We start from the raw sequence: 55,569 nt of genomic DNA on the forward strand, positions 1-55,569 counted from the left end.
AGTCCGAGTTTGTTGCCGAACTTCCTGTAGATGGTCACGCGGGTGACCTCGGCGTCGGCGGCGACCTGCTCGAGGCTGAGGCTGCGGTAGCCGGCGTCGGGTCGCATCCCCGACGGTGGCTGCTGGGCAGGGCCTCGGTCGCGGCAGCCACCAGGCCAAGGCCGCGCGGAGTTCGCAGAGGGCACCTTACGAAATGCATGCGGGCCATGCCACCCGGATATTGAGTTCAACCTGACTTGAACTATTAACCTCGGTCTCACAACACCCAGAGAGGGGCGCATCCGATGAAGATCCGTGAGGTCGCCGTCACATCGCACAACCTTGACGCAGCAGCCACATTCTATCGTGATGTGCTGAAGATGCCAGTCGAGAAGGATCCTGCTCGCGTACTAGTCACGATCGGCCGTAGCAGACTCGTCATCGCTCACGGTGAGCAGTTTGACGGCGTCCACCACCTAGCGTTCGGTATCTCGCCAAATGCTTTCGACGACGCGCGTGCCTGGCTGAAGAGTCGTGTAGATCTCATACGCTCCGGCGGCGATGATGTGATCATCGGACCGGCCGGATGGGACTCCCAATCGGTGTATTTTCTCGGTCCGGACGACACCCTTCTGGAGTTCATCTCCCGTCAAGCCGACGCCGGAGTCCCAGCGGCAGATGGCGATGTTCCCCGGCCGTTCTCCATCAGCGAGATCGGCATCAGCGTCCCCGATACCTCGGCAGCCGTCGGCGTGCTAACTGAAGAGGTGGGACTACCCACCTTCCCGCCACAAGAACGAGACTTCGCCCCTGTAGGCGATCACGACGGTCTGCTGATCATCGTCGACCAGGATCGGGTCTGGTTCCCCACTCAAGTACTGCGTCCTGCACACGGCTCCCTGACGGTGAGGATCGAGACGCCTGATCAGCTAGCCGATATCGACATCACCGAGCGGGTCACCATCTCGGCCGCCAGCAGCCTTGAGAACCCGCTGATCGCTTGAACGCCGATCGAGGAGCCAGCCACGTTGGCCGGGCGGCGCCTGCGTCGGCTCGCAATCCAGACGGCTACTAGTGGTCCGTGTTTGAAGTGGTCTGACGGTTGGCTCTTCTGAGGATTTGGTCGGCGGTTTTGGTCCAGACGAAGGGGTGGCAGCGGTCGTTCCAGCCGTCGATGAGGGCGCGGATCTTGGTGTTGAGGTCGCGCACGGCGTTGAAGCTGCCGCGGCGGATGGCTTGTCGTTCGATGATGCCGAACCAGACCTCGACCAGGTTGAGCCACGATCCGGACGTCGGGGTGAAGTGCACCTGGATACGCGGGTTGGCGGCCAGCCAGGTACGGATCTCGGGGCGCTTGTGGGCGGCGTAGTTGTCCATCACCAGGCGGAGTTCGTCATCGGGGTAGGCCTTGGCGACCTGTTTGAGGAAGGCCAGGAACTCCTGGTGGCGGTGCCTCGGTTTGACCGCTGCGGTCACCGTGCCGGTGGCGATCTCCAGGGCCGCGAACAGTGTGGTGGTGCCGTGCCGGACGTAGTCATGGGTGCGTCGCTCGGCCAGCCCGGGTTGCATCGGCAGGACCGGCTGGGTCCGGTCCAGCGCCTGGACCTGCGACTTCTCGTCCACGCACAACACGATCGCGTTGTCCGGCGGCGCCAGATACAACCCGACCACATCGGTGACCTTGGCGACCCACTCGGGATCGGTGGAGAACTTGAACGTCTCCACCCGCCACGGCTGCACCCCGTAATCGCGCCAGGCCTTGGCCACCGTGCCATTGCTCACTCCCAGCCGTGCGGCCATCAGCTGGCTCGACCAATGCGTCACCCCCAGCCGCTTCGGTGGCGGCTTCAGGGTCTCTGCCACGATCTTGCGACGGTCGACCACCCGCGGCCGACCCGACCGCGGCTCATCATCCAACCCGGCCAGCCCGCGCTCGGCGTACCGCTCCCGCCAGCCGATCACCGTCGGCCGTGAGACCCCCACCCGCTCGGCCATCACCGTGTGGGCCTCACCGGCAGCCGCCAGCAACACGATCCGTGCCCGCTGCGCCAGACCCGCCCGACCCGACGACGACCGAGCCAACCGCACCAACCGCTCCCGATCACCCACACGAAGAACCAGCGCAGCAGCAGGTCGATTCGCCATACCCCCATCCTGACGCACACCAACCGTAAATCAACTAACTACACGCGACACTAGGTCAGGACCGCCTGATGCTCAAGAAGTACCGCGTCCAGCTCTGGGCCCAGCAGTTCGGCACCGCGCAGACGGTCAGCGATGCCCGCATCCGCACAGATGCTGAGTCCGTCGCCCGCCCTACTCAGCGTCCTGTGCCTCAATCAGGTCGAGGTCGCGGATGCAGAAGCCGTGGTGCTCGAAGGTCTCGTTGAGCACCGTGCCGAGGCACTGCCGCACCGAGCGGCCCCGGGCGTACGGCGGCCAGACATCGTCGTCGGGCACCGGCGCCGGCGCTGCGAGCTGCACAGCAGTGACCTCGTCGAGCCAGGCCTCGAGCTCGGCGGCCTGTGCGTCACGCACGCTCACGACCTCGTCGAGCTCCGGATCGAGCGAGAGGTCAAGCCCGTGCGCTCCACGGTAGGGCTCGACGGTCGTCCCGATGCCCATCGGCGTGAACAGCTCCGTCGAGCCCAGGCAGCAGCGGCGGAACCACGAGTCGTGGACGAAGACCAGGTGGCGCATCGTCTGCATCGCCGACCACTCGTCGTTCACGCTGCGGCGCTCGATGCCGGGCGTACGGCGGATTCGCTCGATCGTGGCGGTCCAGGCGGCATGGAGCTGACGCGATGCCTCGCGCAGATCGGCAGGGTCCTCGGAGCGGATCAGCACCCGCACCGGATGACGCCGGTCGAGCTCTGCCTCGACGTACTCGGTGACCTCGACACCGTTCACCACGAGGTTGGTGATGAGCCCGTCGATCACGGCATCTTGCATGACGACGCCGATCAGGCGTGCCCCGGTCAGATCGCACTCGCGGAACTCCGCGCCGTGCAGATCCTCGTCAACATACCGCGTCATGCTCCGCATACTAGGTGCAAGCACCGACAAGTCAGCCTCACGGAGTTCCTGCGGTACGCTGCGCCGCCCTGGACCCGCGGCGCGCGGGCCTGCCACCCACCGGCGGCCTGCGACGCGTACCAGGCCTGCGCCGTGAGGAGTCGGCGCACCTGAGCTTCGATTACGTCGTCCGGCTCGAACACGATCGCACACGCGGCGTCTCGGTGCTCGATGCGCTCGCCGACGCTCTCCAGCTCGCTGCGGACCAGCGCGCGTATCTCTTCAGCCTGGCGTATGTCACTCCCCAGACGTCTCCGTCCTCGCCGATCCTGGCGGAGGTCTCCGTCGTGGTGCTCTGCGCCCTGACCGGGGGCGGGGGTGCTCAGGCGGATGGTGGGCACTGATCGAAGGTCGGCAGCCTGTCAGGCGAGTGCCTCGACGATCGCCGCGAGTCGACCGGCTGCACGGGCGACGGCGAGGCCATCGAGATAGTCCCGGACTCGGACGAGCAGTCCGTCGTGGATGTGGAAGACGAGAACACCGGGCAGCTCGAACGGCTCCCCGGTCGTTCGGCGGTGTCCGAGGACGACCTGCTCGACGACGAGGACCGATCCGGCCTGGCAGCTATGGACAGCGACGTCACGGACCTCGCGGGGCTGGGCGTCGCTGGCCGCCCAGGCAGCACGGTACGCAACCCGGATCTGCTCGCGACCTGCGAGACGATCCGGCATGCTGGGGAAGAGGAACGGCATCTCGTGGACTGCATCGACGGCGTACAGCTCGGCGAGGTCGTCCGCCGAGAGATCGACGATGGCGCTCCGGTAGCGGCTCAGGATCTCCTCGGCTGTGAACATGGTCGACGCCGTAAGTTGTTAGGCGGCCCGGGAGGGCCGGGTGTGGCTGATGGTTGCTTGCCGTTTGTGGCTGGTACGGCGTCGTCAGGAAGTCCGCGATCTTGGGGGCCAGGCGGGCGGCGTCCTCGACCGGAAGCGCCAGCGCCGCATAGGCCGTGGACTCGTGCGCCTCAGGATTGTCGGTCGTCTCCGCCAGTAAGACCTCGACCAGTTCGTCACGCACGCTTGTCTCGGCTGCCAATCTGGCGAGATACCGACCGGCAGGCCACCGGGCGTACGCGATAGTGCCGTCCTCCGCGACCTCAAGGGCCGGCGGACTGCTCAGGTAGCCCTTCCGACGCAGCAGGCGAAACCAGCCCGGGCCGGCGCGGTCGAAGAAGCGGTCCAACGCCACCACGCTGTGCGGGACACCGCCCAGCCTTGTCATGTCGTCGCGTGTTGGTTGCACCTTGTCGGCCAGCTGATCGATCAACGGCAAGGATGCTGTGAAATTGGACTCGAACTGGCGGCCAAGCCTCAGCAGCAGAGCCTGAACGCCGTCCCACCACGCCCGGAACTCATCGTCGACGGGCCGTGGCCGCAGCTGCGAACCCCGGTGCGCGACGCTGTGGAGTTTCAAGGACTTCCACAGCGTCCGCAACTCGTCATCCGAGGGGAACCCGAGCGCGGTCGCGATCGCGTCAATCTCCTGCTTGTGGTCAGAGGGTTTGGGCTGCTGACCCGTCTCGACCGGTGCTAATGAAGCCGCCGCTGGCTGGCCCTGGATCAGGGGGCGAAGGACGTCCCTAATCGCCGACTCGAGTTCGCGGAGCAGATGACCTACCACGTGGCTCGCCGAGCCTAGCGGCGGTTCCCCGGCGATGACTCGGCAGGCGTCCTCGTAGAAGGCCGCGGGAACTGGCCCGAACAGGTCCATTAGTCGCTGAATCTCACCCTGACGCCGATCGGGCAGCGAATGCCGACGTCGGGGCGCCTCGGGTTCCACGCACCAATAGTCTCGCAAAAGACCCAGGCCGGCTTCCGCGAGCGTGCCCACCCGTTCGGCGCGCTCGAACAGGGTGTCCTGCACCTGCTTGCCATGGCCTCAGTGCGACCGTGCCCGACGCCACCAAAGACCCAATGAAAGGTGAAGCATCGCGAGACCCGTGAAGTCATCGTCGGCGGAGTGCTGGGCTCGATCACCCATCCCGAGGTCGTCATCGCCGGGCTATACACAGTCGCCGGAAAATTGGTCGTCGTCGGCCGCGCAGTCGCACTGAAAGCCGACGAATCGGCCCAACTCGCCGCAGTTCTTCACCCAGCCCGGCGAGAGCATGCCTGGCCCGACGAGATCAGCTCGGCTCGATGCGGCAGCCCTGACACGAAGAAGGCGCTCACGAGGTTGACCCAACCGTCGTCGTTGAAGTTGCTGCGGACCCAGCGACTCAGGCGGGCCAGGTGCGCCATGGGATGCGGTACATCCGGTTACGCCCCGACCTGCGGCCGGAGGATCTACCACGCGTCGCCGCCGAGGCTTGAGGCCGTAGAGCATTCGTGCTCTGAGGCCGCGCCACAGCTCGCCAGGTCTTGTGACCGCTTTGGGACGGTCGCAGCATGGCACCAAGGTCAGTCGTCACCTGATGCGCTGCCGAGTGCGCAGGCCCCTCCGGGCGGCTGACCGCTCCGAACTCTCGTGCGTTTCGTCAGTTTGTGTTTGCTCTCGCGGTAGGTGGCGGGTGTCGATGAGTTCCTGGGCTACGTATTGCACGGCATCGCCCTGAGCGCAGTGGCGAAGTGTGACGGCTGCGACGACGTGGTGTTCCGAGCGTCGGACGGCACGTTCGCGATAGTTCATCTGACCTGGACGCAGAGACCACAAAGGCCCGACCGTGGACTGTCCGCCTGAATGAGAACCGTGGCAACTGCCATGCGGTCGGCGGCTCACCAGTTCGGTGACAATCTGACACGGGCCGGACGGGCCCGATCGATCTCCACCACGCCCGCCGGCTCAAGCACCACCGCCACCCACCCAGCAGTTGCCCGCGTCAGGAACGCTTTCAGGTGCGCGTCGAGGGTGCCGTCAACCGCATCCGTCGAATACGTCATGCCGATGAGCACCAACGACCGGCCGCGCAGCACGTCTGGAACCTCCTCCACCACTTTCCACGGCAGCGGGGTCCGCGACTGTTGCTGACCTAGGAGCAGCACGAACCCGTCGCTGGTGTATCGCGCCACGGAGAACCGACCGACCCCGACCGGTAGGAGTGGTCAGGACTTCGCCGGCCGCGATTGCCGCTCGGATCGCGGCGTCGACGCGGCCCGCCATGAATCCATCGTCGGATGACCACATCGCCAGTGTCGATCGTTCGCAACTGCCGCTCCCTCGAGCCGGACATCGCCAGCGGATCAATCCAACGTGATGCCCGCTGGCGTTGCCCGGTGGTCCACCGCCAGCTGACAACAGACGACAGGCCCGGATGCAGGCCCCTCAGCCGCAACCAGACCCGTCAAGCGCCCGCAACGACCATCAGCGCCACGCCGTCGCCATGCGAGACGTCGCATACCGCGGCGAGCTGATCCTGATACCTGGCCAGCTCCTGCAGTCCGCCGTAGCGGACTGGTGCCCAGCGCAGGGCCTCCGTATGCACGTGAGTCGCTTGTCCAAAGACTTCGCTCAGCCGGTAGGGCTCGCGCGCGCCTCGAGGGCACCGCCCCCACAGCATTGACGAGCCGAGATGCGATCGTGCCCCGGTGGACGTCTCACTGGGGCACCACGCACGGCACGGTGGTCGCGCTGCTGCTCAGACCGGCCGCAACCCAATTTGGACCGGGGCAGCGTCAGTGTGCCCTCGCGCGCCATCCCCGGGGCGGAGGGCGCGCTTCGCCCGGAGCAGTCGGGGGTTGACCACTCGACCGGGGACCGCGCACTCATCCAGTACTCGTCCGTGACAGGTGGTTGTCAGCACCGAGGCGGCTCCCGGCGGAGCGAGGGCAAAGCGCCGGACCACTGCCGGCCCGGGAACCTCTCGTGCCAGGCGCACACGAGAGGCCCACCCCCGAACTGGACGTCGCGATGGAGGGCAACACGTTCATCGGGCGGGCGGTGAGAGCGTTACAGCGCCTCGCACTGTCACCCGCGGAGGGATAGCGCGTGTCTCGATAACACCACTCCCAACGGTCAGGGCCTAACTTGCTTCCAGAACACCTTCCGACACCTCTCGGGTACTGATATTCGTCGCTGAGGCCACCGCAGCCTTGTGAGGATGGCGACGATTCGGGACCACGGGGCACCGCCGCTGCTCGATTGTTCAGCGGCCGCCGTGCTGGTTCCCAACGGCGGCCGCCTGGGTCGAACGAAGAGGCTTGTCGCAGGGTCAGGCGGGTGTGAGGTGGGATCGGACGTCATGGACTCCGGCGATGCGGTTGATGGCGTTGACGATCTCGGTTTCCGCCTCCCTGTTGGAGATTTCGCCGTGCAGGATCACGGTGCCGTTCTCGACCGTGACGAGCACGCGTGGCACGTGCAGCCGCTTCTCCAATGGTCCGATGCTGGAGCGCACGCGGTCGGCCAGCGTCGCGTCGTCCACGTTGGCGTCAGGGTGGCGCCGCAGCGTGTGGTAGGTCATGCCCTTCGCTTGGCCGACCCAGTGATGGCCCCGGCGGCGCAGATCCGCGACCGTACTCTGGGCGCGGCTGGAATGCCGCAGCCTGTCGATACCGATCTTCGCGCCGACGACGGCACCGACCACCGCGGCGATCCCGAGCAATTTGCGCAGAGTCATCATCGCCTCCCAGGCGTCGTCACTGTCACCATGGTTCACCTTGTCGGGTTGTGATGGAACCCGAGCACCGCCCTGCCCCCCGACCAGGGCGGTGCTGCCTTGTTGCGGGCTGGCTCTACTGGTCGTCGTCGGAGGAATCGCGACTACCGGCCTTGGCGAGGCCACGGCTGACCAGGTAGCCGATCGTCAGCAACGTGACGTAGAACCACGCCTCCTTGGCGCCGAACACGCCGTCGTCGACCACCGCGGAGGCGATCAGGACACCCAGCACGGCCAGCACGTAGGCGACCAGTTCGGCGGTCTTGAAGGCTGGCGCCTCGACCTGGAGACTGCGTGAACTCGTCAGTCTCGTAGGATATTGCCTCGTAGGACTGCGGCAGCCAGGACGATTTGGAAGACAGCCAAGAGGCCAAGTCCCGCTGCCGCGATCCACACGTGATGGGCGGCAGTCAGAACGGTCAGACCGAGCAGCACCACTAGCCATGCGTAGACGAAGAATCTCTGCACAGCTGGGCCAGATAGGCTCATCTTGTTCCAAACTTTCGCTAGCAACTGGCGATGATGCCTACCACAAGCCCGACTCCCGCCGCAGCTCCCAAGAAGCTTGCCGCGAAGATGCCGGCGGCGGCAGATGCGACCTCGGCCGCTTCGTCCAATCCGACAAGCAGCGCCGAACTAAAGCCGTACCATCCGATGTTGGACCAGTCACATCCCTTCCCTGTCGGGTGGACGTTGTTGGGTGGGTTGCCCTCGACGTAGCTATAGCGGCTCGCGGCATCGGGTTGCAGAACCTGACTGAAGGCATCCTGAGCGCTCCAGTTCGATGTCGTCGTGTCGTGCCAGCGAAGGCCGTGCTTCAGCCAACCTGTCTGCTCATTTAGCAACCCTTGGGTGTCGCGCAAGGGGGTTGAGGGTTGCCGACGCGCCGGTCGCAACGAGCTGCGTCCCGGCGGGGTCGTAGGTTAGGTCGCGGTCACAGCACCATTCGAGCCGACCAGACCAGACCCATGGGGGTGCCTTAGTTGTTGAGAGTGTAGTAGTCGACGGCGGTGCCGGTGTTGAGTGCGATGGGTGCGCCGGTGGGGTCGGTGTCGAGGTAAGTGGTTTGGCCGTTCTTGGTGAACGATTCGAGTGTGGGTACGCCGTCATGGTGCGGCCGTAGACGTAGGTGGTGCTTGAGCTGCCGGGGTGGCGGCGACGAGTTCGTTTTGGTCGCCGCCACCCCAGGTGTCGTTGGTGGTAGAGCCGCTCTTGGTCCGGGTGGTGGTCTGGCCGGCGGCGTTGTATGTGAAGGTGCCCTGGTTCGGGTCGGTCGTGCGGTTGCCGGCGCCATCGAAGGCGTAGCCGGTGTTCGAGATCTGGTTGCCGGAGTTGTAGGACAGGGTCTGGACGGTCGCTCCGTCGACCTTGGCGGTGAACCGTCACCGATGTCCTGACACATCAACTGTCACCAATGTCCTGATGCAGAGCTGTCACCGATGTCCTGAGACATCACAACCAAGCATGGGTCAACGGTAAACACCGATTCGAACAGAGATTCGAATGTGTGGCATTCTGGCGGAATGGTGGGACGGCTCAATGTGCGGCAGGGGTCCGGTGACGAGGACCGGTAGTTTGGGGTAACTCGGCCAATCGGAGGCGTGGAGCGGGCCTGTCTGAGGAGACCGCGTGCCGGTTGGTCGCTGACCTCGAGTTGCAGTACGACGTGTACGGGCCGCGGTCACCGCATCATGTACGCCGGGCCTCTCCGTCGGTGCCAGTAGAGAAGGCGTGGGTGGATCGTCGGTGGGGCTTCCCGGCCGTACCCATAAGCAGTGGGCGTTACGGTGCCGGCCAAGCATCGCACCTAGTTGCAGTAGCTGAGATCTTGTGGTCTATGCCGGTAAATCTTATCGTCGGTTTGTGCGTATGTCTCGTCACATAAGGTGATGACGCTAGGCCGACTAGAGAGCCGACCGCCCATCCGCGCAGGGCGCGCACTGGGGAGCAACATGTATTGAATGGCAGCCACAGGCCTGGTTTTGGCAGCGATCGCGGTGGCCACGCCCATTGGACTGGGGCACTCGGATCATGCGAAGCGGCGGAGAAAGATGACCGCGTCAGCCGCCGGGTTTCGAGGATCGCAGCGCCCAGATGACATACCCCGTTGCCGCACCGAGGAGTCCGCAGATCAGGCCGCCGACGGGTGCCATGACAACCGCGGCGTCTGCAGACTCCGTCTCGAGCCCGGCGTCCGCCCAAGCGATCGCGCCGACGATGCCGATCAAAACTCCGACGAGCATGCCCATCAGAACCGTGACCCACGGTGAACCGCTCGATGACATTTGTCGATCGTAGACCCAGTGGATCAGTCGGCGCGAGAATGGTGATGGCCATTGAAGTTAATCGTCGGTGTGAGTGCAGCGCAGCTGCGGCTGCAGAATCGGCGTCGGCGTGCGGAGCTGTGGTGGGCAGAACACGGCGCCGCAGTCGGGGTTTGGCAGGTCACATCGGTGCCGGGCCGGCGCGGGCGGCATGCCGCCCGCTCAGCAGCGAGGCGGGCCGCTCCGGAGCAGTTCGGCGGCGCCGGGGTCGATGACGGCGGCGTCGAGTGTCTCAATCAGCCGCTGTTCGACGTTCGGAGTGACTGTGCGGCCGCGGCCGCGGACTTGCGTCCGGGCGATGGTGACGAGTTTGCGGCCTGCTCGGTGGTCATCGCTGGGGCGGCCGAGGCGAGTGCTGCGGGCGGCGTCGAGGGGAGCGATGAGTGGCGTCGCGAAGTGCTGGGTAATGGGCGTCGATACGCCGTTGAGTTGGTATGGAGGAGAGCCGGGCGGGTGACCTTGGCGGGGTGCGAATGGTGGTCGCGAGCTGTGTGTGCGGGTGCCGAGCGGGCATCCGTCGCTCTATCCACAGGCCGCTCGTGTGCTTCGGCGGATTGTTGTAGGACTGGCGGAGAAGAAGCGCGAGGCAGCGGGCGCTTCCCCGGGCGGAGGAGAAGGCATCTTGAGCGGTGACACCGTGGACGAGTGGGCGACTCTTGACGAGCTGTTGGGGACGGAGGCGCTGGCCGCCGCGTCGGCTACTGGTGACGGGATCGGACCGTTGGCCTTCTATGGCCGGTGCTCGACGGAGGACAACCAGGACCCGGCGACGTCGAAGGTTTGGCAGATGGGGGAAGCGACTCGATTCGTTGAGCCGCTGGGCGGCGAGATCGTGGACAAGTTCTTCGACATTGGGCAGTCGCGGTCGTTGCCTTGGGAGCGGCGGGAGGAGGCCAATCGGATTCTGCAGGCGTTGAAGGATCCGGGCCGGGGTTGGGGCGGCTTGGTGGTGGGGGAGGCGACTCGTTGCTGGTTCAGTAATCAGTTCAGTCTGACGTGGCCGAAGTTTGATCGGTATGGCGTGTCCCTGTGGATACCGAGTCTGGGTGGTCGGTTCGATCCGGAGAACACGGTGCATGACATGGCGATGACGATCACGGGTGGGTTGTCGAAGTCGGAGCGGCAGCATGTGCAGCGGCGGGTGCGGGCGGCGATGGCTGCACAGGTGCTGATCGATGGGCGGTTCCAAGGTGGTCGGGCGCCGTACGGGTATGTAGTGGTAGATGGCGGGCCGCATCCGCATCCACGCAAGGCTCAGGAAGGCCAGCGGTTACGGGTACTGGCGATCGATGAGCCGGCGGCGGAGGTGGTGCGGCGGATCTTCGCTCTCTACCTGGAGGGCTGGGGGAGAAAGGCGATTGTTGAGCAGCTCAACCGGGAAGGTGTGCCGTGTCCTTCGGCGCATTCGCCGCAGCAGAATCGGCATCGGACGATGGACGGTTGGCAGCACTCGACGGTTGTGGCCATTCTCAACAATCCGCGGTACACGGGGTTCGCCGTCTACGGGCGCTGGCAGAAGGTCGAGGAGCTACTTGATCCGGATGATGTTGCCGCCGGCTACGTGGTGAGGTTTCGGAGATCGCCACACGCGAAGATCGTGCGATCGCGAGAGCTGGCACACCCGGCGATCATCTCGGTGCAGACCTTCACTGCGGCTCAGCTGCGGCAGCGGAAGCGGAAGTCCGATGGGATCCAGAAGTGGTCCGCGGTCGAGCGGCGCCGAACGTCGCCGAAGCGTGTATACGCGCTGCGTGGCTTGGTCAGGTGCGGACTGTGTGCTCGCAAGATGGAAGGGGCGGCACGGCGGCAAGAAGTGGTCTACTACCGGTGCAATGCGCGGACGCTGGTTCCGGGGTCTGCGAGTGCGATTGCGCATCCTCGGCAGATCTACTTGCGGGAGGACGTCGTGACGCCGGCCATCAATCGGTGGATCGGGTCGCTGTTCGACGCCGTGCACCGTGCGGAGACGATCGAGGCTCTGCTGGCCGAGGATGACGGCGAGGATCATCGGAGCGGACATGTCGAGGACCTTCGTGGGCGTGTCCGTGCGGCGAAGATCACCATGGACAGGGTCCGGAAGGCCCTCGATGCCGGCTGGGATCCGGTGGAGCTGCGGGAGCAGTACAACGCGGCCGCGGCGGAGAAGCGGGTGGCCGAGAAGGCGCTGGCTTCGTTGCCGACTCAGGTGACGATCACCAGGTCCCAACTTGAGACCTGGATCGATGAGTTGGGCGACATCGGGGCGGCCTTGAACGCGTCTAGCCCGGAGGAACTGAACCAGCTTTACGGCTCACTGCGACTGTCGCTCACGTACTACCACGCAGACCAAACGGTTGACGTGGAGGTCGACCCGCTGGGTGACCGTGTGGATAAGGTCTGTGTCCGAGGGGGGACTTGAACCCCCACGCCCTGTGAAGGGCACTAGCACCTCAAGCTAGCGCGTCTGCCTATTCCGCCACCCGGACGAGTGGTCGCACCGGGGTCGGTGCTGACCGGAGAACAGTAGCAAAGACCACGGGTGGAATTCACATCGAGGCTGGTGGGGGTGTTGGAGGGGGTGGGGGAAGCGTAGTTTGAAATTCAAGGAGTGGGTGCTGGGTGGGAGGTGTACGGGCGTGAGCGGCTGGAACGGGATGGTGTTCGAGGGCAAGGAGACGTTGCTCGGGGTGGTGCGGGCGGAGGCCGGGCGGTTCTTCGAGATGGTGGACAGCGACGACGTCTGGGAGGCCCCGACCGGGGCCGGGCACTGGCAGGTGCGGGACGTGGTGGCGCACATCGCGGACACGACCGAGGCGTACTTCGTCGCGTTCGATGCCGCCCGGGCGCAGGAGGAGGTGCCGGCGGCGTACGGGCTGCCGGGGATGGCTGAGCGGGTGGACAAGCAGGCGCTGGCGTTGCGGTCCGTGCCGCGGACGGAGTTGGTCGAGCGGCTGCGCGCGGACTTCGACAAGATGATCGAGATCTTCGACGCGCTCGGACCGGAGGAGTGGGGCGGGTTCAACGTGCCGCACTTCTACATGGGGCCACTGCCGTCGTTCTTCTTCCCTGCGTTCCAGTTGATGGATTACGGCGTCCACTCCTGGGACATCCGGCAGGGGACCGGCCGGGCGCACGGGCTGTCGGGTGACGCGGCCGACCTGCTGGTGCCGTTCATGTTCGTGCTGTGGAAGTACACCACCGGCGCCAAGGATCCGTGCGAGCTCGGCATCCGGATCACCAGCGGCCCGAACGCCGGTGACACCCGCGTGAAGGTCGGCCCGGACGGCATGGACTACGAGCCCGGGAACGTCGACGACCTGGCCACCGTGATCGAGTTCGACCCGGGCAGTTTCGTGTTGACCGCGTTCGGCCGGAGCAACGCCGGTACGATCCGGGGCGATCGTGCGGTCGCCGACCGCTATCTCAACCTGTTCTTCCGGATCTGAGGGGGACCCGTATGACCGATATCGACCTGCCCGCGATCGAGGCCGAGCGCGACCGGATCAGGACGACGTACCTGAAGGAGGGCAGGGAGAGTTCGGCCCGCGGGTTGCACCACGTGGCCCTTCTCTGCGCCGACGTCGAGCGCACCATCCGGTTCTACCAGGGCGTGCTGGAGTTCCCGCTCACGGAGATCGTCGGGAACCGCGACTACGAGGGTTCGAACCACTTCTTCTTCGACATCGGGCACGGGAACCTGCTCGCGTTCTTCGACTTCCCCGGCCTCGACCTCGGCCCGTACGCCGAAGTCCTCGGCGGACTGCACCACCTGGCGATCTCGGTCGAGCCGGGCAAATGGGATCGGCTCAAGCACAACCTGGACGCGGCCGGGGTGGAGTACCTCGAGGAGAGCGGTACGTCGATCTACTTCCGCGACCCCGACGGCGCCCGGATCGAGCTGATCGCGGACCCGCTGGGGGAGATGTACGGCCTCAAAGTGCTCTGACCGGAGGCGTGGGAGAGGATGGGCCCATGACTTCTCCGACCCCCAGCGACCGTCCGTCGTACACCCCTGACGCCGAGGTGGTGGAGCTCTGCAGTGAGCTGATCCGCATCGACACCACGAACTACGGCAACGGCAAGAGCAACGGTGAGCGGGTCGCGGCCGAGTACGTCGCGGCCAAGCTGGACGAGGTCGGGATCGAGTCCACGATCTACGAGGCGGAGCCGGGCCGGGCCACGCTGGTGGCGCACTGGGAGGGTGAGGACCAGTCGGCCGATCCGCTGCTCGTGCACGGCCACCTGGACGTCGTACCGGCCGATCCGAAGGACTGGAAGGTCGACCCGTTCTCCGGTGAGATCTTCGACGGCTGCGTCTGGGGCCGCGGCGCGGTCGACATGAAGGACTTCGACGCGATGGTGCTGTCGGTGGTCCGGGCCCGGCAGCGGGCCGGCGTGAAGCCGCGGCGTCCGGTCCGCCTGGTCTTCACCGCCGACGAGGAGGCCGGCGGTGTGTACGGCGCGCAGTGGCTGATCAACAACCACCCGGACACGATCGCGGACTGCACCGAGGCCATCGGCGAGGTCGGCGGCTTCTCGGTCACGGTGAAGGACGACCTGCGGCTGTACTTGATCGAGACCGCCGAGAAGGGCATGAACTGGATGCGGCTCAAGGCCCGCGGTACGGCCGGTCACGGGTCGATGGTGAACAACGACAACGCGGTGACCAACCTGGTCGAGGCCGTCACCCGGATCGGCAACCACGAGTGGCCGCTGCGGGTGACGCCGACCGTGCGGGAGTTCCTGAAGACGCTCGAGGACGTGCTCGGGATCGAGCTCGACCCCGACGACATGACCTCGACGCTGGCCAAGCTCGGCACGTTCAGCCGGATGTTCGGCGCGACCATCCGCAACACCACGAACCCGACCATGCTCAGCGCCGGCTACAAGGTGAACGTGATCCCGGGCGACGCCGAGGCGCACATCGACGGGCGCTTCCTGCCGGGCTACGAGGACGAGTTCTACGCGACGCTCGACGAGCTGATCGGCGACAAGGTGCAGCGCGAGACCGTGGTCACGGACATCGCCCTGGAGACCGAGTTCAGCGGCGGCCTGGTCGAGGCGATGAAGGCGTGCATCACGGCCGAGGACCCACAGAGCCGGTTCGCACCGCTGCTGATGTCGGGCGGCACCGACGCGAAGTCGTGGAGCCGGCTCGGGGTGCGTTGCTTCGGGTTCGTGCCGCTGCAGCTGCCGCCGGAACTGGACTTCATGGGCATGTTCCACGGCATCGACGAGCGGGTCCCGACCTCGTCTCTAGAGTTCGGCTCTAGAGTCCTCGACCGCTTTCTCGACGAGGCCTGAGGTCAGCAGGTACTGGCCGACGGCGTACGTCGACATGCACAACGCGCCGCGGCCGGGGAAGTCGCGCCCGGCCAGCCGGAGCGCGATCAGGGCGTCCGAGATCAGGAAGAACGTGCCGCCCAGGCCGCTGCGTGGATTGTGCCAACGGGACGCGATGGCGGTTGCTGTGAGCAACAAGGCGTACGCCGCGACCGGGACACGCTGACTGCCCAGACTCGGGGCGAGCACCGCGACGAGAGCGGCCCAGAGTGCTGCGTACGCCGCAACCACGCGCACGGACCGTTGTCCGGGATTGGCGAGGAAGACAGCCAGGTAGCAGGCATGCGCCGCGGCGAACGCGGCCATGCCGGCCAGTTGGAGATCGGTCTCGAGCAGCAGGTCCCCGGCCGCGGACGCGAGCAACGCCGCCTGCAGCAGCGGGGGAGCGTCCTGACTGCGGGACCACGACCACAGCAGCGGCATCAGTGACACCTTGCTCGCCTGCTTGAGGAGCTTGACGTCGAGGGCAACGGCCGCCACCTGTACGACCGTCGTACCCCAAAATGCCGTCAACAGCCGTCGCCCGCCCGCCAACCGCCCCAGGTTCATGCCCCCGAGTCTGCCGGACGACAAGCCGCAACTCGCCGTTGTTCACGACAAGTTCAACGTGGCCCGGAGATGCGGGAGGTGATGGATGAGTGGCTTGGGCGGCGTTGGGGTGGTGATCAGCGAGAGCGTGAGGCGGTAGCGGAAGGGCGCGGCGGTGAGGTGTTCGCCAGGTCGGAGCTCGGTGGCCAGGGCGCTGCGCGGGACGAGGGCCAGCTGGGAGCGGCGGCGAGCCATCGCCACGGTGGTGTTGAGGGTGACGCCGCGGCGGGGGAGCGCGCCGAGTGCGACCAGACGGGTGTGGATGTCCTCGGCGCCTCGGTCGTAGGTGGAGAACGGTATGTGGCGGTCGCGAAGCGGGTGCTTGCCTCGGCCCGGCGGACGGGCACCGGGTGGGACGAACAGGACGAGTTCGTCGCGGCCGACGCGGCGGGAGACCGCGCCGCGGGGGAGTGTCATCTGGTCGGCGATCGCGATGAAGGCAGCGTCCATGGTGCCCTCAGCGATGCGTTCGACCAGGAAGTGGCCGTGGTCGACCTGCTGCTCGATGTCCAGGTCCGGCAGGTCGGCGTCCAAGATCGGGAACAGGATGGCCGCGATGCTGGCGAACGTGCCGACCACCAGTCGCTGACCGGTCGCTGCCGCTCGGGTGGCGTCGTACACCTCCTCGAGGTGGCTGAGGATGTGATCCGCCCGGCGGCTGAGCTCGGCGCCGGCTGAGGTCGGCCGAGCACCGCGGGTGTCGCGCTCAAACAGCTTCGTGCCGCACATGCGTTCGAGTCGGGCCAGACGCTGGGATGCGGACGGCTGAGATATGCGCAGTTCACGCGCGGCGGTGCCGACCGCGCCGGTCCGCACGATCGTCTGCACCAGCCGCAGGTCTTCGACCGATGGCAATGAGGCCATAGCTACAGCCTATGGCAAGCACCAAGCATCGGACACCTACCGACGGCAGCTGATACGTCAAAGAATCAAGGGCATGAGAGCGCGGACCGAGGCGCTGGCCTTGCTCGCCGGCGGGGGAGTGGCGGACCTCGCGCTCCGGTTCACGCAGGTCGCGTTGCCGCTGGTCATCCTGCACGAGACCGGCTCGGTCGCCGCGACCGGTCTGGTCGGTGGTGCCGCCGGTGTACCGGTGCTGCTCTCGCCATGGTGGGCCCGCCGAGCCCGTCAATGGGTCGACTCCGGCACCCGGCTGGCGGTGATCGCGGTGGTTCAGGCCATCGCCTTGGCCATGGTGCCCACAGTCGCAGCACTCGACCTGCTCACCCCCGGAGTACTGATCGTCAGCGGCCTGCTGCTCGGCTGCGGTGAGGCGCTCGCCGGTCCGGGCCGGTCGGCCCTCCTCGCGGACACCGGAGACCGCTGGGCCAAGGACCGAGCCGTCGTACTCCTCACCTGGCAGGACGGCCTCCGCAGGATCGGAATGACGATCGGCCCGCTGATCGGAGCGTTCGCAGTGTCCGCCGGCGTGACCAACGGCCTCCTGTGGACCGAAGCGGTGGCCGTGCTCGGTTCGGGCCTCCTCGCCTGCACGGTGAAGGCCGAGCGCACGCCCGCCACCAGCGAGCCACCCTCGATCCGCGCCAGCCTCAAGGGCCGTCGCGACGTGCTCTACGGGTGGATCACCCGCGGCACCGGCTGCGTGACCTGGTTCGCCTTCACCCTCGGCCTGTCCGTGATCGGTGCCGAAAGGGACCAACCGGGCATCTACCTGGCCGCCGGGATGACCGGGTACGGCGTCGGCTCCGTCATCGGCACCGCGATCTCGCTCGCCGTCGTACGTCGGATCCCGCCGGTACGGCTAGCGGCATTCGCCTGGATCTGGATGGGCCTGTGCTGGGTCGGCATGGGTATCTGGAGCACGCCGCCGGTGATCGCGGTGCTCGGGGCGCTGGCGGGAGTCGCCGTCGTACTGGGCATCGCGGCGATCTCGATCCTCATCACCCGGTCGTCGGCGGGCGCCGAGCGCAGGACGCTGTTGTCCGGGCAGACGGTCGTGGTGAACGCGGGGAGTTCGGCCGGGCTACTGATCGGCGGGCCGATCATCGCGGTGGCCGGAGCCGAGAGCGCGCTCGTGGGGGCCGGACTACTGACCGCAATTGTCGCGACAGTGGTGCTGGTGCGCTGTCAGACTGCCGAGCATGCCGGAGATCGTGATCACCACCCTGGCCGCGCGGCCTGAGTACCTCGAGCGGATGTACGAGTTCGCCGACGCGTGGCCGGCGTTCATGCACAACGATCCGATCGGCAACGCGTTCATGAGTCAGGTGCCGCGCCACTTCCCGGACCAGTGCATCGTCGCCACCGAAGACGGCGAACTGATCGCGCACGGCCGCAGTATCCCGTTCGTGTTCCCGGACGAGGACCGCACCGACCTGCCGACCGGTGGCTGGGACCGAGTCTTGCACTGGGGCTTCATGGATCTGCGCAGCGGACGCGAGCCGAACGTGTCGAGCGCCCTGGAGATCCTGATCCGGCCGACGCACCTGGGCCGAGGCCTGTCCCACGAGATGCTCCAGGCCATGCGCGCGGCCGTGAAAGCCAAGGGCCACACCGCCCTGTTCGCACCCGTCCGTCCGAACGGGAAGACCGACGCCGAGCTACCGATGACGGAGTACATCAAGCAGGTCAGGGACGACGGTCTCCCGATGGATCCCTGGCTGCGGGTGCACGTGAAGGCCGGCGGGACGATCCTGCAGGTCGCGCCGCGGTCGATGGTCATCGCAGGCAGCCTGGCCGAGTGGCGGGAGTGGACCGGCCTGCCGTTCGACAAGACCGGAGACGTCATCGTGCCGAAGGCGCTTGTGCCGGTGCACGTCGACGTCGAGCACGATCACGCGGTGTACGTCGAGCCCAACGTCTGGATCCGCCACGACCTCTAAACGCCAGTCAGTCAGCGGGCGAGCCGGTGGAGCAGTGACGAAGCAGCGCAGATCCCAGCCACCGCAGCAACGATCAGTACGCCGAAGTCCAGCCAGTAGTTCGTGGGCTGCCCGATCAGCAACCCCCGCAAAGCGCTGACCTCATACGTCAGCGGGTTCGCATGACTCAACACCCGCAGCCACTCGGGCATCAGGCTCACCGGATACAGCGCGTTCGACGCGAAGAACAGCGGCATCGTGATCGCTTGCCCGATCCCCATCAGCCGATCGCGCCGCAGTACCAGACCCGCGATGGTCATCGACAGGCACGAGAAGAAGGCCGCACCGAGAACGACCACCACGAGAACGGCCAGCAGCTTCAGCGGATTCCAAGTCATGCTGACGCCGAGCAGTGCGGCGACGATGATGACGACGATCGCCTGGGAGATCGTTCGTACGCCGGCCGCGAACGCCTTGCCGGCCACCAGCGCGGACCGCGGGCTGGGCGTGACGAGGAGCTTGGTGAGGATGCCCGCGTCGCGTTCCCAGATGATCTGGATGCCGTAGAAGATCGCGACGAACAAGGCGGACTGCGCGATGATGCCGGGCGCCAGATAGTCCAGGTACGGCACGTCTCCGGTCGGGATCGCGCGGATCCGGCTGAAGGTCTGGCCGAAGATGACCAGCCACAGGATCGGCTGGATCGCGCGGGTGATGAGCTCGGTCCGGTCGTGCTTCAGCTTCTGCAGTTCGACCAGGCAGAAGGTGGCGATCCGGGAGAACAGCCGGGTCGTGGCCCGGAGCCGGGTCTCAGCCCATGCGTTGGGCGGTGCGACGGGTGCCACGGACATCGCGCAGGCCTCCCTTCTCTGCTGCGGCGAGGCTCTCGCCGGTGTGGTGGCGGAAGACGTCCTCCAGGCTGGCCTCAGGACCGAGCTCGGCCTTGAGATCGTCCGGAGACCCGACCGCGCGAAGCCGGCCGAGGTGCATCAGGGCGACCCGGTCGCACAGCAGATCGGCCTCCTCCATGTAGTGCGTGGTCAGCAGCACGGTCATCCCGTACTTCTCCTGCATGTCCTGAACGCGAGCCCAGACCGAATCCCGCGCGACCGGGTCGAGCCCGACCGTCGGCTCGTCCAGTACGAGCAGCGCCGGCCGATTGACCAACGCTTGGGCGAGCTCCAGACGGCGCACCATCCCGCCGGAGTACGTCGACGCCAGCCGGTCGGAGGCATCAGTCAGGTCAACGATCTCCAGCACTTCGGCGACTCGACCCGCTCGCTCCCGGCGCGGTACGTCGAACAGGCGGGCGAACCAGGCCACGTTCTCCCAGCCGGTCAACGCGCCCTCGATCGACAGCTGCTGCGGGACGTAGCCGAGCATTCGTCGTACGGCCATCGCCTCGGAACGCACGTCCAGCCCGAACACCCGGACCGAGCCGGACTGTGGCGGGTACAGCGTGTTGAGCACCCGGAGCGTGGTCGTCTTGCCGGCGCCGTTCGGACCGAGCAGGCCGAAGCACTCGCCGGGCGAGACGCTCAGATCGAGGCCGTCGACGGCGAGATGATCGCCGAACCGATGGCTCAACCCGTCGATCCGCACGGCCGGCACCGGCTCGACCGCCTCTTCCGCACTCATACGCGCTCCTTGCTCTGCTCGATCTCGGGGTGCAGCAGCTCAGCCAGTACGCCGAGAACCGGCAGCGCTGCCTGCAATGCCTCACGTTCGTCCCGCTCGAGGCCGTCGAGCGCTTGAGTGACGAGCGCAGTACGACGGTCGCGCCACGCCTCCACCTGTTCGCGGGCCGGCTCGGTCAACGTCAGCCGGGCGACGCGGCGGTCGGACTCGTCCGGTGCCCGCTGAAGCAGTCCACGCTCGGTGAGCTGTCCGACCAGGGTCGACACCGTGTTCGCGACCAGCCCCAGCTCGGCGGCGGCCTCGGCGACGGAGATGCCCGGGTTGCGGCGCACCGTCCGCACCAGCTCGGCCTGTGAGCTGGTCAGTGCCGACAGCGGCGAGGGCCTGCCGGCCGATCGGCGCAGGTGCCGGCGGACCAGCCCGATCGCGGCCAGCAACTCCTCGGCGAGGACGTCGGTGGTGTTCACTTCTTCACAATACCTCTGTCGCAGAGATATTTCCGCGACACGAACCACGAACCCCAACTAGTCGGGGTAGGCCGCGCCGATGAGCGGCCGCAGCATCGAAGACATGAATACGACAGAGAGCAACAAAGCCGTCGTCAGGGACTTCATCGACGGACTGTTCACCAAGGGGGACTCGGGTGGTCGACGTGTACCTGGCCGAGGACTTCATCAATCACGACCCGCCGTTCGGGGTCACGCCGGATCGCGAGGGGATGCGAGCCGCCGGCGACCAGATGCGCGCCGCGTTCCCGGACTGGCACAGTGAGTTGCACGCGCTCGTTGCCGAGGGCGACATCGTGGTCGAGCGCTTCACGGCCGCCGGCACGCACCGGGGCGAGGTGATGGGCGTCGGCCCGACCGGGAAGACGGTCAGCCTGCCCGGGATCAACATCTTCCGGCTGCGCGACGGCCGGATCGTCGAGCGCTGGGGCCGCCTGGACGACCTCGGCTTCCTGCGCCAGCTCGGCGTCGTACCGGCGTAGCGTCACGATGGCGTCGTACCGGCGTAGCATCGCGATCATGGGGGCGGGGGATCGCCTGGAGGTGCTGATCCAGCGCTGTTACGCAGGGCTGGACGCCGATGAGCTGCGGTTTGAGACGCTGACCCGGCTGCGGACGCTGATGACGATCGACGCCGCGTTCTTCGCGACCGTCGACCCGGCCACCCTGCTGTTCACCTCGGCGAGCGCGGACGCGCCGCTCGGCGAGGTGACCGAGCAGTTCCTCGCGAACGAGTTCGGCCAGCCGGATGTCAACAAGTTCGTCACGCTCGCCGCCGCGCGTGATCCGGTCAACTCGCTCACCCACGCGACGAAGGGCGATTGGCAGAGCAGCACCCGGTACGTCGAGGTGATGCGGCCGATCGGCTTCGGTGACGAACTCCGGGCCGCACTGATGTCGAACGGCCGCTGCTGGGGTGTCATCTGCCTGCACCGGGAAGACGCCGCGACCGGGTTCTCGGAGCAGGAGCTCCAGCTGGTACGGCGCCTTGGACCGCACGTGGCCGAGGGACTACGGCGTGGTCTGCTCAGCCGGTCCGGCGACGACGGCCAGGTCGGCCCAGGTGTGATCGTGCTCGACGCCGCTCTCCACCAGCTGTCGGCGAACGCGGAAGGCGAGCACTGGCTGGCTGAGCTGCAGCCGGATCGGCGGACGGAGCTACCGGTCGCTGTCAGAGCGGTAGCGGCCAGGCTGACACAGGGGCCGGCGCCTCAGTTGAAGGTCAGGACACGAGCCGGTCGATGGGTCGCACTGCATGCGTCGAGACTCGGCGACGACGGACAGGTGGTCGTCGTCATCGAGCCGGTGACCCCGGCGCAGTTGGGGTCGTTGCTGTTCGATCTGCACGGCCTGACGCCCGCTCAGCAACGCGTGACGGAGCTCTTGTTACGGGGGTATTCCACGCGGCAGATCGTCGAGCGGTTGTGCCTCTCACCGCACACCGTGCAGGAACACGTCCGGGCGGCGTACGACAAGGTCGGCGTCGGCAGCCGTCGCGAGTTGGTGACCGCGCTACTCAGAGGGTCCGCATCACACGGATGATGCGGCGGCGGAGCCAGACCCGGCGAGTGCCGTCGGGATAGCGACGAAGTCGGGCCAGTTCCCAGCCGCCGTACTCGGCGTGCTCGGTCAGCAACCGGCGCACCGCGCCGCGCGACTCCGTCCTGGACAACTCGAACTGCTGCAGTTCGTATTCGGCCATCCGCACCTCCACCTGCCCAACGACATCTACCTCACGACACATCCTCCAGCGCCGCCACGATGGCCGGCGGAAGAGTGAGTTCCTCCACACCGAGCACGGACTTCAGTTGCATCGCCGTCCGGGCCCCGACAATCGCCGCCGACACCCCCGGCCGGTCCCGCACCCAGGTGAGCGCCACCTCGAGTGGGGTCCAGCCGAGCCCGTCGGCGGCTCGCGCGACCGCTTCCACGATGCCTGAACCGCGGCCGTCGAGGTAGGGGTCGACGAATCTGGACAGATGCTGAGACGCCGCCCGGGAGTCCGCCGGGATGCCCGTGCGGTACTTCCCAGTCAACACACCGCGCCCAAGCGGGGACCACGCGAGTACGCCGATCCCCAGCCCGCCGGCCGCCCGGATCGCGTCCGCCTCGGCGTCCCGGGCCAGCAACGAGTACTCCACCTGGTTGGACACCGGGACCGCGCGTCCGGGCCAGGCCTGCTGCCAGGTCACCGCACGAGCCGACTTCCAGCCGGCGTAGTTCGAGACTCCGACGTACCGCACCTTGCCTGAGTTCACCGCGTGGTCGAGCGCCGACAGCGTCTCCTCGAGCGGTACGTCGTCCGACCAGGTGTGCAGCTGCCACAGGTCGATGTGGTCGACGCCCAGCCGCCGCAGCGAGCCCTCCAGGTCGCGCAGCAGAGCGCCCCGGGACGTGTCGGTGATCCGCTCACCCCGGCGGACGCTGAAGCCGGCCTTGGTCGCGATGACCAGGTCGTCCCGCTCCACCACGTCGCCCAGCAGCGATCCGATCAGTCGCTCGCTGTCGCCGTCGCCGTACGCCGCAGCGGTGTCGATCAGAGTCCCACCGGCAGCCACGAACGCCGCCAGCTGCTCGCGCGCCTCGTGCTCATCGGTATCGCGGCCCCAGGACATGGTGCCCAGGCCGAGCCGGCTCACCGCCAGGCCACTGTGACCGAGATAGCGCTGCTGCATGTGCCGAGCCTATTGCGGAGCACCGACAACGGCTCGTTAGGCTCGCCTGTCATGCGACTCGGACTCAACATCGGCTTCGTCTTCGGTGGCACCGATCATCTGGATCATCTGAGGCTGGTGCAGGAGGCGGAGCGACTCGGCTTCTCGGTCACCTGGGCCGCGGAGGCGTACGGCTCGGACGCCGCCACGCTGCTGACCTGGATCGCCGCCCAGACCTCCACGATCGACGTCGGCGCGGCGGTGTTCCAGATCCCGGCCCGGACGCCGGCGATGACCGCGATGACGGCGGCGACGCTGGACCGGCTCTCGAACGGCCGGTTCCGGCTCGGCCTCGGCGTGTCCGGCCCGCAGGTGTCCGAGGGCTGGCACGGCGTCCGGTTCGCGCAGCCGCTGGTCAGGACGCGTGAGTACGTCGCGATCGTGAATTCCGCCCTCCGCCGCGAGACCGTGGCCTTCGAGGGGAAGTACTTCACGCTGCCGCTGCCCGACGGCCCCGGCAAGGCCCTGAAGCTGACCGTCCACCCGATCCGCGACCATGTACCCATCTACCTGGCCGCCGTCGGCCCGAAGAACCTCGAGCTGGCCGGTGAGATCGCCGACGGCTGGCTCGGTATCCTCAACGACCCCGCCTATCTGGGAGAGCAGTTGAAGCACATCAAGACGGGTCGCGAGATCCGTCAGCAAGGACTCGACGACTTCGACGTCGTCGCGTCCGTGCCGGTGATGACCGGTGACGACCTGCACGCCGCGGCCGACCCGATCCGTGGGTACGCCGCCCTCTACATCGGCGGCATGGGCAGCCGGGAGAAGAACTTCTACAACGCCCTGGCGATCCGGATGGGGTACGCCGAGGAGGCCAAGGAGATCCAGGACCTCTACCTGGACCGGAAGCACCGCGAGGCGATGGCCGCCGTACCGCACGGGTTCATCGACTCGATCTCGCTGCTCGGCAGCAAGGAGCGGATGGCCGAGAAGCTGACCGCGTACGCCGAGGCCGGCGCGACGACCGTCGCGGTCACCCCGTTCGCGTCGACTGTGGACCAGCGGATCGCCGACCTGCGCACGGTCGCCGAGGCGCTCGAACTCGCCGGAGTCAGCCACTGATGACGATCTGGGACTCCATCATCCTCGGCATCGTCGAGGGCCTGACCGAATTCCTGCCGGTCTCCAGCACCGGGCACCTGACCATCGTGGCCAAGATGCTCGGCCTGCAGATCGACGACCCGTCGATCACCGGCTTCACCGCCGTGATCCAGATCGGCGCGATCGCGGCGGTCGTGCTGTATTTCTGGAACGACATCCAGCGGATCGCGATTGCCTGGGTGCGCGGCCTGCTCAAGCCCGAGCACCGGGGCGAGTTCGACCACCGGATGGGCTGGTACGTGATCGTCGGCTCGACGCCGATCGTCATCGTCGGATTCCTTGCCCGCGACATCATCTCGGGTCCGCTCCGCAGCCTGTGGTGGGTGGCCGCGGCCCTGATCGGCTGGTCGGTCGTGATGGTGGCGGCCGAGCGGCTGAGCAGCAAGTCCCGGCCGCTGACCCGGATCACCCTGGTCGACGCGATCGTGATGGGTCTGGTCCAGTGCCTGGCCCTGATCCCGGGCATCTCCCGCTCGGGTGCGACGATCTCGGCCGGGCTGTTCCGCGGCCTGGACCGCGTCGCGGCCACTCGGATCTCGTTCCTGCTCGGCATCCCGGCACTGGTCGGCGCCGGCGTCTACGAGCTCAAGGATGCCCTGAACGGCGACGTCGGTGCGGTGCCGCTGATCGTCGGGACCATCGTGAGTTTCGTGGTCGCGTACGCATCGGTCGCGTGGCTGCTGCGGTTCGTGGCCAAGCACACGATCGAGGTCTTCGCGTTCTACCGGATCCTGCTCGGCATCGTCCTCGTGATCCTGCTCGCGACCAGCACGATCACAGCAACCTAAAGCCAGCCGACCTTGCGGAAGAAGCGGTACATGGTGAAGCAGACGGCGGCCATCAGGAGCAGGACGCCGTAGTACCCGTAGTGCCAGGTGAGCTCGGGCATGTTGTCGAAGTTCATCCCGTAGATGCCGGCCAGCATGGTCGGTACGGCGGCGATTGCGACCCATGCCGAGATCCGGCGCATGTCGTCGTTCTGCTGCACCGAGACGCGAGCCAGGTGGGCGCCGAGCGCCGAGCTGAGCAGCGTGTCGATCGATTCCGTCTGGTCGGCCACCCGGCTGACATGGTCGGCGACGTCGCGGAAGAACGGCGCCGCCCTAGGGTTGATCCCGGGGACGCCGTGCGCGAACTGCTCCATCGGTTCGCGCAGCGGCAGGACCGCGCGGCGCATCTCGAGCACCTCGCGTTTGAGCCGGTAGATCCGCTCCGCGTCGCTGGTCCGGTCCGGCGAGAAGACCGACGACTCGATCTCGTCGACGTCGACCTCGACCGACTCGGCCACCGTCTCGTACCCGTCGACGACCTCGTCGCAGATCGCCCACAGCACGGCGGCGGGACCGTGGCCGAGCATCGAGGCGCGTTCCTCGAGCTTCTGCCGGGTCGTTGCCAGCTCCCCGCCTTTGCCGTGCCGGACGGTGACGACGTACCGCGGGCCGATGAAGACGCTCAGCTGGCCGGTCTCGACGGCGTCACCCTCTTCGACGTACCAGAGGGTGCGCAGTACGACGACGAGCGCGTCACCGAACCGCTCGACCTTGGGCCGCTGGTGCGCCTTGAGTGCGTCCTCGACGGCGAGTTCGTGCAGGTCGAAGAGCCGCTGGACGCGGCGCATCTCGGCGTCCGACGGCTCGTGCAGGCCGACCCAGCCGAAGCACTCGCCGTGGTCGTCGATGGCCTGGGCAACAGTCTCGGGATCCTTGGGCAGGTCCTGCCGTTCGCCGTCGGCGTACACCCCGCAGTCCACGATCACAGCCCCATCATGGCACCGCGACTTGCGCACACCGGATAACGTGCAGGTCATGCCCACGGTGATTCTGGTCCGCCACGGCCGCAGCGCCTCCAACACCTCCGGCACGCTGGCCGGCCGCACTCCTGGTGTGAAGCTGGACGAGACCGGCGTACGCCAGGCGGAGGCGGTCGCACAGCGACTGGCCACGCTGCCACTGGCCGCGATCGTCACCTCGCCACTGGAGCGCTGCAAGCAGACCGCCGCGGCGATCGCGAAACTCCACGAAGGGTTGCGTCCGGCAACGGATCGGCGGCTGACCGAGTGCGGGTACGGCGACTGGACCGGCAAGAAGATCGCCACGCTGGCGAAGGACCCGCTGTGGGCGGTCGTGCAGCAGCACCCGTCCGCGGTGACGTTCCCGGGTGGCGAGTCGATGCGGGCGATGCAGCAGCGGGCGGTGGACGCAGTCCGGGCCCACGACGCGGCGCTGGCGAAGAGCCACGGCCCCAACGCCCTGTGGGTGGCGGTGTCGCACGGCGATGTGATCAAGGCGATCGTGGCGGACGCGCTCGGGCAGCACCTGGACACGTTCCAGCGGATCGTGGTCGACACCGCGTCGACGACGATCATCACCTACACCACGACCCGTCCGTTCCTGGTCCGCCTCAACGACTCCGGCAGCGAACTGGAGTCGCTGATCCCCAAACCCCCGGCCAAAGGCAGGACCAAGAAGCAGTCCTCGGACGCGGTAGTCGGCGGACGGTAACAAGAACATGCCCGGTCGTCCCACGCCTACTGCGCGGCACCCGGTGGCATATCTGGCTGCACTGGTGACAAGGCCACGATGCTCCGCATCGAGACCTCGCCCCCAGCACACCCAGCTATGCCACCGTGCACCTGCTCGCGACGGCGTGGGACGACCGGGCATGTTCTAGGGTCTAGACATGGCGCGCGTTGTTCATTCGTACGACGATCCGGATCGGTTCGTCGCCGGCACCGTGGGGGAACCCGGTGCCAGGACCTTCTTCCTGCAGGCCCGGGCCGGTGCCCGGCTGACCTCGGTGGCCTGTGAGAAGGAGCAGGTGATGGCGCTCGCGGAGCGGCTGGACGTGATGCTGGACGAGGTCGCCCGGCGGTTCGACCGGGATCCGATCACGCCGGCCGGTGCGGACGACACCGACCCGCTCGAGCAGCCGATCGAGGAGGAGTTCCGGGCCGGCACCATGACGCTGGCCTGGGAGGCCGACGCGGAGCGCGTGGTGATCGAGGTGTTCTCGGTCGTCCCCGGCGAGCAGGCCGAGCTGGAGGAGACCGACCCGGTCCAGGCCGCGATGGACTCCGAGGACGCCGAGGTGTTCATCGTCCGGATCAGCGAGGAGCAGGCCCGGGCGTTCGCCCGGCGGGCCGTCGCGCTGGTCGCGTCCGGGCGGCCGAGCTGCCCGTTCTGCGGCCGGCCGATCGACCCGGAGGGGCACATCTGCCCGCGCGCCAACGGCTATCGCAGGCACCTGCCGGAATGATCGACCAGGACCTGCTCACCCAGGGGGAGCTGTCCCTGCACGGCCGCCTGGTGGCCGCGTCGAACGGGACGTTCCAGGGCTCGGTGAGTCTCGAGGACCGGACGGCGACGGTGGTCTACAAGCCGGTCCAGGGCGAGCGGCCGCTGTGGGACTTCCCCGACGGCACGCTGGCCCAGCGGGAGTACGCGGCGTACGTCGTGTCCGAGGCGCTGGGCTGGTCTGTGGTGCCGCCGACGCTGCTGCGGGACGGACCGCTCGGCGAGGGCATGGTGCAGCTGTGGATCGACGAGGTCGAGCTGCCGGCGGGGGAGACGGAGCTGGTCGACATCGTCCCGCAGGGTCGCGTGCCGAAGGGATGGGTCGGCGTCTTCGATGCGCTCGACGGCCGGCACAACCCGGTCACGCTGGTACACGCGGACAACCTGGCACTGCAGCGGATGGCGGTGTTCGATGCCGTGGTCAACAATGCCGACCGCAAGGGCGGCCATGTGCTGAACCCGGGGGACGGCCGCGTGTTCGGGGTCGACCACGGGGTCACCTTCAACGCCGACGACAAGCTGCGGACCGTGTTGTGGGGCTGGGCCGGTGACCCCATCCCGGCCGAGCTGCTGGACGACGTACGCACGCTCGCGGACCGGCTCGCAGGCGGCCTCGGACAGGAGCTCTGCGAGCTGATCACCGCGGTGGAGCTGACCGCGACGCGTGAGCGGTGCGCGGCGCTGCTGAAGACAGGCATCTACCCGTACCCCAGCGAGGACTGGCCGGCCATCCCCTGGCCGGCGTTCTAGTGCCCTGCCCGGTACGGCGTCAGCGGCTGCCGCCGAAGGTCTCCAGCAGCGTCTGACGCTCGGCATCGGTGAGGTTCGTGTCGACGAGCTTGCTGTGCATGCCGTGGAACCGTTCGCCCACCCGGTCGAGGTCGCCGTGCTCGGTGACCGCGAAGAGGGCCGAGGTCCCTGGCGTCACTTCGGTGCGAATCTTGTGCAGTTGCTCCTTGGTGATGCCGGCATCCTGGGTCGTCTTGCTGATCGCGCCGATCGCCGCCCCGGCGACGCCACCGATCACCGGCACGAAGAACAGGGCACCGATCAGGACACCCCACAAAGCCCCCCAGCCGGTGCCGCGCCAGGTGTCCTCGTGTGCCTGCTTGGTGGTCGGATGCGAAGCGTCCTGCGGCCACGAGACGACCGCGTGGTCGAGGATCTTCACCAGCCCGTCCCGCTCGCAGCCCTTGAGGATCTTGGCGGCGTGCTCGGCGCCGTCCGGACCATCGAACTTCCACACCGTAAAGGCGGTCATGGTGCACTCCTTGCCGTCGATCGAACCGAATGCATGCTCGGAACGCGCGGCGAGCATCCCGCCGCAACCCCATCGTGGGCGCCGAACCACCTGGCAGACGTCACCCGGCCAGGATGAATCTGCGGAACCGGGCGACCGGAGAGTGGAACCGTGTCGCGGCACTGAAATCGGGGCTGGCATAAGCTCCAGGACATGCAGGCGTGGACAACTCCAGACATCCCGGTCGTCCCGGGTCCGGCCCGGCGGCTGCGGCTCCACGACACCGCCTCGGGCGGACCGGTCGAGGTACCGCCGGCCGACGGCGGCACCGCCCGGATGTATGTGTGCGGCATCACGCCGTACGACGCCACGCATATGGGCCATGCGGCGACGTACGTGACGTTCGACCTGATCAACCGGATGTGGCGGGACGCCGGGTACGAGGTCAGCTACACGCAGAACATCACCGACGTCGACGACCCGCTGCTCGAGCGGGCCGCCGAGACCGGAGTCGACTGGACCGACCTGGCCCACCGCGAGATCCAGCTGTTCCGCGATGACATGACCTCGCTGCGGGTGATCCCGCCGCAGCACTACATCGGCGTGGTCGAGTCGGTCGATCTGGTGGCCAACGCTGTCGACGAGCTGCGCCGGGCCGGCGCGGTCTACTCGGTCGACGGTGACCTGTACTTCGCGGTGAAGGCGGACCCGGCGTTCGGCGGCGTCTCCGGATACGACCGCCCGACGATGACGGAGTTGTTCGCCGAGCGCGGCGGCGACCCGGAGCGTGAGGGCAAGCGGGACCCGCTGGACAGTCTGCTGTGGCGTCACGAGCGCCCGGGGGAGCCGGCCTGGGATTCGCCCGTCGGCCGCGGCCGGCCCGGGTGGCACGTCGAGTGTTCGGCGATCGCGCTGGAGTACCTCGGGATGTCGTTCGACGTCCAGGGTGGCGGGACGGACCTGATCTTCCCGCACCACGAGATGTCGGCCAGCGGCGCGCAGGTCGCGACCGGCGAGCACCCGTTCGCCCACTCGTACGTGCACCAGGCGATGGTCGGCCTGGACGGCGAGAAGATGTCGAAGTCCAAGGGCAACCTGGTGCTGGTCTCGAAGGAGCGGCAGGCCGGTTCCGACCCGATGGCGATCCGGCTGGCGCTGCTCGCGCACCACTACCGCACCGAGTGGTTCTGGACCGAGTCGGTGCTGCTCGAGGCGCAGGAGCGGTTGGACGTCTGGCGCGGTGCGGTCAGCCGGGGCTCGGGTCCCGACGGTGCGGCCGCGGTCGACGCCGTACGGGCCGCGCTCACGAACGACCTCGACAGCGTCGCCGCGCTGTCCGCGATCGACACCTGGGCCGAGACCAACGGCGACGACCCCGAGGCCCCCGCTCTGGTGGCCCTGGCGATCGACGCCTTGCTCGGCGTCAAGCTGTAGGTCTGGCGGTCAGCCCGTCACCGGCTGGTGGGTCTTGACCGGCGTCGGAGGCGTCGCCGCCGGCGGCTCGTTGAGCTGCGGTGGCTCAGTGGTCGGCGGATGGGTCGGCTTCGGCGTGGGATGTGGCGCCGGCTTGGCACAGGTCGCGGAGGCCAGCCGGATGATCTGCGTGCCGCCGCCGAGGTCGATCGTCAGTCCGGTGATCGTGAACGAACCATCCGTACGTTTGGCCTGTTCGTTCACCGTAATGGTCGCCAGCGGGGCGGCCGGGATCGTCGCGCCCTGCTTGGTGGTCGGCAGCGCGATGCGCTGACCGAGCAGGGTCAGGGCGCCGATGTCGACACCGCCCTCGTCACCGGAGCACCAGACGTTGACCGAGTCGATGCCGAGCAGCGAACTCGGTGGCGTGAGCAACAAGTTGCAGAGGTCGGGCAGGTTCTTGACCGGCAGATCCTTGGTGCTGAGCTTTGGCAGCGGCAGCCCGAGGTCAGGCAACGGGAGATCGGGGATCGGCAGGTCGTCGGCGCCTTGCGCAGGCAGGTTGGCGCAACTCTGCTTCAACTCCGGCGGGAGCTTCACCTGGCTGAGGATGTCCGGGCCGACGACCACGTCGAACAGTTCGACCGAGGCCGAGTCGTTCCCGGCGGTCGCGTTCCCGGCCCGCACGGAGATCAGCGGGTTCTTCGGGAGTTCGAGTGCGGACGTCGTGTGTCGCTTCCCGTCGGGCGATTCGGCGTACGGCGTCTTGGCGATCGGGAACTGTCCGTCCGCACTGACGGCGTACGCCGAGGACGGCCGGGCCGCCGCGTTGCCCACGGGCGCGCTCGCGACCACGGTGAACGCCACCACGCCGCCGACGGCCGCGACCGTGGTGACGGTCCGCGCGAGGTCTGGTCGCATCACGGTGTCCTCAACTTTCTATTTGCTGTCGATCAGGACGAGCGTCCCGAGCGGCACCTTCTGCAGATGGGCGAGTGCGGTCGTCGGCACGCGGACACAACCGGCGCTGATGGCGGCTCCGAACACGTCCGGCCGCGGCCAGCCGTGGATCGCGACCGTACCAGGGCCGCCACCGAACGTGTCCAGAGTGGGACTGTGCGCACCCAAGGGCAGCACGATCGGCGACGCGGACCGCTTGTTGTCGATGATCGAGCCGAGCAGGAACGTGCGGCCCGGCGGCGTCGGCGTCTTCTTCGCGCCGACCCCGGCCTTCCACACCCCGAGCCGCCGGCCGCGCTCGAACAGCTCGATCGTGCGCGAGCCCGTGTGGACCTTGATCAGGTACGACGACGACGCCCGATCCAGGTCCTCGTCCGGGAGCCAGCCGGTCGAACGGTTCGGCTTGGACGGCAGCAGCACCCGGACCCAGCCGTCGGCCTGCTCGACCACCGGCAGCCAGGTCTGGCCGAACTGCGTGGGCCCGATCTTGGCGAACGCGTCCGCGTCCGGTGCGCTGTAGAGCGCGGTCTCGGTCCGCGGGTGCACGACCAGTCCGTCGGTCCCGGCGTACGGCTGGGGATCGAGTGGTGCGGTCGTGATCGTGGTTGCTGTTGTCGACGCGGCGAGCGTGGTGAGGTCGACGGTCTCCTGCTTGTCGTCGTCGTTGGTGAACCCGAGCACGGCGACGATGCCGAGTACGGCGAGCACAGCCAAGGCCGGAGCCGAGCTCCCGCCCTTCGCCTTGCCCATAACCCGCTCCCCAGGATCCTCGACCGGACGAGGATAAGCCGATCCCCACCATCACGCCAGTGTTGATGAACCAGTCAGGTTGTCACATAGTGCGCCGCGATCTCGTCACTCGTTGTCAGCCAGACGTCGCTCTGCGAGGCAATGTACTCCAGGGCAAGGTCGAGGTACTTCGCCAGGAACGGCTGACCGATCACGAACGGGTGCAGCGCGAGTGCCATCACCCGGCCGCTGTGCTCGGAGTCGGCGCGGAGTACGTCGTACTGGTCCTTGACCATCTGGAGGAACTCGGGGCCGGACGTACCGCGGAGGAACAGGCCGAGGTCGTTGAGCCCGAGGGTGTACGGGACGCTGAGCATGCCGGGGACGTTCAGCCGGTACGGCTGGTCGTCGTTGGTCCAGTCGAGCACGTACTGGTAGCCCAGCTCGGACAGCAGTTGCGGGGTGTTGTCGGTCTCGGTCAGGGCAGGACCCATCCAGCCCTTCGGCCGTTGACCGGTCGCGGTCTCGATGGTGCCGGTGATGTCGGCGAGGACCTTGCGCTCCTCGTCCGGTGCGTAGCCGGTGTGCAGGATCGAGTTGGTCGAGCCGTGCGCGAGCCAGACCCAGTCGCGTTCCACGCCGGCCTTGATGATCTGTGGGTTGTGCTCGGCAACCATCGAGTTCACCAGCGCACTGGCCCGGATGCCGTGCCGGTCGAGAATGTCCATGGTGCGCCAGATGCCGACCCGGGCACCGTAGTCGCGCCAGCCGTGGTTCAGCGGGTCCGGCTTCAGGTCCAGCGGCCAGATGCTGGTGGACGGCTCGCCGGGGAGGAAGTGCTCGATGTTGAGGCCGACGTAGAAGGCGAGCTTCTTGCCGTCCGGCCAGGTGAGCTTGGGGCGTTCGGTGATCGGGCTGTAGTCGAAGAGCGTCATACCGACACGGTAAAATCTGACATCAGTGTCAAGTTCAAGTCCCGCGGGAGGATCGGCGATGCGGATCGGTGAGCTGGCCCGGCAGACCGGGGTGAGTGAGCGGTCGCTGCGGTACTACGAGCAGCAGGGGCTGCTCGTGTCGGAGCGGAGTCCCGGTGGACAGCGCGAGTACGCCGAGCGCGCCGTCGACCGGGTGATCCTGATCCAGGACTTGTTCGCGGCCGGCCTGCACAGCAAGAAGATCGCTCAGCTGCTCCCGTGCATGCGCGACCCCGACGGCGGCCCGAACGAGCGCGCCACCCCGCAACTCGTCACCGACCTGACCGAGGAGCGCGACCGCATCGACCGCATGATCGCTGACCTGACCATGTCCCGATCAGTCCTGGACGACGTCATCACCACCGCGGCCCAGGAGCTCTAATCGCTGGGGTGGTTCTTGTTTCTGCGGCGTAGGTAGCGCTCGAACTCGGCGGCGATTGCGTCGCCGGTGGCTTCGGGCAGGTCCGCGGTGTCGCGCTGCTCCTCGAGCGAGTGCACGTACTCCGCGACCTCCGGGTCTTCCTCGCTGAGCTCGTCGGCGCCGCGTTGCCAGGCACGGGCCAGCTCGGGCAGGTCGCCGTCCGGGATCTGCAGGTCCAGCAGCGCCTCGATCTTGGTCAGTAGCGCGAGCGACGCCTTCGGGCACGGCGTACTGGCGATGTAGTGGGGGATCGCGGACCAGATCGACACCGACGGCACGCCGAGCGTGCTGCACAGGTCGGCGAAGACGCCGGTGATCCCGGTGGGGCCCTCGTACGTCGACGGCTCGAGGCTCCACGACGCGGACAGCTCCGAGTCGGACGAGGTCGCCGAGACCGGGATCGGCCGGGTGTGCGGGGAGTCCGCGAGCAGTGCGCCGAGCACCACCACGAGCTGGGCGTTCGACTCGTCGACCACCTCGAGCAGCTCCTGGCAGAAACCGCGCCAGCGCATGTTCGGCTCGATGCCGCGGATCAGCAGCACGTCCCGGTCGGTGTCCTCGGGCCGGGCGACGTACATCCGGGTGGTCGGCCAGGTCAGCTGCCGCCCGCCGTCCTCGTCGAAGCCGACCATCGGCCGGTTCACCTGGAAGTCGTAGTAGTCCTCGGGGTCGATCGCGGTGACGAGCTCCGCGTCCCACTCGTCGATCAGGTGGTCGACCGCGCCGGTGGCCGCCTCGGCCGCGTCGTTCCAGCCCTCGAACGCGGCGATCACGACCGGGTCCCTCAGGTTCGCGAGGTCAACCACTCGCAGGCCCCCTGTCGTCTGTGTGCCATCCGGCGGGGTCGCCGGAATCCGGACTGCCCAGCCTACGTGGTCGCGCCGACGGGCGTGCCGGGTTTCACGCCCAGCGGAACGTGTCGCCGTCCGTCGGCCGGACCCGGCGGCGGCCGGTCCGGGGGGACAAAGGAAAATGGTTCCGCGAACCGATCGCGCCAGGCCTGACGAAGGAGCTGCACTTGCACCCGGAACAATCCCTCCAAGCGGTGCTCTGGGACATGGACGGGACCTTGGTCGACTCCGAGAAGACCTGGGCCGAGGTGCAGATCCAGTTCCTCGCCGAGCTCGGGGTGACCTGGACCGAGCAGGACTGCCTGACCCTCATCGGCAGTGACCTGCGCGACGCGGTCAAGGTCTGGATGGCGCGGATCCCGGCCGGTGTGATCACCGCCGACGAGCTGGCCGAGCAGATGTTCGGCCGGGTGGTGGACGAGCTCCGCAAGGAGGTCAGCTTCCAGCCGGGCGCGGTCGAACTGCTCCGGGCGCTGCGCAAGGAGGACATCCCGTGCGCGCTGGTGTCGGCGTCGTACCGGGTGATGATCGACGCGGTGCTCGGTCATCTGCCGCCCGACCCGTTCGACGTGATCGTGGCCGGCGACGAGGTGACGCACGGCAAGCCGCACCCGGAGCCGTACCTGACCGCGGCGCGCAAGCTGGGCGTCGACCCGACCCGGTGCGTGGTGATCGAGGACTCGAACACGGGTACCGAGTCCGGTACGGCGGCCGGCGCGTACGTGGTCGCCGTACCCCAATGGGTGACGATTCCGGACGCGCCCCGACGGCTGGTGGTGCGTTCGCTCGAGCCGCTCACGCCGGAGGCCCTGCGCGACCTGCTCCGTTGACGGGTTACCGTCACTTGGTGCCCTCGGGGGCGTTGTTCGGGTAGCGGGCTGGGGAAGGGTGAGATGTTGACCGAGTGGTGGCGCCGTGGTGCCGTGACGGCCGCGGTGGGTGTGCTGAGCGTGACGTTGGCCGCGTGTGGGGAGCCGGACGACAACGCGCCGCATCCGGGTGAGCCGTCGCCGAAGGCGATGGTGCTCCGGCTCGCGACCACCGACCAGGTCACCTCGCTCGATCCGGCCGGTCCGTACGGCGTGGGCTCGCGGACCGTCCAGGCGAACCTGTACCAGACGCTGCTCACGATCATGCCGGGCAAGCCGACGCCGGTCCCGGACGCCGCCGACTGCCAGTTCGACTCGCCGACGACGTACACCTGCAGCCTGAAGGAAGGGCTGAAGTTCCCGAACGGGCACGAACTGACCTCGTCGGACGTGAAGTTCAGCTTCGAGCGGATGCTCAAGCTGAAGACCCCGAACGGGCCGGCCCCGATGTTCTCCTCGCTGACCTCGGTCAGTACGCCGGACGACCTCACCGCGGTGTTCCACCTGAAGAGCCCGGACGCGCGGCTGCCCTACCTGCTGACCACGACCGCCGGGTCGATCGTCGACGAGGAGTACTACCCGGCGAACAAGCTGCTCGACACCAAGGCGATGGGCAGCGGCCCGTACCAGCTGACGGCGTACCGGCCGGGGGAGCGGATCATGCTCGCTCGCTTCGACGGGTACCGCGGTCCGCGCGGACCGCAGAACGACGGCGCCGACATCACGTTCGTGAAGGACTCGACCGCGCTCTACCAAGCGGTGACCACGGGCAAGACGGACCTGGCGTTCCATGGCTTCGGGCCCAACCTGCTGGACAAGCTGCGTACGTCGGACCAGGTCCAGCTGGTCGAGTCCGACTCGGCGGCGATCCAGTTCTACTCCTTCCACATGAAGTCGCTGACGTCGCGCAAGCTCGCCGTACGTCGCGCCTTCGCGCAACTGCTCGACCGGCAGATGCTGGTGAAGAAGGTGTACGGCGACCACGTCGCGCCGCTGTTCTCACTGGTGCCACCCGGGTTCGGCGGGCAGGTGGATGCGTTCAAGACGGAGTACAAGCAGCCGAACAAGACTGCCGCTGCCGCGATCCTCAAGGAGGCCGGCATCACCGTACCGGTGCCGCTGACGGTGGGGTGGACACCGGTGCAGTACGGCACGACCGCGAAGGCGGAGGTGCTCGAGCTGAAGCGCCAGCTCGACGCGTCCGGGCTGTTCCGGGTGACGTTGCGGAACGCGGACTGGCCGGAGTACCAGACGCTTGCCCGCGCGGGTGCGTACGACGTCTACTACGGGAGCTGGATCCCGGAGTACCCGGATGCCGACGACTACCTCGCGCCGTTCGTCCGGGCCGGTGGCGGCTTCCAGAACGGCTACCGGTCCTCGGCGGCCGCGAAGCTGCTGCAGCAGGAAACGACGGAGCAGAACGGGCTGGAACGCGACGACCTGATCGGTCAGCTACAGGGAGTGCTGGCCGAAGAGGTTCCGGCCGTCCCGGCCTGGCAGAGCCGGTTCACGGTGGCGGCCGGCAAGGACATCGAGAATGTGCCCGCGGCGCTCAATTCGTTGTCGTTCCTGTACCTGTCCGGTCTCCGCAAGTAATCACTGCGGCGTGACACAAAGATGCCATGACAGTAACGGTTCGCGAGGCCCCGGCGACCGTGGGTACGGCGCCGTGGTTTACTGCGGAATGTCCACGATACGGGACGATTTCCTGACGGTCACGATCGGGCAACGCAGCACTTTCCGCGTTTGACTCCAGCCTGTAATGGCGGCAGGTTAAGGCGGCAGCCATACCGGATTCGTCCCGGTTCCATCGAACATCGAGGCAGGGGAACCCATCGCGTGAGCACGCCACTCGAGGTCGAGCCGGGAGCATCGGCAGCGCAGCCTGAGGCCATCCTCAAGGGCGCCGGCAAGATCGAGGGTCGCTCGCTGTGGCAGATCTCCTGGATGCGGCTGAAGCGCGACAAGGTCGCGCTGGCCGGTGGCGCCTTCGTGGCCTTCCTGGTCCTGGTCGCGATCTTCGCCCCGCTGCTGTGCAAGCTCCTCGGTGTCACGCCGAACGACTTCCACCAGGACCTGGTCGACCCGTCACTGCAGACGCCGATCGGCAAATGGGGCGGGATCAGCGCGGACCACCCGCTCGGGATCGAGCCGGTGAACGGCCGCGACATCTTCGCCCGGATCGTGTACGGCGCCCGGGTCTCGCTGCTGATCGCGTTCCTGGCAACCATGGTGTCGGTCGTGATCGGCACCGTCATGGGCGTCGTCGCGGGGTACTTCGGCGGCTGGGTGGACTCGCTCATCAGCCGGATCATGGACATCTTCCTCGCCTTCCCGCTGTTGCTGTTCGCGCTCGCGCTGGTCGGTGCCCTCCCGGACAAGCTGCTCGGCATCCAGGGAGACGCGCTGCGGGTGGCGCTGGTCATCTTCATCATCGGCTTCTTCAGCTGGCCCTACATCGGCCGGATCATCCGCGGGCAGACGCTGTCGCTGCGGGAGCGGGAGTTCGTCGACGCCGCCCGAAGCCTCGGCGCCCGGCGTCCGTACATCCTGTTCACCGAGCTGCTGCCGAACCTGATCGCGCCGATCCTGGTGTACGCGACGCTGCTGATCCCGACGAACGTGCTCTTCGAGGCCGGCCTGTCGTACCTGGGTGTCGGTATCCGCCCGCCGACGGCCAGCTGGGGCGACATGCTGTCGATCGCCGCGAACTGGTACCAGGTCGACCCGATGTACATGGTCCCGCCCGGTCTGGCGATCTTCCTGACGGTGCTTGCCTTCAACCTGTTCGGCGACGGATTGCGCGACGCGCTGGACCCGCGGTCGCGATAGGACTTCTCTCCAACCAGGGAGCCCACGGATGTCACAGCTCTCACGAAAAAAGGGGTGCAACAAGAGATGAGATGGAATCGCATCAGGACGGCAACCGCCGTCAGTGCGGCCGTCGCCTTGAGCCTGGTGGCTTGCGGGGGACCCAAGGCGACGCCCGGAGGAGGGACCAGCAGCGAAGGCGCCGCTACCGCGGAGGCCAACGCCGCTGTCAACAAGGTGTTCAGCCCGAGCGACAAGAAGGGTGGCACCCTGCGGATGGCGATCACCGAGCTGTGGGACTCCACAGACCCCGGTGACACCTACTACGGCCTGTCCTGGAACCTGGTCCGCAACTATGTCCGGCCGCTGATGACGTTCAAGGCCGCTCCGGGCGCCGAGGGCGCGAAGCCGGTCCCGGACCTCGCCGAGGCTCCCGGCGTACCGAGCGACGACGCCAAGACGTGGACGTACAAGATCCGCAAGGGCGTGAAGTTCGAGGACGGTACCGAGGTCACCTCGAAGGACGTCAAGTACGGCGTCGCGCGTTCGCTGGACAAGACCACGCTGCCTAGCGGCCCGACGTACTTCAACGACTTCCTGCTGGACGTCCCGGCGAACTACAGCGTCTACAAGGACAAGTCGCTCGCTGGTGTGGCCAAGGCCATCGAGACGCCGGACGACCAGACCATCGTGTTCCACCTGAAGAAGCCGTTCGCCGGCTTCGACTACTTCGCGCAGCTGCCGTCGACGGCCCCGGTGCCGCAGGCCAAGGACACCGGTGCGAAGTACAAGGAACACCCGATCGCGACTGGCCCGTACAAGTTCGAGAGCTACGACGCGAACAAGGGCATGGCCCTGATCCGCAACGATCAGTACGACGCCTCGACCGACCCGGACTCGGGCCGCAAGGCACTGCCGGACAAGATCACCGTCGCATTCAACGTGAACGGCACCGACATCGACAACCGGCTGATCGCCGGTGACCTCGACGTCGACATCGCCGGTACCGGCGTTCAGGCCGAGACCCAGGCGAAGGTCCTGGCCGACCCGAAGCTGAAGGCGCACACCGACAACGTGCCGGCGCCGCGGCTCAACTTCACCGTGCTGAACAGCGACGTCGCGCCGCTGGACAACGTGCACTGCCGCAAGGCGGTCCTGTACGCCGCCGACCACGAGGGCTACCAGCGCGCGTACGGCGGCCCGATCGGTGGTGACATCGCGACGAACCTGATGCCGCCGCTGGTCACCGGTGCGCAGAAGTTCGACGACTACGGCTTCGAGACGGACAAGAACGGCAACGTCGACAAGGCCAAGGACGAGCTGAAGCAGTGTGGTCAGCCGAACGGCTTCGCCACCAACATCACCTACCGCTCCGACCGGCCGAAGGAGAAGGCTGTCGCCGAGACGCTGCAGCAGTCGCTGAAGCGGGCCGGCATCAACCTGAGCACGAAGCCCTACCCGACCGGCGACTACACCAAGCTGTACGCCGGCAAGCCGGACTTCGCGAAGAACAACAAGCTCGGCCTGATCGTCTACAGCTGGGGCGCGGACTGGAGCGACGGCTTCGGCTTCCTGAGCCAGATCGTCGACAGCCGCGTGATCAAGCCGACCGGTGGTAACTCCAACCTCGGTATCAAGATCCCCGAGGTCGACCAGTTGATCGACAAGGCGCTGTCCACCACCGACGAAGCGGCGCGCAACCAGATCTGGGTTGACGTCGACAAGAAGGTCATGGAGCAGGCGGCGGCGCTGCCGGGCATCTGGGCCAAGGGCCTGCTGTACCGCCCGGACACGCTGGCCAACGTCTTCTCCAACGACGGTCAGAGCATGTACGACTACGCCGCGATCGGTCTCAAGTAGTCGTCGGTTGCCCTGACCAACCATCATTTCGCCAGCAGAGGTAGGTGAAGGCTGACGGTGGCCGGTGATCAGCGATGATCACCGGCCACCACGCCGCGTACGGTGTTCGCATATCTGGTCCGCCGGGTGATCGGAGCAATCGTCCTGCTCTTCATCGTCACGGCCGTTACGTTCGGGATCTTCTTCCTGGTGCCCAAGCTCGGCGGTGCGACCGCCGACGACCTGGCCTCGCGCTACGTCGGCAAGAGCGCGGGTGAGGCGCAGATCCACGACACGGCGGTGCGACTCGGCTTCACCGATCCTCTCTACGTGCAGTACGGCCGCTTCGTGAAGGGCCTCGTCGCCGGATCGGACTACGACTACGGAGCAGGGATCGAGCGCTGCCCGGCGCCGTGCTTCGGCTACTCGTTCCTGACCCAGCAACCGGTCTGGCCGGACCTGGTCGCTCGAATACCGGTGACCGCCTCGCTGGCGGGCGGTGCCGCGTTCATCTGGCTGGTCACCGGTGTCGGTACCGGTGTCATCTCGGCACTCAAACGCGGGTCCGCCCTGGACCGATCACTCATGTCGGTGGCGCTGGCTGGTGTCTCGCTGCCGATCTTCTTCACCGGTCTGCTGGCGTTGTCGATCTTCAGTTACGGCCTCGGCTGGACCGCCCAGGGCGGCACCAATCCGCTCGACGAAACCAATCCGATCTGGTGGGCCTATGACCTGATCCTTCCCTGGATCACGCTGGCCTTCCTCTACGCCGCGGCGTACGCACGTCTGACCCGGGCCGGCATGCTCGAGACGATGAACGAGGACTACGTCCGCACCGCCCGGGCCAAGGGCCTGACCGAACGGACGGTGGTGATGAGGCACGGCCTGCGCTCGGCGCTGACGCCGATCCTGACCATCTTCGGTCTCGACCTGGGCCTGCTGATGGGCGGCGCGATCCTCACCGAGACGACGTTCTCGCTGCCCGGGATCGGTCAGTACGCCGTGATCGCGCTGCGGGCGAACGACCTGCCCAAGGTGCTCGGCGTGACCCTGGTCGCCGCCTTCTTCATCGTGCTGGCGAACCTGATCGTCGATCTCCTGTACGCCGTCGTCGACCCGAGAGTGCGGATCTCGTGACCGAGCCCCAAGACGTGACAGAGCCCCAGGACCAGGCTCCGCCGCAAGACACCGTCCAGCGGATTCCCCGCGGCGAGGCGTTCCTCGACGTCCGCGACCTCAAGGTGCACTTCCCGACCGACGACGGTCTGGTGAAGTCGGTGGACGGGATCTCGTTCAAACTCGAGCGCGGTAAGACGCTCGGTATCGTGGGCGAGTCCGGCTCCGGCAAGAGCGTGACCAGCCTGTCGATCATGGGCCTGCACCCGCCGGGGGTGGCCAAGATCAGCGGCGAGATCTTTCTCGACGGTCAGGACCTGGTCTCGTCCAGCCGCGAAGAGGTCCGGCTGCTGCGCGGCAAGCGGATGGCGATGATCTTCCAGGATCCGCTGTCGGCGATGCACCCGTTCTACACCGTCGGGCAGCAGATCATCGAGGCGTACCGGGTGCACAACGAGGTGAGCAAGCAGGTCGCGCGCAAGCACGCGATCGAGATGCTGGACCGGGTCGGCATCCCGCAGCCGGACCGGCGGGTGGACGCCTATCCGCACCAGTTCTCCGGTGGCATGCGGCAGCGCGCGATGATCGCGATGGCGCTGTCCTGCGACCCGGACCTGCTGATCGCGGACGAGCCGACCACGGCCCTCGACGTCACGGTCCAGGCGCAGATCCTGGACCTGATCCGGGACCTGCAGCGCGAGTTCAACTCCGCGGTCATCATCATCACCCACGACCTCGGTGTGGTCGCCGAACTGGCCGACGACATCCAGGTGATGTACGCCGGCCGCGCGGTCGAGTACAGCACCGCGGAGGACATCTTCGACCGGCCGCAGCACCCGTACACCTGGGGTCTGCTCGGTTCAATGCCGCGGATCGACCGGGAGCGCAGTGAACGGCTGATCCCGATCAAGGGCACGCCGCCCAGCCTGATCAACGTGCCGAAGGGCTGCGCGTTCAACCCGCGCTGCAACTACGCCCATCTGAACGGTGGCGCCAGTGAGACCGACCGGCCCGAGTTGCTCGACGTCGGCGACGGCCACATGGTTGCCTGCCATCTCTCCCCGAAGAACCGCCAGCAGGCGTGGGAGACCGACATCAAGCCGAAGCTGTGAACGGGACGACGACTGTGACGACTGCTGACACCGAATCCGACGCCGTCCCGGGCGTGATCGAACCGGCGATGGGCGAGGAGCTCCTCTCGGTCGACAAACTGGTGAAGCACTTCCCGATCCGCAAGGGCGTGCTGCAGCGCCAGACCGGCGCCGTCCAGGCGGTCGACGGGCTGACCTTCAACGTCAACCGCGGCGAGACGTTCTCCCTGGTGGGGGAGTCCGGCTGCGGCAAGACCACCACCGGCCGGCTGCTGACCCGCCTGCTGGAGCCGACGTCCGGCCGGATCGTCTTCGAGGGCCGCGACATCAGCCACCTCGCCGAGGGCAAGATGCGGCCGCTGCGGCGCGACGTACAGATGATCTTCCAAGACCCGTACGGCTCGCTGAACCCGCGGCACACGGTCGGCAAGATCGTCGGCGCGCCGTTCAAGCTGCAGAACGTGAAGACCGAGCACGGCGTGAAGAGGGCCGTGCAGGAGCTGCTCGAGCTGGTCGGTCTGAGCCCGGAGCACTACAACCGCTACCCGCACGAGTTCTCCGGCGGTCAGCGGCAGCGCATCGGCATCGCCCGCACTCTCGCGCTGCGTCCGAAGCTGATCGTCGCCGACGAGCCGGTGTCCGCGCTGGATGTGTCGATCCAGGCCCAGGTCGTGAACCTGCTGGAGGACCTGCAGAGCGAGTTCGACCTGACGTACGTGATGATCGCCCACGACCTGTCCGTCGTACGGCATGTCTCGGACCGGGTCGCGGTGATGTACCTGGGCAAGATCGTCGAGATCGCCGACCGAGTCAGCCTGTACGAGAAGCCGATGCATCCGTACACGGTTGCGTTGCTCTCGGCGGTCCCGGTGCCGGACACGAAGCGGAAGGCCAAGCAGGAGCGCATCCGCCTGCAGGGCGACGTACCGAGCCCGATCAACCCGCCGCCCGCGTGCCGCTTCCACACCCGGTGCTGGAAGGCCCAGGAGATCTGCAAGACGGAGGAGCCGCCGCTACTGCAGTTGGCTCCGGGTCACCAGACCGCCTGCCACTTCCCGGAGAACCAGCCCACCACCACTCCGGCTCCCACAGCAACTGACGCGAGCTGATCGCTCGGCGCCTGACGGGTCACCGTCAGGCGCCGGCCGCTTTCCGGGCCGCTTCCAGCAGGTCCTCGGTCGGCGGCACGAGTGCGGCGTCGTGCTCGCGGTAGAAGGCGAGCGCGAACTCCAGGTTCGGTACGGCGTCGTCGGGTTCACCGATGTCGTTCAGCACCCGCCCGAGCTCCAGCCGAGCCTGTGCCTCGCGCCGGAGGTCACCCACGTCGAGCGCGACCTCGAGTGCGTGTTCGGTCTGCTCGATCGCCGACTCGAAGTCCTTCAGCTGGGCATACACCATGCCGAGGACGTAATGGCCGTCGCTGACGCTCTTGCGGTAGCCGAGCACGTCCAGAACGCCCATCGCCTGGACGATCTCGGCCACGGCGGATTCCGGCCGGCCGGCCCTGGCCCTGGCCCAGGCCCGGTCGATCCGCCCGTTGGCGGCACCGGATTCGTCACCGGCCGCGGCGAACAGTTCGACGGCCGCGGTGCTGGCCGCCTCCGCCGCATTCCAGTCGCCGAGCTCGGTGTACACCTCCGTCAACGTGAGCTGGCTGGCGGCCAGGCCGCGATCGTTGCCCAGTTGCTGGTTGACGGCCAGTGCGTGCTCGACCAGCGGCAGCGCCTCGCGGTACCGGTGCATCCTGATCAGCAGCCGCGCCTTGTTGTTCGTCGCGAGCGACACCCCGCGGAGATTGCCGATCGACTCGAACACCTCGCGGGCGAGACCGAAACGCTGCGCGGACTCGTCGTAGCGCGCCAGTTCGGCCAGCGCGATCGCGGCGTCGGCGTGGAGCTGAGCCAGCGTCCAGCGTTCGATCCGGCCGGCCGCGACATTGTCGATCGCCGGCAACCAGTCCGACATGCTGCCGCGCATCGCGAAGTAGTTGTAGAGGCCGACGATCAGGCCGGCGGCGAGCTCGTCGCGGCCACCGAGGGTCCGGACCTGATCGACCAGGGCCAGGCAGTTCCGCAGCTCGTCGTCGATCCAGGCCAGCGCCTGCTCCAGCCGGGTGAACGTCGGGAACGCGGGTGCCGGTGGACGCTCCGGCCAGGCCATCCGCGCCGCCTTCGGATCGCCCATCTCGTTCGCCCGCCAGGCGACGGCGAGATAGAGCGCGAGGCTGCGGTCGAGAGCCGCGGTGCGCTCATCCTCCGGCAGTCCGGCGGCCAGCTCGCGGCCGAAGGCGCGGACGAGGTCGTGGAACAGATAGCGGCCCGGGGCGCGCGACTCGAGCAGGTGCACGTCGGTCAGACGCTCCAGCAGGCGATCGGCCTCGGCCGGCTGCGTGTCGATGAGGGCCGCGGACGTCTCGGCCGTGAAGTCTTCGGCGTCGCTGAGACTGAGCAAGATCAGGGCCTGGGCGGCGCTGTGGTCGAGCGGGTCGGCGCTGCGGTTCAGCTGTTCGATCGACAGCGAGAGGCTCGCCCGGACGTCGAGGTCGTCGACGCCGAGGAGGTCGAGCCGGCGAGACTCGTCCTCCAGCCGCTGCGCCAACTCGTTGTCGGACGCGGACGGATGCCGGACGAGCCACGCGCCGGCGACCGAGAGAGCGAGAGGGAGATGCCCACACAGCTCCGCGACGCGAGCCGCGGCCGAGGCCAGCCGGTGGGCGCCGGCGATGGTCTCGAGCAGGTGGAGTGATTCGTCGGCCGGCATCGGTTCGAGTTGCAGGTGCAGGCTCGCGGGCTGGGCGGTCAGCGTCGCGCGACTGGTGATGAGTACGGCGGATCCGCTCGCGGCCGGGATCAGCTCTGCGACCTGGCCGACATCGTGGGCGTTGTCGAGAATCAGCAGCACGCGGCGGTCGGCCAGGCGGCTGCGAAGGGCCGCGACGGCCTCGACGAGGCTGCCGGGCACGGCATCGGGCGGTACGCCGGTTCCGCGCAGGAGCTGACCGATCGCGTGTAGCGGGCTGACCGGCGTACCGGCTCCGAAGCCGCGCAGGTTCACCAGGAGGGTGCCGTCCGGGTACTGGTCGGCGCTGGTGTGGGCAGCCTGGATCGCGAGGGCGGTCTTCCCCACTCCGGCCATGCCGCGGATCGTGGCGACGATGGGTGAGCCAGGCTGCGCCGGCGTACCGCTGAGGAGATCGATCAGCTGGTCGACCTGCTGTGTGCGGCCGGCGAACCCCGCGTTCACGGACGGCAGCTGGCGAGCCACTACCCAGGCCGGACCTGCGGGCTTGGCTTGAGTGGCTGTCGGGCTGGCAGCGCCGCGTGAGGCCAGCCGCTTGAACGCTGCGAGCTCCTCCGGGGTGAGCTGGAGCGCCTTGTCCAGCTTGTCGATCGTGGTCGGGTGCGGGAACCGGCGGACGCCGCGCTCCAGCAGACCGATGGCCTGCGCACTGAGACCCGCCTGCTCCGCCAGACTCTCCTGCGTCAGATCCCTGGCCCGACGTGCATCCCGCAACCGCGCCGCGAACGTATCCTCCACCCTGTCCCCTTCGTCGCCCAGATTCTGGCAGGTCACCGGTCGGCACGCGGGGCGGCCTCGAGGTCAGCCGAAGTACTGGGTGATCTGTACGCCCAGGGGTACGGCGAACGGCAGGTCCCGGGGTGGAACCGGGTCGAACGTGAAGGTGGAGAAGGCCGCTGCGCTGACCTGGCAGGTCAGGGTGGTGGCGGAGCAGGTGAGCAGGTCGACCGGAGCGTTCTGCCCGGCGCGGACACCGACGGCGGAGAAGGTGCTGTCGTCCAGCCACTGACCGAAGATCAGTCGGGGATGATCGGGGTGGCGTAGCGGGAGCTTCGCGCCGGTCTTCACCTCGTAGAGGGCGAGTACGGCGGCGGCCGGCTGGGCCCGCTGGTTGTCGGCCGGACCGGCGACCAGATAGTCCGCGGTCGGGGAGAGGTACCCCTGCCGGCCGGGGAACGTACGACCACTGGAGTCGCTCGGTGCCGGACCGACCGCCAGGCTGGTCCCGCTGGTCGGATGGCTCAACGGACGCTGGTAGAGGTACTGCCCGGACGAGACGCCTCGCACCCCGTTGGGGAGCGTGTCGGCGACCAGCTTGCCGGCGCCGGCTTTCAGATCCCAGCGGAGGATGCCGCCGAGGGTTCCGAAGTACGCGGTGTCGCCGTCGATGGCGACGATCTGTGGTCCCATCACGGCATCGAGCAGTGGGCCACGCTTGTTGCCGATCGGGGTACGGACGAGCTCACGGCCGGCGGCCACGTCGTACACGACGGACTCGCTGTGGTCGGTGTAGTTCTCGACCCAGCCGACCAGGCTGCCGTGGCTGTCGGCAGTCAGGCGCTGGGTGCCCTTGCCGGGCGCGATCCGGCGTACCCCGGCGGTCCCGGCGACGTAGATGTCGTTCTTGTCGTCGAGGAAGACGAAACCCGCGTCGGTCTGGACGAACGCGCTGACTCGGTGCGGCGCGACGTTGATGACGTCCTTGCCGTAGTGGATCTGATTGCCGATGGCGTACGTCGCGCGGCGTTCGGCGAAGGGTGGAGGCGTGGCCGGTGCCGGGCGCCGGTCGACCGACCGGGCGACTGTGACCCCACCGGCGATGGCGGCCAGGGTGACGACCGCACCGCCGAGGACCGCGGTGGCCCGGCGCCGGCTGATCCGGCGGTCGCCCGCCGCGACGATCCCGTCCAGGTCGAGGGCGGGCGGTTCGGCGCTGTCGGCGTGCTCGGCGAGGGTGTCCCTCAGCAACTCGTTCATTCCGCCATCCCCGCCTTCTCAACGATCAGTACGACGCCGGCGCCCAGGCGGGCGCGCAACTTCTTCAGCGCGGCAGAGACCTGGCTCTTCACTGTCCCGACGCTGCAGCCGAGCGCCTCGGCCGTTTGCGGCTCGGTCAGGTCTTCGTAGTACCGCAGGATCAACGCAGCCCGTTGCCTCGGCGGCAACTGCTGGAGCTCGTGCCACAACCAGATCCGGGCGGTGGCGTCCTCCGGATCCACCGGCCGATCGGGTACGTCGTCATGGGGTCGCTCGGCGTGCCAGGACTTCCGCCGCCACCAGGTGATTGCGGTGGTGGTGATGACCCGGCGCGTGTACGCCTCAGCGTTGCCCGGATCGCGGAGGCGGCGCCACGCGACGTACGTCTTGACCAAGGCCTCCTGGACGAGGTCCTCCGCCAGACCACGATCGCCGGCCAGCAGGTAGGCGTAGCGATACAGCGCGGCGTGCCGCGTGGTCGCGAACTCCGCGAAGCCGGCGGTGTCCCGCTCGTCGGCCATCTGGTCCCTTCCGTCGGCGCCTGGGTCGATTCAACCCTTGTGACGCGGCCGGACCGGCAAACCGTTGGGTGCGCGCTCGAGCAGTTTGTGCGTCAGGGCGATCACTGTGTGTCGTAGCCGAATGGTGGGGTTGTCGCGTTCGACAATGTCGAACGACCGGCGTTGTGCCGCCCCGCGAACGCTTCTACATTCCAGCCAGCCGTGGTCGTCACGGCTGTGGAGGGGAGGTTCGGCATGGCTACGACGGAAACAGTCAAAGCAAGAACCCTTCTTGCGGAGTGCTCGGCCGAGTTCGCGGGGACGTTCATCCTGATCCTGTTCGGCGTGGGTGTGGTGGCCCAGGTGGTGGCCGGCGGTATCGGGGACCACGACTCGATCTCGTGGGCCTGGGGTATCGGCGTGACCATGGGCGTGTACGTGTCCGCCCGGATCAGCGGTGCCCACATCAACCCTGCGGTCACGATCGCCCTGGCCGCGTTCCGCGGGTTCGCCTGGCGGAAGGTTCTGCCGTACATCGTTGCGCAGTTCCTGGGTGCCTTCGCGGCGGCTCTGGTGGTCCGCTGGAACTACGACAAGGTGCTCCAGCATTTCGACCCCGGCCTGACCATCAAGAGTCAGGGCGTGTTCTCCACCCTGCCGGGCAACGGCAGCACGGAGCTCGGGGTCGGCATGTGGGGCGGATTCCTGGACCAGATCATCGGTACGGCGATCCTGATGCTGGTCATCCTGGCCATCGTCGACCTGCGCAACACCGCCCCGATGGCGAATCTCGGTCCGTTCATGATCGGTCTTCTGGTCGTCGGCATCGGCATGGCCTGGGGCACGCTGGCCGGCTACGCGATCAACCCGGCCCGTGACTTCGGACCGCGGCTCGCGTCCTTCCTGACCGGCTACGGGGGAGCATTCAAGGACCAGTTCGGGGATCCCTATTTCTGGGTCCCGATCGTGGGACCCATCATCGGAGCGCTCATCGGCGCCTTCCTCTACGACCTGCTGGTCGGCCGGCACCTGCCGGTGAGCGACGAGGACGAGGAGCCGGGCCGGGTGCCCGACGAGGAGACCACGGCGTGATGCGTCGTACCACTGAGCAGTGTGAGGAGAGGACTTTCCATGGCTGACTTCGTCGGTGCCGTCGACCAGGGCACCACGAGCTCTCGTTTCATGATCTTCGACCACTCCGGCAACGTGGTGGGTATCCACCAGCTGGAGCACGAGCAGATCCTGCCGCAGGCCGGATGGGTCGAGCACAACCCGGTCGAGATCTGGGAGCGGACCAGTTCGGTGATCCGGACCGCGATGAACTCCAAGGGGTTGCAGGCCAGCGACCTTGCCGCGCTCGGCATCACCAACCAGCGTGAGACGGCGGTGGTCTGGAACCGCAAGACCGGGCGGCCGTACTACAACGCGATCGTCTGGCAGGACACCCGGACCGACCGGATCGCCTCCGCGCTGGAGCGCGAGGGCAAGGGCGACGTGATCCGGCAGAAGGCCGGCCTGCCGCCGGCGACGTACTTCTCGGCCGGCAAGGTGCAGTGGATCCTGGAGAACGTCGACGGGGTCCGCGAGGCGGCCGAGGCCGGCGACGCCGTCTTCGGCAACACCGACACCTGGCTGCTGTGGAACCTGACCGGCGGGACGGAGGGCGGCGTACACATCACCGACGTCACCAACGCCAGCCGGACCATGCTGATGAACCTGGAGACGCTCGACTGGGACGACGAGCTGATCTCCTTCTTCAACATCCCGCGGCAGATGCTGCCGGAGATCCGGCCGTCGTCGGATCCGAACAAGTACGGCGAGACCCTCGCGAACGGTCCGGTCGGCGGCGTGGTGGCGCTGACCGGTGACCTCGGCGACCAGCAGGCGGCGACCGTCGGTCAGGTCTGCTTCAACCCGGGCGAGGCCAAGAACACCTACGGCACCGGCAACTTCATGCTGCTGAACACCGGCACCGAGCTGGTCCGGTCGAAGGCCGGTCTGCTCAGCACGATGTGCTACAAGTTCGGCGACAACGCGCCGGTGTACGCGCTCGAGGGATCGATCGCGGTCACCGGGTCCGCGGTCCAGTGGCTGCGCGACCAGCTCGGCATCATCTCCGGTGCGAGCGAGACCGAGACGCTGGCCCGGCAGGTCGAGGACAACGGCGGTGTGTACTTCGTGCCCGCGTTCTCCGGACTGTTCGCGCCGTACTGGCGCTCCGATGCCCGCGGCGCCATCGTCGGTCTGTCCCGGTTCAACACCAACGCGCACCTGGCCCGAGCAACACTGGAAGCGATCTGCTACCAGAGCAAGGACGTCTCGGACGCGATGGAGAAGGACTCGGGCGTGAGGCTCGACGTACTCAAGGTCGACGGCGGCGTGACGGCGAACGAGCTGGCCATGCAGATGCAGGCCGACATCCTCGGCGTCCCGGTGAGCAAGCCGGTCGTCGCGGAGACCACCGCGCTCGGCGCGGCGTACGCGGCCGGCCTGGCGGTCGGCTTCTGGAAGACCACCGACGAGCTGGTCCAGAACTGGAACGAGGACAAGCGGTGGGAGCCGCAGTGGACGGACGAGCAGCGCACCAAGGGGTACGCCGGCTGGCAGAAGGCGGTCCAGCGGACGCTGGACTGGGTCGACGTCGGCTGACCCTGCCCGCTCGGTAGGCAACGCAACGGAATCGGAAGGAACAGCACAGTGGGCGCAGTGGCTCTGTCACCGCAAGCGAGGACCGAGGCGATCGACGCGATGGCCGACGGACGGGAACTGGACGTCCTGGTGATCGGTGCCGGGGTGGTCGGCAGCGGCTCGGCGCTCGACGCCGCCACCCGGGGCCTGACCACCGGACTGCTGGAGGCGCGCGACTTCGCCAGCGGCACCTCCAGCCGGTCCAGCAAGTTGGTCCACGGTGGCCTGCGCTACCTGGAGATGCTCGACTTCCGGCTGGTTCACGAGGCGTTGCAGGAGCGCGGGCTGCTCCTGCAACGCCTGGCTCCGCACCTGGTGAAGCCGGTGCCCTTCCTCTATCCGCTCCAGCACCGGTGGTGGGAGCGGTTCTACGCCGGCGCGGGTGTCGCGCTGTACGACGGAATGGCGGTCAGCTCGGGTCTCGGGGCCGGGCTGCCGATCCACCGGCACCTGACCCGCCGTGGCGCGATGCGGCTGGTGCCGAGTCTGAAGAAGTCGGCCCTGGTCGGCGCGCTGCAGTACTACGACGCCCAGGTCGACGATGCCCGCCACACGATGGAGCTCGCGCGGACGGCGGCGTCGTACGGCGCTCATGTCGCGAACCGGGTCAAAGTGACCGGGTTCCTGCGCCAGGGTGAGCGGGTCACCGGGGTGCAGGCGAAGGATCTGGAGAACGGCCGCGAGTTCGAGGTCCGGGCCAAGCAGGTCGTGAACGCGACCGGGGTCTGGACCGACGACACACAGGCGATGGTGGGAGAGCGCGGCCAGTACCACGTCCGGGCGTCGAAGGGGATCCACCTGGTCGTCCCGAAGGACCGGATCCAGTCCAGCACCGGGATGATCCTGCGGACCGAGAAGTCGGTGCTGTTCATCATTCCGTGGGGCCGGCACTGGCTGATCGGCACCACCGACACGGACTGGAACCTGGACAAGGCCCACCCGGCCGCGACCAGCAAGGACATCGAGTACCTGCTCGACCACGTCAACGCCGTACTCACCACTCCGCTGACGCGTGAGGACGTCGAGGGCGTGTACGCCGGACTCCGGCCGCTGCTCGCGGGTGAGTCGGAGAGCACCTCGAAGCTGTCCCGCGAACACGTCGTCGCGCACGCGGCGCCGGGTCTCGTGGTGGTTGCCGGTGGCAAATACACGACCTACCGGGTGATGGCGAAGGACGCGATCGACGCGGTCGCCAACGCCCTCGACGGACGGGTGCCGAAGTGCACCACGAAGAACATCCCGCTGGTCGGGGCCGACGGCTACCACGCGCTGTGGAACCAGCGGCACCTGATCGCGCAACGATCCGGCCTGCACGTGGCCCGGATCGAGCACCTGCTCAACCGGTACGGCGCCCTGGTCGACGAGGTACTGCAACTCGTCGAGGAGGACCCGTCGCTCGGCGAGCAACTGCCGGGCACCCAGGACTACCTGAAGGCCGAGATCGTGTACGGCGCGAAGGCCGAAGGAGCACGGCACCTGGACGACATCCTCGCCCGCCGGACGCGGATCTCGATCGAGGCCTGGGACCGTGGCGTCGGAGCCGCCGAGGCAGCCGCCCGCTTGGTGGCCCCGATCCTTGGCTGGGACGAGGCAACGATCGAGCGCGAGGTCTCGTTCTACATCCGCCGCGTCCAGTCCGAACGCGGCTCCCAGGACCAGCCCGACGACGAGTCCGCCGACAAGGTCCGCTTGGAGGCCCCCGACATCGTGTCCCCGGCCTGACCTCTGGACGCTCGCACCACCGCAGTGGCTTACTCGGTGGTGTGAGCCAGGGAGGGCCGCAGATTTCTACTCGGCTACCTGTTCGGGGCGGATCCAGTTGAAGGTGCGTTGGACGGCGGCCTTCCAGTTGGCGTACTCGGTGGCGCGTCGGTCCGGATCCATGTGGGGCAGCCACTGACCGGCGCGGTGCCAGTTGCTCCGCAGGCCTTCCAGGTCCGGCCAGTAGCCGACCGCGAGGCCGGCGGCGTACGCGGCTCCGAGTGAGACGGTCTCGGTCACCATCGGGCGCACCACTCGTACGTCGAGCAGGTCGGCAAGGAACTGCATCAGCAGGTTGTTCGCCGTCATGCCGCCGTCGACCTTCAACGCGGTCAGCGCGATGCCGGAGTCCGCGTTCATCGCGTCGACCACCTCGAGCGTCTGGAACCCGGTCGCCTCCAGCACCGCCCGAGCCAGATGGCCCTTGGTGATGTAGCCGGTCAGGCCGGCGATCACCCCGCGCGCCTCGCTGCGCCAGTGCGGCGCGAACAGCCCGGAGAACGCAGGCACGATGTACGCACCCCCGTTGTCCTCGACGGTCCGCGCCAGCGTCTCGATCTCGGCCGCGGTGTGGATCAGCCCGAGCCCGTCACGGAACCACTGCACCAGTGAACCGGTGACCGCCATCGACCCTTCGAGCGCGTACGACGCCGGCTCGTCCCCGATCTGGTACGCGACCGTCGTCAGCATCCCGTGCTTGGACCGCACGATCTCGTGGCCGGTGTGCAGCAGCAAGAACGAGCCCGTGCCATACGTGCACTTCGCCTCGCCGGGACTGAAACACGTCTGCCCGAACAGTGCCGCCTGCTGATCCCCGAGCGCCGCCCCGATCCGTACCCCGGGCAGTACGTCGGTCGCCGTCGCGAACACCCCGGACGACGGCCGGATGTCCGGCAGCACTGCCCGCGGTACGTCGAACGCCTCGAGCAACTTGTCGTCCCATTCGAGGGTCTCGATGTTCATCAGCATCGTGCGGCTCGCGTTCGTCACGTCGGTGACGTGCAGCCCGCCGTTCGCGCCACCGGTGAAGTTCCAGATCAGCCAGGACTCCATCGTGCCGAAGTACACCTCGCCCCGCTCGGCGCGCTCCCGCAGCCCCGGAGTGTGGTCGAGCATCCACTTCAGGCGCGGTGCCGAGAAGTACGTCGTCAGCGGCAGACCACACAGGTCCGCGAACCGGTCCGGGCCCTCGGTGCCGGCCAGTTCGCTCACCAGCCGAGAGGTCCTCGTGTCCTGCCAGACCACCGCATTGCCGATCGGCCAGCCGGTGAAGCGGTCCCACAACAGGCTGGTCTCGCGTTGGTTGGCGATGCCGATGGCAACGATCTGCGACGGCTCGGCGCCGATCTGCCGGACCGCGGTCGGGACCACCCGGGTCACGTTCCGCCAGATCTCTGCCGCGTCGTGTTCCACCCAGCCCGGTCTCGGAAACAGTTGCCGGTGCTCGCGCTGTGCGACCGACACCAGTCGGCCTCGGCGGTCGAACAGGATGCACCGCGTCGAGTTGGTTCCCTGGTCCACCGCGGCCACGTACTGCTCAGCCATCGAGCCACCCCCCGATCTCTCGCCGGCCGGATCGCTCAGGCCGAACCGGCCGCCTCCCCGTCAAGTGTCCTCCCGGAGGTCGCGGGCGATGGCCTCAGCGGTGGACCGGACCATGCTGATCAGGTCTGGGCGGTGGCGCAGCTTGCTGTCGCAGATGCGTTCGAGCCGGCCGGCGAGGCCGACCGCACCGACGACCAGACCGCCCAGCCCGCGGATCGGGGCCGCGATGCTGGCGAGTTCGACGGTGTGTTCCTCGAGCTCGCTGGCCCACCCGCGGGCACGCACCGTGGCGAGCTCTTCGGCGAGGCGGCCCGGATCGGTGATCGTCCGGGTCGTGTACGCCTCCAGCCGGCGCGGCCGGGCGGCTCCGCTGGTGTCGAACGCGAGCACGGCCTTGCCGAGGGCGGTGGCGTGGGGCGGGAGCGTCGTACCGACGTCGAGGTCCTGGTCGCTGTCATCGGGGCGGAACACGTGGTGGACGACCTCGACCTTGCCGTCGACGAGTCGTCCGACCCGGACCACCTCACCGCTGCGGGAGGCGAGTGAGTCGGCCCAGTTGATGGCGCGGCTGCGCAACTCGTTCGGGTCGAGGTAGCTCTCGCCGAGGCGGCCGAAGATGTCGCTCAGGTGGTAGTGCGCGCCGGTGTGGTCCTGCTCGACAAAACCGACCTGTTGCAGTGTCCGAAGTATCCCGTGGACAGTCGGTTTCGCCAGGCCGAGTGCGTTGCCGAGGTCGGCGACGCCGAGTCCGTCCGGTGCGGCCGCGAGCAATCGCAGCACAGCGGCAGCCCGCTCGATGGACTGCACGGTGCCCGGCACAATGGCAGGCTATCTGGAATTCGGCCTGTGGCTGTAGGCCAAGTTCAGCCGTCGACGTCGACCAGATCGACGCCGGCCGACTCGGCGGCGACCTCTTCAACCGAGCGGCTCGGGAGCGGCGGTGGGGTTCCTCCCCAGGCCGGGCAGATCGCCTTGTGGTCGCACCACTCACACAGCGGACCAGGGCTGGGCCGCCAGTCGCCAGACTCGAGCGCCCGGCTGATCGCAGTCCACAGCGCCGAGACCTTCCGCTCACAAGCGCGCAGATCAGCCTCGTCAGGGACATACCGGACGATCTCGCCGTTGCCGAGATACACAAGCTGGAGCATCGCCGGCACCACGCCACGTAGCCGCCACAGGACCAGCGCGTAGAACTTCATCTGGAACAGAGCCTTGGCCTCGAAGAACTCCGAGGGCGATCGGCCGGTCTTGTAGTCGACCACGCGAATCTCACCGGTCGGCGCGACATCGAGCCGGTCCACGTAGCCCCGCAGTACCAGGCCGGACTCGAGCTCGGTCTCGACGTACAGCTCGCGCTCGGCGGGCTCCAGCGCGTTCGGGTCCTCGAGGGTGAAGTACTTCCCGAGCAGTTGGTGCGCCTCGGCCAGCCAGTTGGCCAGCTCCTCGCCGCTCGCGTCCTCGGCGAACAACTCCGCGACCGCCGGCTCCTCCTCGAGCACGTGCTGCCACTGCGGCTCGAGCATTCCTGCCGCCTGCTCCAGCGTGCGTTGTCCGCGGGGCAGGTCGAACAAACGCTCCAGCACGCCGTGCACGACCGTGCCGCGGACCGCGGCCGAGGACGGCTTCTCCGGCAGCCGGTCGATGACGCGGAAGCGGTACTTCAGCGGGCAGCTCATGAAGTCCGCGGCCCGGGAGGGCGACAGGGCTCCGCGCGGGTGCCCGTGCACGTCGACTTCGGCTGCAACAATCATGCCAGCACCCTAGGCGAGTCCACCGACACTTCGCCGGTGCACCACCCGGACCTGTGGAAAACCGTTCGCAGCGAACTCCCAGCCGGCTTTCGGGAAACCATCGGCTCCCTTTGTCACGCTCGACTCATGACGCCACCACCGAAGCCACCCCGTGAACACGATCTGGGTCTGGAGTACGACCTCGGCACCCTGCACCGCCGGCGGTTCCTCGGCCTCTTCGCCGGTGCCGGCCTGGCCGCGGTGGCCGGCTGCACCCCGGACGACACCACCGACTC

The 55,569-nt window shown here is 67.7% G+C and carries 59 protein-coding genes and 1 tRNA gene (1 of these 60 only partly in view); 29 read left to right on the forward strand and 31 right to left on the reverse strand.

All coding sequences use genetic code 11. The features are described 5' to 3' along the window. The coding region (locus E0H73_RS48390) for a TetR/AcrR family transcriptional regulator (RefSeq protein ID WP_131356648.1) at window positions 1–281 on the reverse strand (281 nt) is incomplete at its 3' end. Window positions 282–284: 3 nt separating this feature from the next. Between E0H73_RS48390 and E0H73_RS16815 the strand changes: the two genes are divergently transcribed. Beyond that, window positions 285–983: a VOC family protein gene (locus tag E0H73_RS16815; protein WP_131356650.1), complete on the forward strand. Its 699-nt coding sequence runs from the start codon at window positions 285–287 to the stop codon at window positions 981–983. 67 nt (window positions 984–1,050) lie between these two features. On the opposite strand, the gene E0H73_RS16820 is transcribed toward E0H73_RS16815, so the two are convergent. Continuing rightward, window positions 1,051–2,124, reverse strand: a complete 1,074-nt coding sequence (locus tag E0H73_RS16820; RefSeq protein WP_131356653.1) for an IS630 family transposase — start codon at window positions 2,122–2,124, stop codon at window positions 1,051–1,053. Between the two features lie 68 nt (window positions 2,125–2,192). On the opposite strand from E0H73_RS16820, the gene E0H73_RS48395 reads away from it, so the two are divergent. Then, window positions 2,193–2,369, forward strand: coding sequence for a hypothetical protein (locus E0H73_RS48395; RefSeq protein ID WP_131356656.1), 177 nt, complete (start codon window positions 2,193–2,195; stop codon window positions 2,367–2,369). Here E0H73_RS48395 and E0H73_RS16830 read toward each other — a convergent pair. Next, entirely contained in the window at window positions 2,296–3,015 is a 720-nt protein-coding gene (locus E0H73_RS16830; RefSeq protein ID WP_165555718.1) for a DinB family protein, read from the reverse strand. The genes E0H73_RS48395 and E0H73_RS16830 overlap by 74 nt on opposite strands. Window positions 3,016–3,029: 14 nt before the next feature. Between E0H73_RS16830 and E0H73_RS16835 the strand changes: the two genes are divergently transcribed. Then, entirely contained in the window at window positions 3,030–3,398 is a 369-nt protein-coding gene (locus E0H73_RS16835; protein ID WP_202867428.1) for a hypothetical protein, read from the forward strand. Between the two features lie 18 nt (window positions 3,399–3,416). Here the strand turns inward: E0H73_RS16835 and E0H73_RS16840 are convergent, their stop codons facing one another. The 8 genes from E0H73_RS16840 to E0H73_RS16870 form a co-directional block, all read right to left on the reverse strand. Beyond that, window positions 3,417–3,848, reverse strand: coding sequence for a nuclear transport factor 2 family protein (locus tag E0H73_RS16840; protein WP_131356662.1), 432 nt, complete (start codon window positions 3,846–3,848; stop codon window positions 3,417–3,419). Between the two features lie 1,920 nt (window positions 3,849–5,768). Beyond that, on the reverse strand, window positions 5,769–6,062 hold the full coding sequence (locus tag E0H73_RS16845; RefSeq protein WP_131356664.1) for a hypothetical protein: 294 nt from the start codon (window positions 6,060–6,062) through the stop codon (window positions 5,769–5,771). A 272-nt stretch (window positions 6,063–6,334) separates the two neighbouring features. After that, window positions 6,335–6,475 carry a hypothetical protein gene (locus tag E0H73_RS45875; protein ID WP_165555719.1) on the reverse strand — a complete coding sequence of 47 codons (141 nt, stop codon included), beginning with the start codon at window positions 6,473–6,475 and terminating at the stop codon, window positions 6,335–6,337. Window positions 6,476–7,201: 726 nt separating this feature from the next. Continuing rightward, window positions 7,202–7,648 carry a BON domain-containing protein gene (locus E0H73_RS16850; protein ID WP_238164047.1) on the reverse strand — a complete coding sequence of 149 codons (447 nt, stop codon included), beginning with the start codon at window positions 7,646–7,648 and terminating at the stop codon, window positions 7,202–7,204. A gap of 76 nt (window positions 7,649–7,724) precedes the next feature. Continuing rightward, the gene (locus tag E0H73_RS16855) at window positions 7,725–7,889 is read right to left on the reverse strand and encodes a hypothetical protein (RefSeq protein ID WP_202867429.1); all 165 of its coding nucleotides are present in this window, start codon (window positions 7,887–7,889) and stop codon (window positions 7,725–7,727) included. 265 nt (window positions 7,890–8,154) lie between these two features. Then, window positions 8,155–8,511 (reverse strand): RHS repeat-associated core domain-containing protein, encoded by a 357-nt coding sequence (locus E0H73_RS16860; protein WP_131356668.1) that lies wholly within the window; start codon window positions 8,509–8,511, stop codon window positions 8,155–8,157. A gap of 116 nt (window positions 8,512–8,627) precedes the next feature. Then, window positions 8,628–8,831: a hypothetical protein gene (locus E0H73_RS16865; protein WP_131356671.1), complete on the reverse strand. Its 204-nt coding sequence runs from the start codon at window positions 8,829–8,831 to the stop codon at window positions 8,628–8,630. An 877-nt stretch (window positions 8,832–9,708) separates the two neighbouring features. Beyond that, window positions 9,709–9,933 (reverse strand): hypothetical protein, encoded by a 225-nt coding sequence (locus E0H73_RS16870; RefSeq protein ID WP_131356674.1) that lies wholly within the window; start codon window positions 9,931–9,933, stop codon window positions 9,709–9,711. 661 nt (window positions 9,934–10,594) lie between these two features. On the opposite strand from E0H73_RS16870, the gene E0H73_RS16875 reads away from it, so the two are divergent. Continuing rightward, on the forward strand, window positions 10,595–12,370 hold the full coding sequence (locus tag E0H73_RS16875) for a recombinase family protein (RefSeq protein ID WP_202867430.1): 1,776 nt from the start codon (window positions 10,595–10,597) through the stop codon (window positions 12,368–12,370). Here E0H73_RS16875 and E0H73_RS16880 read toward each other — a convergent pair. Then, window positions 12,352–12,437, reverse strand: a tRNA-Leu gene (locus E0H73_RS16880). The two genes, E0H73_RS16875 and E0H73_RS16880, sit on opposite strands and share 19 nt — an antisense overlap. Window positions 12,438–12,587: 150 nt before the next feature. Here E0H73_RS16880 and E0H73_RS16885 point away from each other — a divergent pair. The 3 genes from E0H73_RS16885 to E0H73_RS16895 are packed head-to-tail and all read left to right on the forward strand — an operon-like array spanning window position 12,588 to window position 15,255. Beyond that, window positions 12,588–13,397, forward strand: a complete 810-nt coding sequence (locus tag E0H73_RS16885; protein ID WP_238164048.1) for a maleylpyruvate isomerase family mycothiol-dependent enzyme — start codon at window positions 12,588–12,590, stop codon at window positions 13,395–13,397. A gap of 11 nt (window positions 13,398–13,408) precedes the next feature. After that, window positions 13,409–13,897, forward strand: coding sequence for a VOC family protein (locus E0H73_RS16890; protein WP_131356677.1), 489 nt, complete (start codon window positions 13,409–13,411; stop codon window positions 13,895–13,897). 26 nt (window positions 13,898–13,923) lie between these two features. Beyond that, a complete protein-coding gene (locus E0H73_RS16895; protein ID WP_131356680.1) occupies window positions 13,924–15,255 on the forward strand; it encodes a M20/M25/M40 family metallo-hydrolase in 1,332 nt (443 codons plus the stop codon). Here the strand turns inward: E0H73_RS16895 and E0H73_RS16900 are convergent. Further along, window positions 15,208–15,807 carry a lysoplasmalogenase family protein gene (locus tag E0H73_RS16900; protein ID WP_165555721.1) on the reverse strand — a complete coding sequence of 200 codons (600 nt, stop codon included), beginning with the start codon at window positions 15,805–15,807 and terminating at the stop codon, window positions 15,208–15,210. The genes E0H73_RS16895 and E0H73_RS16900 overlap by 48 nt on opposite strands. Before the next feature lie 78 nt (window positions 15,808–15,885). Continuing rightward, window positions 15,886–16,746 (reverse strand): LysR family transcriptional regulator, encoded by an 861-nt coding sequence (locus tag E0H73_RS16905; protein ID WP_131356684.1) that lies wholly within the window; start codon window positions 16,744–16,746, stop codon window positions 15,886–15,888. A gap of 73 nt (window positions 16,747–16,819) precedes the next feature. Here E0H73_RS16905 and E0H73_RS16910 point away from each other — a divergent pair, with 73 nt between their 5' ends. Beyond that, on the forward strand, window positions 16,820–18,025 hold the full coding sequence (locus E0H73_RS16910) for an MFS transporter (RefSeq protein WP_131356686.1): 1,206 nt from the start codon (window positions 16,820–16,822) through the stop codon (window positions 18,023–18,025). Then, complete coding sequence (locus E0H73_RS16915) at window positions 17,985–18,725, forward strand: N-acetyltransferase (protein WP_131356688.1); 741 nt, start codon at window positions 17,985–17,987, stop codon at window positions 18,723–18,725. The genes E0H73_RS16910 and E0H73_RS16915 overlap by 41 nt, the downstream gene beginning before the upstream one ends. Window positions 18,726–18,736: 11 nt before the next feature. Here E0H73_RS16915 and E0H73_RS16920 read toward each other — a convergent pair whose 3' ends face one another. Genes E0H73_RS16920 through E0H73_RS16930 form a run of 3 tightly spaced genes read right to left on the reverse strand, consistent with a single transcriptional unit; the run spans window position 18,737 to window position 20,809 of the window. Beyond that, window positions 18,737–19,555 (reverse strand): ABC transporter permease, encoded by an 819-nt coding sequence (locus tag E0H73_RS16920; RefSeq protein WP_131356690.1) that lies wholly within the window; start codon window positions 19,553–19,555, stop codon window positions 18,737–18,739. Next, window positions 19,515–20,342, reverse strand: a complete 828-nt coding sequence (locus E0H73_RS16925) for an ABC transporter ATP-binding protein (protein WP_131356692.1) — start codon at window positions 20,340–20,342, stop codon at window positions 19,515–19,517. Before E0H73_RS16925 ends, E0H73_RS16920 begins: the two co-directional genes overlap by 41 nt. Next, window positions 20,339–20,809 carry a MarR family winged helix-turn-helix transcriptional regulator gene (locus E0H73_RS16930; protein WP_131356694.1) on the reverse strand — a complete coding sequence of 157 codons (471 nt, stop codon included), beginning with the start codon at window positions 20,807–20,809 and terminating at the stop codon, window positions 20,339–20,341. Before E0H73_RS16930 ends, E0H73_RS16925 begins: the two co-directional genes overlap by 4 nt. A gap of 176 nt (window positions 20,810–20,985) precedes the next feature. Between E0H73_RS16930 and E0H73_RS16935 the strand changes: the two genes are divergently transcribed. Beyond that, a complete protein-coding gene (locus E0H73_RS16935; protein WP_202867431.1) occupies window positions 20,986–21,330 on the forward strand; it encodes an ester cyclase in 345 nt (114 codons plus the stop codon). Window positions 21,331–21,367: 37 nt separating this feature from the next. After that, window positions 21,368–22,390 carry a LuxR C-terminal-related transcriptional regulator gene (locus E0H73_RS16940; protein WP_131356696.1) on the forward strand — a complete coding sequence of 341 codons (1,023 nt, stop codon included), beginning with the start codon at window positions 21,368–21,370 and terminating at the stop codon, window positions 22,388–22,390. Here E0H73_RS16940 and E0H73_RS16945 read toward each other — a convergent pair. Both E0H73_RS16945 and E0H73_RS16950 read right to left on the reverse strand, forming a co-directional pair. Beyond that, window positions 22,365–22,550 (reverse strand): DUF5703 family protein, encoded by a 186-nt coding sequence (locus E0H73_RS16945; RefSeq protein ID WP_131356698.1) that lies wholly within the window; start codon window positions 22,548–22,550, stop codon window positions 22,365–22,367. The two genes, E0H73_RS16940 and E0H73_RS16945, sit on opposite strands and share 26 nt — an antisense overlap. Before the next feature lie 31 nt (window positions 22,551–22,581). Beyond that, entirely contained in the window at window positions 22,582–23,523 is a 942-nt protein-coding gene (locus E0H73_RS16950; RefSeq protein ID WP_131356700.1) for an aldo/keto reductase, read from the reverse strand. A gap of 51 nt (window positions 23,524–23,574) precedes the next feature. Between E0H73_RS16950 and E0H73_RS16955 the strand changes: the two genes are divergently transcribed. Both E0H73_RS16955 and E0H73_RS16960 read left to right on the forward strand, forming a co-directional pair. Further along, entirely contained in the window at window positions 23,575–24,627 is a 1,053-nt protein-coding gene (locus E0H73_RS16955) for an LLM class F420-dependent oxidoreductase (RefSeq protein ID WP_131356702.1), read from the forward strand. After that, entirely contained in the window at window positions 24,627–25,454 is an 828-nt protein-coding gene (locus E0H73_RS16960; protein ID WP_131356704.1) for an undecaprenyl-diphosphate phosphatase, read from the forward strand. The genes E0H73_RS16955 and E0H73_RS16960 overlap by 1 nt, the downstream gene beginning before the upstream one ends. Here the strand turns inward: E0H73_RS16960 and corA are convergent. Next, window positions 25,451–26,422 (reverse strand): magnesium/cobalt transporter CorA, encoded by a 972-nt coding sequence (gene corA, locus E0H73_RS16965; RefSeq protein WP_238164049.1) that lies wholly within the window; start codon window positions 26,420–26,422, stop codon window positions 25,451–25,453. The genes E0H73_RS16960 and corA overlap by 4 nt on opposite strands. A gap of 49 nt (window positions 26,423–26,471) precedes the next feature. Between corA and E0H73_RS16970 the strand changes: the two genes are divergently transcribed. The 3 genes from E0H73_RS16970 to E0H73_RS16980 all read left to right on the forward strand — a co-directional run bounded on the left by E0H73_RS16970 (window position 26,472) and on the right by E0H73_RS16980 (window position 28,709). Further along, window positions 26,472–27,167, forward strand: a complete 696-nt coding sequence (locus E0H73_RS16970) for a histidine phosphatase family protein (protein WP_131356709.1) — start codon at window positions 26,472–26,474, stop codon at window positions 27,165–27,167. Between the two features lie 178 nt (window positions 27,168–27,345). Continuing rightward, window positions 27,346–27,921 (forward strand): DUF3090 domain-containing protein, encoded by a 576-nt coding sequence (locus E0H73_RS16975; protein WP_131356712.1) that lies wholly within the window; start codon window positions 27,346–27,348, stop codon window positions 27,919–27,921. Beyond that, window positions 27,918–28,709 (forward strand): SCO1664 family protein, encoded by a 792-nt coding sequence (locus E0H73_RS16980; RefSeq protein ID WP_131356715.1) that lies wholly within the window; start codon window positions 27,918–27,920, stop codon window positions 28,707–28,709. Before E0H73_RS16975 ends, E0H73_RS16980 begins: the two co-directional genes overlap by 4 nt. Window positions 28,710–28,728: 19 nt before the next feature. On the opposite strand, the gene E0H73_RS16985 is transcribed toward E0H73_RS16980, so the two are convergent. Next, window positions 28,729–29,220 carry a DUF1269 domain-containing protein gene (locus E0H73_RS16985; RefSeq protein ID WP_131356718.1) on the reverse strand — a complete coding sequence of 164 codons (492 nt, stop codon included), beginning with the start codon at window positions 29,218–29,220 and terminating at the stop codon, window positions 28,729–28,731. Window positions 29,221–29,412: 192 nt separating this feature from the next. On the opposite strand from E0H73_RS16985, the gene mshC reads away from it, so the two are divergent. Beyond that, window positions 29,413–30,633 carry a cysteine--1-D-myo-inosityl 2-amino-2-deoxy-alpha-D-glucopyranoside ligase gene (gene mshC / locus E0H73_RS16990; RefSeq protein WP_131356721.1) on the forward strand — a complete coding sequence of 407 codons (1,221 nt, stop codon included), beginning with the start codon at window positions 29,413–29,415 and terminating at the stop codon, window positions 30,631–30,633. Window positions 30,634–30,642: 9 nt separating this feature from the next. Here the strand turns inward: mshC and E0H73_RS16995 are convergent, their stop codons facing one another. From E0H73_RS16995 to E0H73_RS17005, 3 genes are all read right to left on the reverse strand, one after another. Continuing rightward, complete coding sequence (locus E0H73_RS16995) at window positions 30,643–31,533, reverse strand: hypothetical protein (protein WP_131356724.1); 891 nt, start codon at window positions 31,531–31,533, stop codon at window positions 30,643–30,645. A gap of 18 nt (window positions 31,534–31,551) precedes the next feature. Next, a complete protein-coding gene (locus E0H73_RS17000) occupies window positions 31,552–32,322 on the reverse strand; it encodes a L,D-transpeptidase (RefSeq protein ID WP_131356727.1) in 771 nt (256 codons plus the stop codon). 74 nt (window positions 32,323–32,396) lie between these two features. Beyond that, window positions 32,397–33,236, reverse strand: a complete 840-nt coding sequence (locus E0H73_RS17005; protein ID WP_131356730.1) for a polysaccharide deacetylase family protein — start codon at window positions 33,234–33,236, stop codon at window positions 32,397–32,399. A 58-nt stretch (window positions 33,237–33,294) separates the two neighbouring features. On the opposite strand from E0H73_RS17005, the gene E0H73_RS17010 reads away from it, so the two are divergent. After that, window positions 33,295–33,657 (forward strand): MerR family transcriptional regulator, encoded by a 363-nt coding sequence (locus tag E0H73_RS17010; protein WP_131356733.1) that lies wholly within the window; start codon window positions 33,295–33,297, stop codon window positions 33,655–33,657. Here E0H73_RS17010 and E0H73_RS17015 read toward each other — a convergent pair. Continuing rightward, a complete protein-coding gene (locus tag E0H73_RS17015; protein ID WP_131356736.1) occupies window positions 33,654–34,502 on the reverse strand; it encodes a PAC2 family protein in 849 nt (282 codons plus the stop codon). The two genes, E0H73_RS17010 and E0H73_RS17015, sit on opposite strands and share 4 nt — an antisense overlap. A 212-nt stretch (window positions 34,503–34,714) precedes the next feature. On the opposite strand from E0H73_RS17015, the gene E0H73_RS17020 reads away from it, so the two are divergent. From E0H73_RS17020 to E0H73_RS17050, 7 genes are all read left to right on the forward strand, one after another. After that, the gene (locus tag E0H73_RS17020) at window positions 34,715–35,377 is read left to right on the forward strand and encodes an HAD family hydrolase (RefSeq protein ID WP_238164050.1); all 663 of its coding nucleotides are present in this window, start codon (window positions 34,715–34,717) and stop codon (window positions 35,375–35,377) included. Between the two features lie 63 nt (window positions 35,378–35,440). Next, window positions 35,441–37,012, forward strand: coding sequence for an ABC transporter substrate-binding protein (locus tag E0H73_RS17025; protein ID WP_131356739.1), 1,572 nt, complete (start codon window positions 35,441–35,443; stop codon window positions 37,010–37,012). Window positions 37,013–37,255: 243 nt separating this feature from the next. Beyond that, window positions 37,256–38,248 carry an ABC transporter permease gene (locus E0H73_RS17030; protein WP_131356742.1) on the forward strand — a complete coding sequence of 331 codons (993 nt, stop codon included), beginning with the start codon at window positions 37,256–37,258 and terminating at the stop codon, window positions 38,246–38,248. 66 nt (window positions 38,249–38,314) lie between these two features. Further along, window positions 38,315–40,087: an ABC transporter substrate-binding protein gene (locus E0H73_RS17035; protein WP_131356745.1), complete on the forward strand. Its 1,773-nt coding sequence runs from the start codon at window positions 38,315–38,317 to the stop codon at window positions 40,085–40,087. Between the two features lie 102 nt (window positions 40,088–40,189). Continuing rightward, complete coding sequence (locus E0H73_RS17040; protein ID WP_131356748.1) at window positions 40,190–41,203, forward strand: ABC transporter permease; 1,014 nt, start codon at window positions 40,190–40,192, stop codon at window positions 41,201–41,203. Window positions 41,204–41,265: 62 nt separating this feature from the next. After that, window positions 41,266–42,294, forward strand: coding sequence for an ABC transporter ATP-binding protein (locus tag E0H73_RS17045; RefSeq protein WP_202867454.1), 1,029 nt, complete (start codon window positions 41,266–41,268; stop codon window positions 42,292–42,294). A gap of 14 nt (window positions 42,295–42,308) precedes the next feature. Further along, window positions 42,309–43,382 (forward strand): ABC transporter ATP-binding protein, encoded by a 1,074-nt coding sequence (locus tag E0H73_RS17050; RefSeq protein WP_475009301.1) that lies wholly within the window; start codon window positions 42,309–42,311, stop codon window positions 43,380–43,382. A gap of 25 nt (window positions 43,383–43,407) precedes the next feature. Here the strand turns inward: E0H73_RS17050 and E0H73_RS17055 are convergent, their stop codons facing one another. The 3 genes from E0H73_RS17055 to E0H73_RS17065 form a co-directional block, all read right to left on the reverse strand. Then, window positions 43,408–45,810, reverse strand: coding sequence for a helix-turn-helix domain-containing protein (locus E0H73_RS17055; protein ID WP_165555722.1), 2,403 nt, complete (start codon window positions 45,808–45,810; stop codon window positions 43,408–43,410). Window positions 45,811–45,873: 63 nt separating this feature from the next. Continuing rightward, window positions 45,874–47,049: a hypothetical protein gene (locus tag E0H73_RS17060; RefSeq protein WP_131356763.1), complete on the reverse strand. Its 1,176-nt coding sequence runs from the start codon at window positions 47,047–47,049 to the stop codon at window positions 45,874–45,876. Continuing rightward, entirely contained in the window at window positions 47,046–47,570 is a 525-nt protein-coding gene (locus tag E0H73_RS17065; protein ID WP_131356766.1) for a SigE family RNA polymerase sigma factor, read from the reverse strand. Before E0H73_RS17065 ends, E0H73_RS17060 begins: the two co-directional genes overlap by 4 nt. A gap of 234 nt (window positions 47,571–47,804) precedes the next feature. Between E0H73_RS17065 and E0H73_RS17070 the strand changes: the two genes are divergently transcribed. Genes E0H73_RS17070 through E0H73_RS17080 form a run of 3 tightly spaced genes read left to right on the forward strand, consistent with a single transcriptional unit; the run spans window position 47,805 to window position 51,959 of the window. Further along, window positions 47,805–48,641 carry an MIP/aquaporin family protein gene (locus E0H73_RS17070; RefSeq protein ID WP_131356769.1) on the forward strand — a complete coding sequence of 279 codons (837 nt, stop codon included), beginning with the start codon at window positions 47,805–47,807 and terminating at the stop codon, window positions 48,639–48,641. 39 nt (window positions 48,642–48,680) lie between these two features. Next, a complete protein-coding gene (glpK, locus tag E0H73_RS17075; RefSeq protein ID WP_131356772.1) occupies window positions 48,681–50,198 on the forward strand; it encodes a glycerol kinase GlpK in 1,518 nt (505 codons plus the stop codon). 48 nt (window positions 50,199–50,246) lie between these two features. After that, window positions 50,247–51,959, forward strand: a complete 1,713-nt coding sequence (locus E0H73_RS17080) for a glycerol-3-phosphate dehydrogenase/oxidase (RefSeq protein WP_238164051.1) — start codon at window positions 50,247–50,249, stop codon at window positions 51,957–51,959. A 66-nt stretch (window positions 51,960–52,025) separates the two neighbouring features. Here E0H73_RS17080 and glpK (E0H73_RS17085) read toward each other — a convergent pair whose 3' ends face one another. Genes glpK (E0H73_RS17085) through E0H73_RS17095 form a run of 3 tightly spaced genes read right to left on the reverse strand, consistent with a single transcriptional unit; the run spans window position 52,026 to window position 55,294 of the window. Further along, window positions 52,026–53,543, reverse strand: a complete 1,518-nt coding sequence (gene glpK, locus E0H73_RS17085) for a glycerol kinase GlpK (protein ID WP_131356775.1) — start codon at window positions 53,541–53,543, stop codon at window positions 52,026–52,028. A 60-nt stretch (window positions 53,544–53,603) separates the two neighbouring features. Continuing rightward, a complete protein-coding gene (locus E0H73_RS17090) occupies window positions 53,604–54,362 on the reverse strand; it encodes an IclR family transcriptional regulator (RefSeq protein ID WP_131356778.1) in 759 nt (252 codons plus the stop codon). A gap of 44 nt (window positions 54,363–54,406) precedes the next feature. Continuing rightward, window positions 54,407–55,294, reverse strand: coding sequence for a RecB family exonuclease (locus E0H73_RS17095; RefSeq protein ID WP_131356781.1), 888 nt, complete (start codon window positions 55,292–55,294; stop codon window positions 54,407–54,409). A 126-nt stretch (window positions 55,295–55,420) separates the two neighbouring features. Here E0H73_RS17095 and E0H73_RS17100 point away from each other — a divergent pair, with 126 nt between their 5' ends. After that, on the forward strand, window positions 55,421–55,569 hold the 5' portion of the coding sequence (locus tag E0H73_RS17100) for an intradiol ring-cleavage dioxygenase (protein WP_131356784.1). 712 nt of this gene lie beyond the right edge of the window; 149 of the gene's 861 nt are visible here — the first part of the coding sequence; its start codon is at window positions 55,421–55,423; its stop codon lies beyond the right edge, outside the window.

The sequence above is a fragment of the Kribbella pittospori genome (genome assembly GCF_004331465.1).
GTDB classification, from domain to species: domain Bacteria; phylum Actinomycetota; class Actinomycetes; order Propionibacteriales; family Kribbellaceae; genus Kribbella; species Kribbella pittospori.

Excerpts from the sequence above, each read along its gene's own strand:
- E0H73_RS17000 (WP_131356727.1), bottom strand. The coding sequence starts at position 32,322 with ATGGGCAAGGCGAAGGGCGGGAGCTCGGCTCCGGCCTTGGCTGTGCTC.
- E0H73_RS16975 (WP_131356712.1), top strand. The coding sequence starts at position 27,346 with ATGGCGCGCGTTGTTCATTCGTACGACGATCCGGATCGGTTCGTCGCC.
- E0H73_RS16830 (WP_165555718.1), bottom strand. The coding sequence starts at position 3,015 with ATGACGCGGTATGTTGACGAGGATCTGCACGGCGCGGAGTTCCGCGAG.
- E0H73_RS16925 (WP_131356692.1), bottom strand. The coding sequence starts at position 20,342 with ATGAGTGCGGAAGAGGCGGTCGAGCCGGTGCCGGCCGTGCGGATCGAC.
- E0H73_RS16950 (WP_131356700.1), bottom strand. The coding sequence starts at position 23,523 with ATGCAGCAGCGCTATCTCGGTCACAGTGGCCTGGCGGTGAGCCGGCTC.
- E0H73_RS16995 (WP_131356724.1), bottom strand. The coding sequence starts at position 31,533 with ATGCGACCAGACCTCGCGCGGACCGTCACCACGGTCGCGGCCGTCGGC.
- E0H73_RS16915 (WP_131356688.1), top strand. The coding sequence starts at position 17,985 with ATGCCGGAGATCGTGATCACCACCCTGGCCGCGCGGCCTGAGTACCTC.
- E0H73_RS16815 (WP_131356650.1), top strand. The coding sequence starts at position 285 with ATGAAGATCCGTGAGGTCGCCGTCACATCGCACAACCTTGACGCAGCA.
- E0H73_RS16985 (WP_131356718.1), bottom strand. The coding sequence starts at position 29,220 with ATGACCGCCTTTACGGTGTGGAAGTTCGATGGTCCGGACGGCGCCGAG.
- E0H73_RS16820 (WP_131356653.1), bottom strand. The coding sequence starts at position 2,124 with ATGGCGAATCGACCTGCTGCTGCGCTGGTTCTTCGTGTGGGTGATCGG.
- E0H73_RS17095 (WP_131356781.1), bottom strand. The coding sequence starts at position 55,294 with ATGATTGTTGCAGCCGAAGTCGACGTGCACGGGCACCCGCGCGGAGCC.
- E0H73_RS16910 (WP_131356686.1), top strand. The coding sequence starts at position 16,820 with ATGAGAGCGCGGACCGAGGCGCTGGCCTTGCTCGCCGGCGGGGGAGTG.
- E0H73_RS48395 (WP_131356656.1), top strand. The coding sequence starts at position 2,193 with ATGCTCAAGAAGTACCGCGTCCAGCTCTGGGCCCAGCAGTTCGGCACC.
- E0H73_RS17060 (WP_131356763.1), bottom strand. The coding sequence starts at position 47,049 with ATGAACGAGTTGCTGAGGGACACCCTCGCCGAGCACGCCGACAGCGCC.
- E0H73_RS16895 (WP_131356680.1), top strand. The coding sequence starts at position 13,924 with ATGACTTCTCCGACCCCCAGCGACCGTCCGTCGTACACCCCTGACGCC.
- mshC (WP_131356721.1), top strand. The coding sequence starts at position 29,413 with ATGCAGGCGTGGACAACTCCAGACATCCCGGTCGTCCCGGGTCCGGCC.
- E0H73_RS16980 (WP_131356715.1), top strand. The coding sequence starts at position 27,918 with ATGATCGACCAGGACCTGCTCACCCAGGGGGAGCTGTCCCTGCACGGC.
- E0H73_RS16955 (WP_131356702.1), top strand. The coding sequence starts at position 23,575 with ATGCGACTCGGACTCAACATCGGCTTCGTCTTCGGTGGCACCGATCAT.
- E0H73_RS16905 (WP_131356684.1), bottom strand. The coding sequence starts at position 16,746 with ATGGCCTCATTGCCATCGGTCGAAGACCTGCGGCTGGTGCAGACGATC.
- E0H73_RS16920 (WP_131356690.1), bottom strand. The coding sequence starts at position 19,555 with ATGTCCGTGGCACCCGTCGCACCGCCCAACGCATGGGCTGAGACCCGG.
- E0H73_RS17070 (WP_131356769.1), top strand. The coding sequence starts at position 47,805 with ATGGCTACGACGGAAACAGTCAAAGCAAGAACCCTTCTTGCGGAGTGC.
- E0H73_RS17005 (WP_131356730.1), bottom strand. The coding sequence starts at position 33,236 with ATGACGCTCTTCGACTACAGCCCGATCACCGAACGCCCCAAGCTCACC.
- E0H73_RS16970 (WP_131356709.1), top strand. The coding sequence starts at position 26,472 with ATGCCCACGGTGATTCTGGTCCGCCACGGCCGCAGCGCCTCCAACACC.
- E0H73_RS16940 (WP_131356696.1), top strand. The coding sequence starts at position 21,368 with ATGGGGGCGGGGGATCGCCTGGAGGTGCTGATCCAGCGCTGTTACGCA.
- E0H73_RS17025 (WP_131356739.1), top strand. The coding sequence starts at position 35,441 with ATGTTGACCGAGTGGTGGCGCCGTGGTGCCGTGACGGCCGCGGTGGGT.
- glpK (WP_131356775.1), bottom strand. The coding sequence starts at position 53,543 with ATGGCTGAGCAGTACGTGGCCGCGGTGGACCAGGGAACCAACTCGACG.
- E0H73_RS16960 (WP_131356704.1), top strand. The coding sequence starts at position 24,627 with ATGACGATCTGGGACTCCATCATCCTCGGCATCGTCGAGGGCCTGACC.
- E0H73_RS17065 (WP_131356766.1), bottom strand. The coding sequence starts at position 47,570 with ATGGCCGACGAGCGGGACACCGCCGGCTTCGCGGAGTTCGCGACCACG.
- E0H73_RS16840 (WP_131356662.1), bottom strand. The coding sequence starts at position 3,848 with ATGTTCACAGCCGAGGAGATCCTGAGCCGCTACCGGAGCGCCATCGTC.
- E0H73_RS17010 (WP_131356733.1), top strand. The coding sequence starts at position 33,295 with ATGCGGATCGGTGAGCTGGCCCGGCAGACCGGGGTGAGTGAGCGGTCG.
- E0H73_RS16945 (WP_131356698.1), bottom strand. The coding sequence starts at position 22,550 with ATGGCCGAATACGAACTGCAGCAGTTCGAGTTGTCCAGGACGGAGTCG.
- E0H73_RS16890 (WP_131356677.1), top strand. The coding sequence starts at position 13,409 with ATGACCGATATCGACCTGCCCGCGATCGAGGCCGAGCGCGACCGGATC.
- E0H73_RS17035 (WP_131356745.1), top strand. The coding sequence starts at position 38,315 with ATGAGATGGAATCGCATCAGGACGGCAACCGCCGTCAGTGCGGCCGTC.
- E0H73_RS16870 (WP_131356674.1), bottom strand. The coding sequence starts at position 9,933 with ATGTCATCGAGCGGTTCACCGTGGGTCACGGTTCTGATGGGCATGCTC.
- glpK (WP_131356772.1), top strand. The coding sequence starts at position 48,681 with ATGGCTGACTTCGTCGGTGCCGTCGACCAGGGCACCACGAGCTCTCGT.